The sequence below is a fragment of the Micromonospora sp. LH3U1 genome (assembly GCF_028475105.1).
Lineage (GTDB): Bacteria > Actinomycetota > Actinomycetes > Mycobacteriales > Micromonosporaceae > Micromonospora.
Window position 1 is genome coordinate 6,670,606 of sequence record NZ_CP116936.1, and the last position, 56,533, is coordinate 6,727,138.

55 protein-coding genes (1 of these 55 cut by a window edge) are annotated in these 56,533 nt (G+C 71.4%); 18 read left to right on the top strand and 37 right to left on the bottom strand.

The window, feature by feature from the left end; genetic code table 11:
• Window positions 1–114 precede the first annotated feature (114 nt).
• The gene (locus PCA76_RS30615; RefSeq protein ID WP_272613914.1) at window positions 115–714 is read left to right on the top strand and encodes an endonuclease domain-containing protein; all 600 of its coding nucleotides are present in this window, start codon (window positions 115–117) and stop codon (window positions 712–714) included.
• Window positions 715–1,034: 320 nt separating this feature from the next.
• On the opposite strand, the gene PCA76_RS30620 is transcribed toward PCA76_RS30615, so the two are convergent.
• The 3 genes from PCA76_RS30620 to PCA76_RS30630 form a co-directional block, all read right to left on the bottom strand.
• Window positions 1,035–2,723, bottom strand: coding sequence for a S8 family serine peptidase (locus PCA76_RS30620; RefSeq protein WP_272613915.1), 1,689 nt, complete (start codon window positions 2,721–2,723; stop codon window positions 1,035–1,037).
• A gap of 97 nt (window positions 2,724–2,820) precedes the next feature.
• Window positions 2,821–3,534 (bottom strand): HAD family hydrolase, encoded by a 714-nt coding sequence (locus tag PCA76_RS30625; protein WP_272619743.1) that lies wholly within the window; start codon window positions 3,532–3,534, stop codon window positions 2,821–2,823.
• Between the two features lie 65 nt (window positions 3,535–3,599).
• On the bottom strand, window positions 3,600–4,565 hold the full coding sequence (locus PCA76_RS30630; RefSeq protein WP_272613917.1) for an EamA family transporter: 966 nt from the start codon (window positions 4,563–4,565) through the stop codon (window positions 3,600–3,602).
• Between the two features lie 85 nt (window positions 4,566–4,650).
• Between PCA76_RS30630 and PCA76_RS30635 the strand changes: the two genes are divergently transcribed.
• Entirely contained in the window at window positions 4,651–5,196 is a 546-nt protein-coding gene (locus PCA76_RS30635; RefSeq protein WP_272619745.1) for a CGNR zinc finger domain-containing protein, read from the top strand.
• On the opposite strand, the gene PCA76_RS30640 is transcribed toward PCA76_RS30635, so the two are convergent.
• From PCA76_RS30640 to PCA76_RS30650, 3 genes are all read right to left on the bottom strand, one after another.
• The gene (locus PCA76_RS30640) at window positions 5,163–5,762 is read right to left on the bottom strand and encodes a GNAT family N-acetyltransferase (protein ID WP_272613918.1); all 600 of its coding nucleotides are present in this window, start codon (window positions 5,760–5,762) and stop codon (window positions 5,163–5,165) included. The two genes, PCA76_RS30635 and PCA76_RS30640, sit on opposite strands and share 34 nt — an antisense overlap.
• 76 nt (window positions 5,763–5,838) lie before the next feature.
• Window positions 5,839–6,021: a DUF397 domain-containing protein gene (locus tag PCA76_RS30645; protein WP_272613919.1), complete on the bottom strand. Its 183-nt coding sequence runs from the start codon at window positions 6,019–6,021 to the stop codon at window positions 5,839–5,841.
• Window positions 6,012–6,824, bottom strand: a complete 813-nt coding sequence (locus tag PCA76_RS30650) for a helix-turn-helix domain-containing protein (protein ID WP_272613921.1) — start codon at window positions 6,822–6,824, stop codon at window positions 6,012–6,014. The genes PCA76_RS30645 and PCA76_RS30650 overlap by 10 nt, the downstream gene beginning before the upstream one ends.
• A gap of 270 nt (window positions 6,825–7,094) precedes the next feature.
• Between PCA76_RS30650 and PCA76_RS30655 the strand changes: the two genes are divergently transcribed.
• Window positions 7,095–7,409, top strand: coding sequence for a hypothetical protein (locus tag PCA76_RS30655; protein WP_272613922.1), 315 nt, complete (start codon window positions 7,095–7,097; stop codon window positions 7,407–7,409).
• Here the strand turns inward: PCA76_RS30655 and PCA76_RS30660 are convergent.
• The 5 genes from PCA76_RS30660 to PCA76_RS30680 form a co-directional block, all read right to left on the bottom strand.
• Window positions 7,386–8,795, bottom strand: coding sequence for a class II fumarate hydratase (locus PCA76_RS30660; RefSeq protein WP_272613923.1), 1,410 nt, complete (start codon window positions 8,793–8,795; stop codon window positions 7,386–7,388). The two genes, PCA76_RS30655 and PCA76_RS30660, sit on opposite strands and share 24 nt — an antisense overlap.
• A 35-nt stretch (window positions 8,796–8,830) precedes the next feature.
• Window positions 8,831–11,812: an AfsR/SARP family transcriptional regulator gene (locus PCA76_RS30665; protein ID WP_272613924.1), complete on the bottom strand. Its 2,982-nt coding sequence runs from the start codon at window positions 11,810–11,812 to the stop codon at window positions 8,831–8,833.
• 260 nt (window positions 11,813–12,072) lie between these two features.
• Window positions 12,073–13,740 carry a fumarate hydratase gene (locus PCA76_RS30670; RefSeq protein WP_272613925.1) on the bottom strand — a complete coding sequence of 556 codons (1,668 nt, stop codon included), beginning with the start codon at window positions 13,738–13,740 and terminating at the stop codon, window positions 12,073–12,075.
• A 125-nt stretch (window positions 13,741–13,865) separates the two neighbouring features.
• Window positions 13,866–15,287: an outer membrane protein assembly factor BamB family protein gene (locus tag PCA76_RS30675; protein WP_272619747.1), complete on the bottom strand. Its 1,422-nt coding sequence runs from the start codon at window positions 15,285–15,287 to the stop codon at window positions 13,866–13,868.
• Window positions 15,288–15,393: 106 nt separating this feature from the next.
• Window positions 15,394–15,897: an Lrp/AsnC family transcriptional regulator gene (locus PCA76_RS30680; RefSeq protein ID WP_272613926.1), complete on the bottom strand. Its 504-nt coding sequence runs from the start codon at window positions 15,895–15,897 to the stop codon at window positions 15,394–15,396.
• Window positions 15,898–16,035: 138 nt separating this feature from the next.
• Here PCA76_RS30680 and hppD point away from each other — a divergent pair, with 138 nt between their 5' ends.
• From hppD to PCA76_RS30710, 6 genes are all read left to right on the top strand, one after another.
• A complete protein-coding gene (gene hppD, locus PCA76_RS30685; protein WP_272613927.1) occupies window positions 16,036–17,241 on the top strand; it encodes a 4-hydroxyphenylpyruvate dioxygenase in 1,206 nt (401 codons plus the stop codon).
• Window positions 17,242–17,252: 11 nt separating this feature from the next.
• Window positions 17,253–17,960 (top strand): RDD family protein, encoded by a 708-nt coding sequence (locus tag PCA76_RS30690; RefSeq protein ID WP_272613928.1) that lies wholly within the window; start codon window positions 17,253–17,255, stop codon window positions 17,958–17,960.
• Window positions 17,961–18,036: 76 nt separating this feature from the next.
• The gene (locus PCA76_RS30695; protein WP_272613929.1) at window positions 18,037–19,044 is read left to right on the top strand and encodes an RDD family protein; all 1,008 of its coding nucleotides are present in this window, start codon (window positions 18,037–18,039) and stop codon (window positions 19,042–19,044) included.
• A complete protein-coding gene (gene hisC, locus PCA76_RS30700) occupies window positions 19,041–20,144 on the top strand; it encodes a histidinol-phosphate transaminase (RefSeq protein WP_272613930.1) in 1,104 nt (367 codons plus the stop codon). The genes PCA76_RS30695 and hisC overlap by 4 nt, the downstream gene beginning before the upstream one ends.
• Window positions 20,145–20,287: 143 nt before the next feature.
• Window positions 20,288–20,842 (top strand): hypothetical protein, encoded by a 555-nt coding sequence (locus PCA76_RS30705; RefSeq protein WP_272613931.1) that lies wholly within the window; start codon window positions 20,288–20,290, stop codon window positions 20,840–20,842.
• A gap of 127 nt (window positions 20,843–20,969) precedes the next feature.
• Complete coding sequence (locus tag PCA76_RS30710; protein WP_272613933.1) at window positions 20,970–21,893, top strand: hypothetical protein; 924 nt, start codon at window positions 20,970–20,972, stop codon at window positions 21,891–21,893.
• Window positions 21,894–21,942: 49 nt separating this feature from the next.
• Here the strand turns inward: PCA76_RS30710 and PCA76_RS30715 are convergent, their stop codons facing one another.
• The 6 genes from PCA76_RS30715 to PCA76_RS30740 all read right to left on the bottom strand — a co-directional run bounded on the left by PCA76_RS30715 (window position 21,943) and on the right by PCA76_RS30740 (window position 26,807).
• Entirely contained in the window at window positions 21,943–22,287 is a 345-nt protein-coding gene (locus PCA76_RS30715; RefSeq protein ID WP_272613934.1) for an LPXTG cell wall anchor domain-containing protein, read from the bottom strand.
• Between the two features lie 101 nt (window positions 22,288–22,388).
• Window positions 22,389–23,645, bottom strand: a complete 1,257-nt coding sequence (locus tag PCA76_RS30720; RefSeq protein WP_272613935.1) for an outer membrane protein assembly factor BamB family protein — start codon at window positions 23,643–23,645, stop codon at window positions 22,389–22,391.
• A 90-nt stretch (window positions 23,646–23,735) separates the two neighbouring features.
• Window positions 23,736–24,218, bottom strand: coding sequence for an SRPBCC family protein (locus PCA76_RS30725; RefSeq protein ID WP_272613937.1), 483 nt, complete (start codon window positions 24,216–24,218; stop codon window positions 23,736–23,738).
• A gap of 140 nt (window positions 24,219–24,358) precedes the next feature.
• On the bottom strand, window positions 24,359–24,568 hold the full coding sequence (locus PCA76_RS30730) for a DUF397 domain-containing protein (RefSeq protein ID WP_272613939.1): 210 nt from the start codon (window positions 24,566–24,568) through the stop codon (window positions 24,359–24,361).
• Between the two features lie 176 nt (window positions 24,569–24,744).
• Window positions 24,745–25,941 carry a fumarylacetoacetase gene (gene fahA, locus PCA76_RS30735; RefSeq protein WP_272613940.1) on the bottom strand — a complete coding sequence of 399 codons (1,197 nt, stop codon included), beginning with the start codon at window positions 25,939–25,941 and terminating at the stop codon, window positions 24,745–24,747.
• On the bottom strand, window positions 25,938–26,807 hold the full coding sequence (locus PCA76_RS30740) for a hypothetical protein (RefSeq protein WP_272613941.1): 870 nt from the start codon (window positions 26,805–26,807) through the stop codon (window positions 25,938–25,940). The genes fahA and PCA76_RS30740 overlap by 4 nt, the downstream gene beginning before the upstream one ends.
• A gap of 94 nt (window positions 26,808–26,901) precedes the next feature.
• Between PCA76_RS30740 and PCA76_RS30745 the strand changes: the two genes are divergently transcribed.
• Window positions 26,902–28,068, top strand: coding sequence for a homogentisate 1,2-dioxygenase (locus PCA76_RS30745; RefSeq protein ID WP_272613942.1), 1,167 nt, complete (start codon window positions 26,902–26,904; stop codon window positions 28,066–28,068).
• Window positions 28,069–28,179: 111 nt separating this feature from the next.
• Here PCA76_RS30745 and PCA76_RS30750 read toward each other — a convergent pair whose 3' ends face one another.
• Genes PCA76_RS30750 through PCA76_RS30765 form a run of 4 tightly spaced genes read right to left on the bottom strand, consistent with a single transcriptional unit; the run spans window position 28,180 to window position 30,958 of the window.
• Window positions 28,180–29,211 (bottom strand): tetratricopeptide repeat protein, encoded by a 1,032-nt coding sequence (locus PCA76_RS30750; protein ID WP_272613943.1) that lies wholly within the window; start codon window positions 29,209–29,211, stop codon window positions 28,180–28,182.
• A gap of 10 nt (window positions 29,212–29,221) precedes the next feature.
• Entirely contained in the window at window positions 29,222–29,707 is a 486-nt protein-coding gene (gene ispF, locus PCA76_RS30755; RefSeq protein WP_272619749.1) for a 2-C-methyl-D-erythritol 2,4-cyclodiphosphate synthase, read from the bottom strand.
• A gap of 13 nt (window positions 29,708–29,720) precedes the next feature.
• The gene (gene ispD / locus PCA76_RS30760; protein ID WP_272613944.1) at window positions 29,721–30,416 is read right to left on the bottom strand and encodes a 2-C-methyl-D-erythritol 4-phosphate cytidylyltransferase; all 696 of its coding nucleotides are present in this window, start codon (window positions 30,414–30,416) and stop codon (window positions 29,721–29,723) included.
• Window positions 30,417–30,472: 56 nt separating this feature from the next.
• Complete coding sequence (locus PCA76_RS30765) at window positions 30,473–30,958, bottom strand: CarD family transcriptional regulator (protein WP_272613946.1); 486 nt, start codon at window positions 30,956–30,958, stop codon at window positions 30,473–30,475.
• Window positions 30,959–31,286: 328 nt separating this feature from the next.
• Here PCA76_RS30765 and PCA76_RS30770 point away from each other — a divergent pair, with 328 nt between their 5' ends.
• Window positions 31,287–31,979 (top strand): hypothetical protein, encoded by a 693-nt coding sequence (locus PCA76_RS30770; protein ID WP_272613947.1) that lies wholly within the window; start codon window positions 31,287–31,289, stop codon window positions 31,977–31,979.
• A gap of 121 nt (window positions 31,980–32,100) precedes the next feature.
• On the opposite strand, the gene PCA76_RS30775 is transcribed toward PCA76_RS30770, so the two are convergent.
• The 4 genes from PCA76_RS30775 to PCA76_RS30790 all read right to left on the bottom strand — a co-directional run bounded on the left by PCA76_RS30775 (window position 32,101) and on the right by PCA76_RS30790 (window position 35,886).
• The gene (locus PCA76_RS30775) at window positions 32,101–32,727 is read right to left on the bottom strand and encodes a hypothetical protein (protein ID WP_272613948.1); all 627 of its coding nucleotides are present in this window, start codon (window positions 32,725–32,727) and stop codon (window positions 32,101–32,103) included.
• A gap of 32 nt (window positions 32,728–32,759) precedes the next feature.
• The gene (locus PCA76_RS30780) at window positions 32,760–33,809 is read right to left on the bottom strand and encodes a type III polyketide synthase (RefSeq protein WP_272613949.1); all 1,050 of its coding nucleotides are present in this window, start codon (window positions 33,807–33,809) and stop codon (window positions 32,760–32,762) included.
• Between the two features lie 94 nt (window positions 33,810–33,903).
• Window positions 33,904–35,070, bottom strand: a complete 1,167-nt coding sequence (locus tag PCA76_RS30785) for an acyl-CoA dehydrogenase family protein (RefSeq protein ID WP_272613951.1) — start codon at window positions 35,068–35,070, stop codon at window positions 33,904–33,906.
• A gap of 42 nt (window positions 35,071–35,112) precedes the next feature.
• Window positions 35,113–35,886 carry a class I SAM-dependent methyltransferase gene (locus PCA76_RS30790; protein WP_272613953.1) on the bottom strand — a complete coding sequence of 258 codons (774 nt, stop codon included), beginning with the start codon at window positions 35,884–35,886 and terminating at the stop codon, window positions 35,113–35,115.
• Window positions 35,887–35,932: 46 nt separating this feature from the next.
• On the opposite strand from PCA76_RS30790, the gene PCA76_RS30795 reads away from it, so the two are divergent.
• From PCA76_RS30795 to disA, 4 genes are all read left to right on the top strand, one after another.
• On the top strand, window positions 35,933–36,772 hold the full coding sequence (locus PCA76_RS30795) for a UbiA family prenyltransferase (RefSeq protein ID WP_272613954.1): 840 nt from the start codon (window positions 35,933–35,935) through the stop codon (window positions 36,770–36,772).
• A gap of 140 nt (window positions 36,773–36,912) precedes the next feature.
• Window positions 36,913–37,692: a hypothetical protein gene (locus tag PCA76_RS30800; RefSeq protein WP_272613955.1), complete on the top strand. Its 780-nt coding sequence runs from the start codon at window positions 36,913–36,915 to the stop codon at window positions 37,690–37,692.
• 85 nt (window positions 37,693–37,777) lie between these two features.
• Entirely contained in the window at window positions 37,778–39,238 is a 1,461-nt protein-coding gene (gene radA / locus PCA76_RS30805) for a DNA repair protein RadA (protein WP_272613957.1), read from the top strand.
• Window positions 39,239–39,369: 131 nt separating this feature from the next.
• Complete coding sequence (gene disA, locus PCA76_RS30810) at window positions 39,370–40,554, top strand: DNA integrity scanning diadenylate cyclase DisA (protein WP_272613959.1); 1,185 nt, start codon at window positions 39,370–39,372, stop codon at window positions 40,552–40,554.
• Between the two features lie 6 nt (window positions 40,555–40,560).
• On the opposite strand, the gene PCA76_RS30815 is transcribed toward disA, so the two are convergent.
• The 3 genes from PCA76_RS30815 to PCA76_RS30825 form a co-directional block, all read right to left on the bottom strand.
• Window positions 40,561–41,277, bottom strand: coding sequence for a hypothetical protein (locus PCA76_RS30815; protein ID WP_272613961.1), 717 nt, complete (start codon window positions 41,275–41,277; stop codon window positions 40,561–40,563).
• Between the two features lie 118 nt (window positions 41,278–41,395).
• Entirely contained in the window at window positions 41,396–41,980 is a 585-nt protein-coding gene (locus PCA76_RS30820) for a peptide deformylase (protein ID WP_272613962.1), read from the bottom strand.
• On the bottom strand, window positions 41,977–42,489 hold the full coding sequence (locus tag PCA76_RS30825) for a glycine cleavage system protein R (RefSeq protein WP_272613963.1): 513 nt from the start codon (window positions 42,487–42,489) through the stop codon (window positions 41,977–41,979). Before PCA76_RS30825 ends, PCA76_RS30820 begins: the two co-directional genes overlap by 4 nt.
• Window positions 42,490–42,585: 96 nt before the next feature.
• Between PCA76_RS30825 and PCA76_RS30830 the strand changes: the two genes are divergently transcribed.
• Entirely contained in the window at window positions 42,586–43,497 is a 912-nt protein-coding gene (locus PCA76_RS30830) for an A/G-specific adenine glycosylase (RefSeq protein ID WP_272613964.1), read from the top strand.
• Window positions 43,498–43,695: 198 nt separating this feature from the next.
• On the opposite strand, the gene PCA76_RS30835 is transcribed toward PCA76_RS30830, so the two are convergent.
• The 3 genes from PCA76_RS30835 to lysS all read right to left on the bottom strand — a co-directional run bounded on the left by PCA76_RS30835 (window position 43,696) and on the right by lysS (window position 48,716).
• A complete protein-coding gene (locus tag PCA76_RS30835; protein WP_272613965.1) occupies window positions 43,696–46,227 on the bottom strand; it encodes an ATP-dependent Clp protease ATP-binding subunit in 2,532 nt (843 codons plus the stop codon).
• Window positions 46,228–46,750: 523 nt separating this feature from the next.
• The gene (locus tag PCA76_RS30840; protein ID WP_036392792.1) at window positions 46,751–47,095 is read right to left on the bottom strand and encodes a histone-like nucleoid-structuring protein Lsr2; all 345 of its coding nucleotides are present in this window, start codon (window positions 47,093–47,095) and stop codon (window positions 46,751–46,753) included.
• 112 nt (window positions 47,096–47,207) lie between these two features.
• Window positions 47,208–48,716 (bottom strand): lysine--tRNA ligase, encoded by a 1,509-nt coding sequence (gene lysS, locus PCA76_RS30845; RefSeq protein ID WP_272613967.1) that lies wholly within the window; start codon window positions 48,714–48,716, stop codon window positions 47,208–47,210.
• Window positions 48,717–48,806: 90 nt separating this feature from the next.
• Between lysS and PCA76_RS30850 the strand changes: the two genes are divergently transcribed.
• Window positions 48,807–49,547 carry a class I SAM-dependent methyltransferase gene (locus tag PCA76_RS30850; protein WP_272613969.1) on the top strand — a complete coding sequence of 247 codons (741 nt, stop codon included), beginning with the start codon at window positions 48,807–48,809 and terminating at the stop codon, window positions 49,545–49,547.
• Between the two features lie 39 nt (window positions 49,548–49,586).
• Here PCA76_RS30850 and PCA76_RS30855 read toward each other — a convergent pair whose 3' ends face one another.
• Window positions 49,587–50,345: a type III pantothenate kinase gene (locus PCA76_RS30855; protein WP_272613971.1), complete on the bottom strand. Its 759-nt coding sequence runs from the start codon at window positions 50,343–50,345 to the stop codon at window positions 49,587–49,589.
• Window positions 50,346–50,463: 118 nt separating this feature from the next.
• Here PCA76_RS30855 and PCA76_RS30860 point away from each other — a divergent pair, with 118 nt between their 5' ends.
• Window positions 50,464–51,555, top strand: a complete 1,092-nt coding sequence (locus tag PCA76_RS30860) for a hypothetical protein (RefSeq protein ID WP_272613972.1) — start codon at window positions 50,464–50,466, stop codon at window positions 51,553–51,555.
• Between the two features lie 18 nt (window positions 51,556–51,573).
• Here PCA76_RS30860 and nadC read toward each other — a convergent pair whose 3' ends face one another.
• From nadC to panC, 5 genes are all read right to left on the bottom strand, one after another.
• Window positions 51,574–52,470, bottom strand: coding sequence for a carboxylating nicotinate-nucleotide diphosphorylase (nadC, locus tag PCA76_RS30865; protein ID WP_272613973.1), 897 nt, complete (start codon window positions 52,468–52,470; stop codon window positions 51,574–51,576).
• Window positions 52,467–54,161, bottom strand: coding sequence for an L-aspartate oxidase (locus tag PCA76_RS30870; protein WP_272613975.1), 1,695 nt, complete (start codon window positions 54,159–54,161; stop codon window positions 52,467–52,469). The genes nadC and PCA76_RS30870 overlap by 4 nt, the downstream gene beginning before the upstream one ends.
• A gap of 99 nt (window positions 54,162–54,260) precedes the next feature.
• Window positions 54,261–55,157: a septum formation family protein gene (locus PCA76_RS30875; RefSeq protein WP_272613976.1), complete on the bottom strand. Its 897-nt coding sequence runs from the start codon at window positions 55,155–55,157 to the stop codon at window positions 54,261–54,263.
• A 96-nt stretch (window positions 55,158–55,253) separates the two neighbouring features.
• Window positions 55,254–55,682, bottom strand: coding sequence for an aspartate 1-decarboxylase (gene panD / locus PCA76_RS30880; protein WP_272613977.1), 429 nt, complete (start codon window positions 55,680–55,682; stop codon window positions 55,254–55,256).
• A gap of 43 nt (window positions 55,683–55,725) precedes the next feature.
• On the bottom strand, window positions 55,726–56,533 hold the 3' portion of the coding sequence (panC, locus tag PCA76_RS30885) for a pantoate--beta-alanine ligase (protein ID WP_272613978.1). 41 nt of this gene lie beyond the right edge of the window; only the last 808 of its 849 coding nucleotides appear in the window; its start codon lies off the right edge, out of view — the gene reads right to left on this strand; it ends in the stop codon at window positions 55,726–55,728.

The window sequence follows — 56,533 nt, forward strand, 5'->3', positions numbered from 1 at the left end:
CCACGTGAAGCAGGGCGCCTACCGGGACCGGGGCGCCCGCCGGCCGTCGGAAAGCCACCAAGCTCGACACGGCAACTTCCCCGGGTGGGCGCGGCGTCGGCCAGAGCCGGCGGCATGGCGGCGGCCAGACCGGGCGACGCGCGGGTGGCGGCCTTCACGCCCGGCCCCATCTGGGACCCGGGCAGTCCGATCCCTCGATCCGACCCTGGGCAGGCCGCCTGGGAAACGGCAGTCTGGCTCGAACCGGTACGCGCAGTCGCCATCGTCGACTCGCTGCTCGGGCAGGGGTTGACCGATCGCGACACACTGGCCGCCATGGCCGCCCGCAATGCCGACCGGCCCGGTGGGCGGCGGGCGCGGTGGCTCTTCGACCTGACCGATGGCGGAGCCCAGTCTCCGCCGGAGTCACACCTCCGCGTACGGCTGGTGCTCGGCGGGTTGCCACGTCCCGTCGTTCAACATCCGGTACGCCTGGCCAACGGCGTTGTCCTGCACCCCGACCTGGCGTGGCCGGAATATCGGGTTGCGGTCGAGTACAACGGGCAGTGGCACTCCGACGCAGAACAACTGCACCGCGATCGCCGCCGGCTGAATCTGCTGGTCGGCGCGGGTTGGCTGGTCCTGCATGTGACCAGTCGACGGCTGCACGCCGACTTCCCGGCGGTGCTCCGCGAGGTGCGCGCAGCGCTGGTCAGCCGGGGATGGCGGCGGTGACCTTCCACCCGACCAGGATCATCTCGCGTTCCTGGAAACCGCGCTTTCCACCGGCCGGTGACACCCCGCCATCAAGGAACCCGAGTCGATCATCGCCGGGGTCCCCGCCGCGCACGACCCGGCGCACGCCAGCAGGGCCAGGGACTCCAGCAGGACCCGGGACACCAGAACAGCCCGGGACGCCAGAACAGCCTGGGACGCCAGAACAGCCTGGGACGCCAGAACAGCCTGGGACGCCAGAACAGCCTGGGACGCCAGAACAGCCTGGGACGCCAGCGGGGCCCGGTCGACGATTGTCGACCGGGCCCCGAGGAGATGCCTTACGGGCGGGCGTTCGGCTTGAGCGGGGTCTTCACCGCCGAGTAGGCGTCGACGATCCCGTAGCCGTAGAAGCCGTTGAAGTTGACCCCACCGGCGCAGTAGGCGTCGTAGGTCTCGTCCCGGCCCTCATTGCGGTACTGCTGCAGCCGCGGCTCCGGGCAGGCGTGCTCGGCCGCCGTCCGGTAGAGGTGCTGCTCGACCAGGTCCGGCGACATCCCGAAGCCACCCCGACGCTCCGGCTTGCCGTACCGGCTGACGATCAGCGCGGCGACGCCAGCGGCGTGCGGGGACGCCATCGAGGTGCCCTGCAGGTAGGTGTAGTAGCCACACTCACCGTTGGCCTTGCACTGCTTGAACACCGATTCCTCGAAGCCGGCGACGATGTTGCCGTCGGCGTCGACCGAGCCCTCCTCCTGAAGCACATGCTTCGGGTACGAGGAGAGGATCATGTTGGCGTCGGTCCGGAACGTGTCGGTGCCGAAGCCGTCCCGGAACCAACCGCCCGGGGCTGCGACCGAGATCTGCTCGGTGCCGTAGTTGGAGAAGTCCGACTTCTTGCCGGACGGACCGACCGACGACACACCGATCACGTGCGGGCCCTCGGTGGGCAGGTCCCAGCAGCTCTCGTTGTCGATCGGCCGGGGGTACGGGTCGGCGCCGTAGTCCGGGCTCGACACGTCGGTCCGGGGTGCACCCAGGTCCTCGTTGCCGTTGCCGAGCGCACCGACCAGGGTGACGCCCTTGTTGTGGGCGAAGACCAGCGCCCGCTTCATCGCCTTGATGATGGCCCGCTGCTCGGCCTGGTCCTCAGGCGCGTCAGCGGGGTTGGCGGTGCAGTTGTAGAGCCACGGGTCGACGTAGAACGACATGTTGACCACGTCGATCCCGGTTCGGCCGGCGTAGACCAGGGCGTTGACCACCGGGTCGAGGAAGAAGTAGCCGGAGTCCTGGCCACCCTTGAGCTCGACCAGCGAGACGTTCGGGGCAACACCGGAGAGGCCGAAGCCGTTGGCCGCGGCGCCGATGGTGCCGGCCACGTGGGTGCCGTGCCCGCCGTCGTCGGTGCCGACCGGGTCGAGGCAGCTCGGCACCTCGCAGGGGCCGTCCACGTCGGTCAGGTCCGGCGCGAAGTTGCGCGACAGCGCCCAGTTGAAGTTCGGCGCGATGTCCGGGTTGCTGGCGTCGACGCCGGTGTCCAGTACGCCGACGGTCACGCGACGGTCACCCGGCTCGATCTTGCGGGCCTTGTCGGCCCGGATCATCTCCAGGCCCCAGAGCTTGTCGTCGAGCGGGTCCAGCTTGGCGCCCTTCTTGGCGGCGCCACTAGCAGCAGCACCGGCAGCGGCCATCAGGTGCTCCTGCTCGACCCGGTCCAGCTTCGGCTTGCGGCCGATGGCCTTCTGCTCGGCTGCGCCGATCAAGGTCGGCGCGGCGGTAGCCCTGGCGGCGAAGTCCGCCCGGTCACTGGTGACCTGGAACATGCCGACCTCGTCGGACCGGGACACCACCGTGCCGCCGGCTGCCCGGATCGCGGCGACCGCCGTGTCGGCGGCGACGCCGTCCTCGGCAACGACGGTGAAGGTGCGGGAGGTGCTTGGCGCGGCGCTGGCCGGTATGCCCAGCCCCGAAGCCGTAAGTGCCAGCACTGCCGCGGTCGCGACGGCACGGGCGGTGAAGCGCTTGCTCACCACATCAGATCCTCTCGTTGAGGGACGTGGCAGCCATCACACAACACCATGCGGGTTTACGCCAGATGAACGCCCGTTATGGCGGTGAATCTCTCGTTCATCCACCCAGTTCGACGGGTACAACACCCGCATCGATGCGCAGCTGGGCGAGCGCGGCCGGCAGATCGGCCATGCTGGACACTTCGGCATCGGGTGTGCACCCGACCGGGCGAGGTTGGTCGTGCCGGTTCAACCACACCGATCGCAGCCCGGCCCGTTGGGGTGCCACCACGTCGTGCTCCCACGAGTCACCGACGTACACGATCTGCCTGGCCGGCACCCCGGCCGCCGCGACCACCGCGGCGTAGAACTCCGGGGCCGGTTTCTTGGGCAGGCCGTTCTCGTGCGCGTACACCTCGAAGGCGAACTCGCCGGCGAGCCCGCACCGTTCGGCCCGGCTGTTGCCGTTGGTGGCGAAGCCCAGGGTGTACCGTTCGCGCAGCGTGGCCAGCGCCGGTGGCACGTCCGGGAACGGTCGGGTGAGGGCGAACCGGCGAGCGAAGAAGAGGGCCGCGACCTCGTCCAGGTGGTCGTCCAGCCCGGCGCGGGCCAGCGACCGGGCCAGCGCGGCGCGGCGGATCTCTGCCACCGGAGCGGCCCTCAGCTCACCGAAGACCGCACCCCAGTCCGATTCCAGCTCGGCAAGCGTCACCCGGGCCGCCGCCGGGGTGCGCCGCCGCATCTCGTCGAGGACCGCCACCAGTCCGCCGGTGACCGCCGGACGCAGATCCAGCAGGGTCTCGTCCGCGTCGAACACCACGGTGGTCAGCACGGTGCCCACTGTCTCATCTACCGTCGAGCACCAGCACGACCGTCGACCGTCGAGCACCAGCACGCTCATCTACCGTCGAGCACCAGCGCGGGCTCGGGTGAGACCGGCGCGGACCCCGACGGCGACCCGCGCAGCTCGTCGAGGCGCACCAGCGCGACCCCAGCGATGATCAACGTGCCGCCGAACAGCTGCCAGCCGGTGGGCAACTCGTCCAGGATCAGCCAGGCGATCAGCACCGCGAAGAGCACCTCGGTCAGCCCGACGAACGACGACAGCCGGGGGCCGAGGATCCGGGTGCCGGCGATACCGGCCAGGTACGCGATGACGGCGGCCACCAGCGAGAGCCCGGCGATGGGCAACAGCCAACTGGTGCGCTGCCCGGCGAAGGTGACCTCGCCGAAGGTGGCGTGCAGCGGCAACAGACCGGTCAGCCCGACGAGAAGCAGCAGGGCGGCACCGACGGCCATTCCGCCGCTGGCCATGGCGACCGAGGGAAGCCGAGGATCGACCCGCCCAGCGAGCACGAAGTAGCCGGCCAGGCCGAATGCCGCGCCGAGACCCCAGAGCACGCCCACCGGGTGGAAGTCGGCGGTGCCGGCGAGGTCGAGCACGAACGCCAACCCGGCCAGGGCGGCCACCGACCCGGCCACGGTGAGCCGGCGCGGACGCTGCCCGTGCCGCAGCCACATCCAGCCCACGACGAGGATGATGCCCAGGTACTCCAGCAGCAGCGCGACACCGACCGGCAGGTAGCGCACGGCGTTGAAGAAGCAGACCTGGGCCAGCGCCACCCCGAGGAGCCCGAACAACCCGATGGCGGCGGCGTTGCTCCGCAGCACCTGCCACCTGCCCCGCAGCGACAGCAGGGCGGGGATCGCCAGCACCAGGGCGGCCACGCCGACCCGGGCGATAACCGCGGACCCGGCCGACCAGCCGCCCTCGATGAGCGATCGCGCGAAGGTGCCCGAGGTGGCGAAGGTGACTGCGGAGAGCAGCGCCAACGCGGCGCCGGCGGCAGGTCGTGAGTGCATGTCGCGCTCCTCGGGGTGGCACCGTGTCATGAGCAAACTATCCTTGTGCTGATGACGCTAGGCGGCCTCTGTGACAGGAGTCAAGTTGCTATTCGCTCATGACACCGAATGTTCGCTGATCGCCGCCGCCGCGCTGGTCAACACCGCGGGTCGGGACGGCGAGTTGCTGCCCGACATCGCCGCGCTGGACGCGTTCTTCCTCCGGCACGCCTACACCGGTCGGCACGAGCACACCGACGCCGAGTTGCGCGCCGTCCGGGAGTTGCGGCCCCGGCTGCGCCGCATCTGGTACGCGGAGCCGCCCGAGATCGTCGCGGTGGTCAACGGCCTGCTGCTGGAGCACCGGGCGCTGCCCCAGCTCATCGAGCACGACGACGAGCCGTACCACCTGCACGCCGTTCCCCGCGACGCGCCGCTGGCCACCCGGATCGCGGTGGAGGCGGCCATGGCGATGGCCGACCTGGTCCGTGCGGGCGAGCTGACCCGGTTGCGAATCTGCGAATACCCGGACTGCGACAACGTGGTCGTCGATCTTTCCCGCAACCGGTCCCGGCGGTTCTGCGAAGCCGGCTGCGGTAACCGCGCCGCGGTGACCGCCTACCGTGCCCGCCGGGCGGCCGGCCGCTCCTGACCGACGGCTGCCCACTCCTCGGCCCGCAGCTCGTACTCCACCTCGCCGTGCTCGGTGCCGGGGATCGGATCGTCCCACTGCAGGTGGAACGTACGCACGTAGTGCAGCCCGGCCTTCTCCAGCACCCGCCGGGAGCGTTCGTTGACCGTCATCGTCTCGGCCCAGACCCGGCGTACGCCCACGGTGTCGAAGGCGTACCGGACCAGCGCAGTGGACCCCTCGGTCGCCAGGCCGTGCCCCCACGCCGAGCGGCGCAGCCGGTAGCCCAACTCGGCTTCGGTGCCGTCCGCCGACGGGTCGAGCGCGAACCAGCCCACGAATCCACTCGTCTGCGGGTCGACCGCCGCCCAACGACCCAACCCTGGATGCCGGTCGTACTGCGCCAGCAGCCTCGGCAACTGCTCGTCGCGGACCGTGGCCGGCGGGGTGGCGACGCCACCAGTGAGGAACCGCATCACCTCGGGATCGCTGTCCAGCTCGACCAGCGCATCCACGTCGGCCATGGTCAGCCGCCGCAACCGCAACCGCTCAGTCCCCGGAGGCAGCGCCGCGTCATTCCCACCCATGGCCGGATCATCCCGCCGCCCGACGACACCGTCGAGCCGTTTACCCGGGGCCGCCGCCGCCCGCAAGGCGGTCGCGTCAGCGCGGGGGCGCGACCACGAAGAGCCGCCAGGAGTACGCGTCGACGGCGAGCACGGGTCCGTCCGGGTCCTTGCTGTCTCGCACCCCGACCACGTCCCCCAGGTTCGTAGCCACCTCGACGCAATTGGCATCCTGGTTACTGCGGCTGCTCTTGCGCCAGCGAGCGTCGGTCAACTCCACGACTCGGCCACCTCGTTCATCAACTCGATGGAAGCCTGCGGGGGCAGGGCTTCGCCCAAAGTAGCCTCCCAGACCCGCTGCAACCGCGCCAGATCCACGGGCTGGTCCAGCTCCTGGCCCCGAACCTGACTGTCCAGGTAGGCAAGCTCCGTGCCGTCGGGCAGAGCAGCGAGCGCAAATTGCCCACCAAGCCCCGGGTACTCCTCGGCGGATCTCGGCACCACATGCAGTCGGACCCGCGGGTGCCCGGTGGCGATGCTTACTAGGTGCAGCGCCTGTTCGCACATCACCTTCCGCCCACCAACCCGTCGTCGCAGCACCGCCTCGTCCAGCACCGCAACAATGTGCGGGGAACGCTCGCTGTGCAGCACTTCCTGACGGTTCATCCGGTCGGTCACTCGCCGATCGACCTCGTCGGAGTCGAGCAGGCCACCGGCCTCGAAGACCGCACGCGCATAGGCCTCGGTCTGGAAGAGCCCGGGCACGTAGCGGGGCTCGTACCACCGGACCGTTCGGGCCTGCTCAAGGATCGCCTGCCAGCCGCGCAGCCAGGGCTGCGCCCGGTCCAGGCTGACCAGTTCGGTGGACATGCGGCCGAATAGGCCGCCGGTGTCCAGGGCGCGGTCGACGAGTTCCAGGTACTTGCCGGTGGGCGGTTGCTGGCCCAGCTCGACGGCGCTGACCATCGACGCCGAGTAGTTGACCGCCTTGGCCAGCTCGTCCTGACTCCAGCCCCGCCGAACCCGTGCCCTGCGCAGCTCCGCGATCAGGAACGCCGCCGCCGTCATCTGCCCATCGGCCATGCCCTGCCGCCCTCCACCCCACCGACGATCAACTCCAGCCGGCCGCCAGCGGCGTCGCCACCCGAAACAGGGCGGCTACGACGACGCGGCCAAACCCTTCCGACCGTAGTCGTCTGATCACCAGACTGTGAAGTGCGGAACCGCTCCCCGTCCCCCGGGTTTGTCGGCGCCGTACGGGACCGCCCGCTCCCCCGGCCGGGCGGTCCCACCGCCGGGGCGAACGGGGGTGGTGATGCCGCAAACGATTCAGCTCCAAAGGAAGGCCGTCGGATGACCCGGAGCGCCCCGGACGACCGGACCAGGCCGCTACGGCGACCGCACCTGCCACTGCGTCCGCTCTGGCTCTGCCGGGTCTGCGCCGCGCCCTGGCCGTGCCCGGTCGCCCGGCTGACCCTGCACCAGGAGTACGCGCACGACCGGATCGCGTTGAGCATCTACCTGTGCACGGTCCTGCACGACGCGGCCGCCGACCTGTACCGGCTCAACCCGCACGACGGCCCGGACCCCGCCGCGCTCTTCGCTCGCTTCCTCGGCTGGGCGGCACCGCGCGGCGACCCCGCGTCAGGGGTGGGTCATTCGGAGTAGGTCGAGGGTTTCGTCCAGTTGGGTCTCGGTGAGCTTGCCGGAATCGACGTGGCCCCGGGAGATCACCACCTCCCGGATGGAGGTCTGCTTGGCCAGCGCCTCCTTGGCGATCGACGCGGCCTCGTCGTACCCCAGGTAGCGGTTGAGCGGGGTGACGATCGACGGCGAGCCCTCGGCGTACGCCAGGCAGACCTCGGCGTCCGCGACCAGGCCGACCACCAGCCGGTCGGCGAACAGCCGGCTCACCGCGGAGAGCAGCCGGATCGACTCCAACAGGTTGCGACCCATCACGGGGAGCATCACGTTCAGCTCGAAGTCGCCCTGCGAGCCGGCGAAACCGACGGTCGCGTCGTTGCCGATCACCTGGGCGCAGACCTGCCGCATCGCCTCGGCGACCACCGGGTTGACCTTGCCCGGCATGATCGACGAGCCGGGCTGCAGGTCGGGAATGCGCAGCTCGCGTAGCCCGGCACGGGGACCGGAACCCATCCAGCGGATGTCATTCGCGATCTTGTAAAGGCCGACCGCCACGGTACGAAGCTGCCCCGAGGTCTCCACCAGCGCGTCCCGGGCGCCCTGCGCCTCGAAGTGGTTGCGCGCCTCGGACAGCGGCAGCCCGGTCGACTCGCGCAGCTTGCCGATCACGGCGGCGGCGAAGCCGAGCGGGGTGTTGATCCCGGTGCCCACGGCGGTGCCGCCCAGTGGCAGCTCGGCCAGTCGGGGCAGTGCGCCCTCCAACCGGTCCACGCCGTAGCGGACCTGGGCGGCGTACCCACCGAACTCCTGGCCCAGCGTGACCGGGGTGGCGTCCATCAGGTGGGTACGCCCGGCCTTGACCACCGTCTCGAACTCCGCAGCCTTGGCCTCCAGCGCCGCCGCCAGGTGGGCCAGCGACGGCAGCAGGTCCTCGACGATGAACTGGGTGGCGGCCAGGTGGATCGAGGACGGGAAGATGTCGTTGCTGGACTGGGAGGCGTTGACGTGGTCGTTCGGGTGCACGTCCTGGCCCAACTCCCTGGTGGCCAGGGTGGCGATCACCTCGTTGGTGTTCATGTTCGACGAGGTGCCCGAGCCGGTCTGGAACACGTCCACCGGGAACTGGTCGTCGTAGCCGCCGTCGGCCACATGTGCGGCCGCGGCGGCGATGGCGGCGGCCACGTTGGCGTCGATCACGCCCAGCTCGCCGTTGACCTCGGCTGCCGCGCCCTTGATCTGTGCGAGGGCCTTGATCTGGGCGGGCTCGAGGCCCCGGCCGGAAATCGGAAAATTCTGCACCGCACGCTGGGTCTGGGCCCGCCACAGCGCCTCGGCGGGCACCTCCACCTCGCCCATCGAGTCGCGTTCGATGCGGTAACCGGTCGCCTCTGGAGTCGTCACGCGTACCATCCTGCCGCGCCCGTGGCCGACTCGCAGATGATCCGTCAGCCCAACTCGGCGAGCAGGCGTTCCACCTCGTGCTGGTCTGGCGACTCGACCTGCCGGAACAGGAACAGCGCCTGATCCAGGTGTGCGCGGGCCGCCGTCGGATCAGCGGCCCGTACGCAGCGGGCGACGCCCTCCAACGCCCGGGCCTGCTCGTAGCGGGCACCCAGCCGGCTGGCGTCGGCGAGCACCCGGCGGTGCAGGTCGAGAGCGCTCGCGGCATCGCCCTGCTCCAGGATCGCCCTGGCCAACAGGTTGCGGGAGGCGCACTGACCGATCCGGTCGCCCGCATCCACCATCGCCACCAGCGCTTCCCGATGCAGGGCGGCGGCACGTTCCGGCTGTCCGGCGACGCGCTCCATCACGCCGATCTCGTTGAGCACCTCCCCCTCGCCGAATCGATTGCCTCCTCGGCGTTTGAGGTACAGCGCGACCCGCAGCAGACGGCGGGCGGGACCCAGGTCACCCATCCGGTGTCGGACCATGGCGAGGTGCCCTATGGCATTGTTGACCTGCCGGCCGTCCTTCGTCTGCCGGCCCAGCAGGAGGTGCAGTCTGGCCAGGCGCAGCGCCTCGTCGTACCGGCCCCAGCCGATCAACGTGTAGGACAGGTTGTTCAACAGATTGGTCATTGCATCGACGTCGGCCATGCCCCGTACCAGGCCGAGTGCCTCGTCGAACTTCGCCTCACCCTGCCGAAGGTCACCGTTCGCGGCGTACGAGATGCCCAGGTTCCACAGCGTGCTGAGCACATCGCCGCGCAGCCCGAGCCGACGGCGCAACGTGAGCGCCACCTCCATCGCCCTGATCGCCTCCGGGAATCGGGCCAGCCGGAAGTATGCCGACGAGAGGTAGTTCAGCATCGTGGCGATGGCCGCCTCGTCGCCCAGCCGCTCGGCGACTCGAAGCCCGATCGTGTGGGTCTCGACCAGCTCGTCGAGGTGTCCGCCATCGAAGTTGAGCCGCCAGCTGGCCCGAGCCAGCTTCCAGCACTGAACCGGGAAGCCCTCCTCCTCGGCCAGCCGGACCAGGGCGGTGAGCCCGGCGTGGTTCTCCTCGAACCATGCCCGCCCCTCGAACACCGGGGCGGCGATCAGATCGGGGCGGCCGGGCGCGTCCGCGGGAATGTTGCGGCGACTGCCCGCCGCCTCGATCATCCGGGCGATCGCCAACGTGACGGACAGGTGGTGGTCCAGCATCCGCTCCAGGGCGGCACGGCGCTCGGCTTGCCGCTCCGGACCAACGAGCAGCAGCCGGGCGTACTCGCGGAGCAGGTCGTGCAACCGGTACCGGCTCGGCTGCACCTCCTCCACCATGTGCGCGTCGACCAGCTCGTCGAGGAGTTCCTGGGTGTCGGCCAGCGGCAGCCCGGCGAGTGCGGCGGCCACCCGACTGTCCAGACGTCCGCCCGGGTACAGGCCGAGCATCGGAAACAGCCGCTGCGCCGACGGCGAGACCTGCTCGTACGACAGGGCGAACGCCTGCCCCACCGAGCGCTGCCCGGCGGCCAGCTCGGCCAGCGGGCCCGCCCCGGCGACCATGCGCTCGGCGAGGTCGGCGACCCGCCAGCTAGGCCGGTGCGCCAGGCGTGCGCCGGCCAGCCGGATGGCGAGCGGCAGGTGGCCGCAGCGACGCGCCACCTCGGCCGCCGCCTCCGGTTCCGCGACGATCCTCTCCACGCCGGCCACCCGGCCGAGCAGCTCGATCGCCTCGTCGGCGTCGAGCACCGGCAGCGACGACGGCCGGCCCTCGTCGAGCCCGACCAGTCGGCGCCGACTGGTGATCAGGACCAGGCAGTGCGAGCCGTTGGGCAGCAGCGGTCCCACCTGGTCGGCGGTGGCCGCGTTGTCCAGCACCACCAGGGCCCGCAGGCCGGCCAGCTCGATCCGCCAGAGCGCCAGCCGGTCGTCCAGGTTCTCCGGCATCCGCTCCGCCGGCACACCGAGCTGGCGCAGCAGCGCCGCCACGGCCGTGCTCGGCGTCAACGGTCGACGTTCGCTGTGCCCGTGCAGGTCGATGAAGAGCTGGGCGTCGGGATAACGGTCGGCGAGTGCGGTGGCGACGTGCACGGCGAGCGTGGTCTTGCCGCTCCCGGGCATTCCGTCGACCACCTGGATCCGGGTGCCGTCCTCCTCGATTTCCTTGACCAGGCGGGCCACCGTCTCCTGCCGACCGATGAAGTCACCGATCGCCCGGGGCAGCGAACGGACCGGGCCGACGGGTCGGGTCTCCCGACCGACCAGGGCCAGGTCACCGGCGAGCACCCGTTGGTGCAGCCCCTGCAACTCGACGCCCGGTTCGATGCCCAGCTCGTCGGCGTAGATCCGCCGGCCCTCGCGGTAGACCGCGAGCGCGTCGGCCTGCCGACCGACCGAGGTCAGGGCCAGCATCAGCTGGCCGCGCAGACGCTCCCGCAGCGGATGCTGGTCGACACTTTCGACCAGCTCCTCGATCAGCTCAGGGGCCTGACCGAGGCGCAGCTCGACGTCGACGCACTCCTCCAGCGCGGTGAGGCGCTGCTCGTCGAGGGCCTGCGCGCGACGGCGGACGCTGCGGCTCGGGATTCCGCCGAGCGCCGGCCCTCGCCAGAGCGCCAGGGCAGCGCGGAACTCCGTACGCGCCTCGACCAGGCGACCGGCCGCGACGGCGGCACGGGCCGCCTCCACGCCCCGGGCGAAGTCCTCGGCGTCCAGATCGGTCGGCGCGGTGCGGACGCCGTACCCCGCCGGGTCGGTGACGATGATCTCCGGTGCCAGCCCGAGTTCGGCGAGCCGGCGGCGTAACCGCGACACGCAGGTCTGCAACTGTGCCCGGGCGGTGGCCGGGGGACGCTCCTCCCACAGCGCGTCGATCAGCTCGTCGACCGGCACGAGCCGGCCGGCCCGTAACAGCAGCATGGCGAGCACGATCCGGTCGCGTCCTGCCGTGACAGTGGACTCGCCACCGCCGACCCGCAGGGGCCCCAGGATCCCGAACCGCATCTACTCCCCCGCATCAGTGGTGCAACTTCCAGCAGGGTAGTCCGGCGGTCACAGATCGCCGCAGCCAGGCGATAGTGATCTGAGAGCGGATCGACAGCGGTGCACAGCAGACTCGCTCCGGGTTGTCGGTGACGGCATCCGACGGGGGCGGTGCGCCCGTCCCACCCCAGCGGGGCGGGCGCACCGATGTCGGTGGAGCACGGACGACAGAAGGGGCGCCGGGCGAGTTCGCCGGGCGCCCCCTTCGCGTACGTGCTGGGTCAGCGGCGGCCGACGGTGAGCACCGGCTTGGTGACCTCGGCGAAGAAGTCGTTGCCCTTGTCGTCGACAACGATGAAGGCGGGGAAGTCCTCCACCTCGATCTTCCAGACCGCCTCCATGCCCAGCTCCGCGTATTCGAGGACCTCGACGTGCTTGATGCAGTCCTGCGCGAGCCGGGCCGCAGGGCCGCCGATCGAGCCGAGGTAGAAGCCGCCGTGCTGCTGGCAGGAGCGGGTGACCTGACCGGAGCGGTTGCCCTTGGCCAGCATCACCTGTGAGCCTCCGGCAGCCTGGAACTTCTCCACGTAGGCGTCCATCCGACCGGCGGTGGTCGGGCCGAAGGAGCCGGAAGCGTACCCCTCGGGGGTCTTCGCTGGGCCGGCGTAGTAGACCGCGTGGTCACGCAGGTACTGCGGCATCGGCTCACCGGCGTCCAACCGCTCGGCGATCTTGGCGTGCGCGATGTCCCGTGCCACCACCAGCGGGCCGGACAGCGACAGCCGGGTCTTCACCGGGTATTTCGACAGCTCGGCGCGGATCTCGTCCATCGGCCGGTTCAGGTCGACTCGGACGACCAACTCGGCGTCGAGCGCATCGTCGGTGACGTCGGGCAGGAAGCGTGCCGGGTCGGTCTCCAGGCGCTCCAACCACACACCCGACGGGGTGATCTTGGCGACCGCCTGCCGGTCCGCCGAGCAGGAGACGGCGATCGCCACCGGGCAGGACGCGCCGTGCCGCGGCAACCGGACCACCCGAACGTCGTGGCAGAAGTACCGGCCACCGAACTGCGCCCCGATGCCGAAGTTGCGGGTCAGCTCCAGCACCTCCGCCTCCAGCTCCAGGTCACGGAAACCGTGCGCGCTCATCGAGCCCGAGGTCGGCAGCGCGTCAAGATACTTGGCGCTGGCGTACTTCGCGGTCTTCAGGGCGTACTCGCCGGAGGTGCCGCCGATGACGATGGCCAGGTGGTACGGCGGGCAGGCGGCGGTGCCGATGAGCCGCAGCTTCTCCTCCAGGAACTGCATCATCCGCGTCGGGTTGAGCAGCGCCTTGGTCTCCTGATAGAGGTACGACTTGTTGGCCGAGCCGCCACCCTTGGCCATGAACAGGAACTTGTACGCGTCGGGATGTCCGTCCGGGTCCTCGGCGTACAGCTCCACCTGGGCCGGCAGGTTGCTGCCGGTGTTCCGCTCGTCCCACATGGTCAGCGGGGCGAGCTGGGAGTAGCGCAGGTTGAGCTTGGTGTACGCCTGGTAGACACCCCGGGAGATCGCCTCGGCATCGGCGCCGTCGGTCAGCACGTGCCGGCCGCGCTTGCCCATCACGATCGCGGTGCCGGTGTCCTGGCACATCGGCAGCACCCCGCCGGCGGCGATGTTCGCGTTGCGCAGCAGGTCGAGTGCGACGAACCGGTCGTTCGGCGAAGCGGCCGGGTCGTCGATGATCGCCCGGAGCTGGGCCAGGTGCGCCGGGCGCAGGAAGTGCGCGATGTCGTGCATCGCCTCGGCGGTCAGCGCGGTGAGCGCGGCCGGCTCCACGGTGAGGAACCGGCGGCCTCCCGGGCCGTGTACGACGTCGACGCCCTCGTCCGTGACCAGGCGATAGTCCGTCTGGTCGGGGCCGGTCGGCAGCAGGGGGGCGTACGAGAATGCAGCGGCACTGCTCATGAGCGGCAAGCCTAGGGCAGACCGGTCGATCACTCCCACCCGCCGGGCTGGTCCTGGGACGCCGCTCTCATCCGCCGGACCCGCCGCGCTCCGCCGCCCGGTCGATCAGCAGGCGAGCCGGCCGCTCAGCCGTCCTTCCCGCCGTCCGGGTCGGGGCAGAGCTCCCCCTTCGGCCCGCAGTCGCCGTTGTTCTGCCCGCCGGGGTCGGTGCCAGGGTCGGTGCCGCCCGGCCTGGGATTCCCGCCGTCGCCTGGCGTTCGGGCTGGCGAACCCCCGGTTGCACCAAAGCGGACATACCCGATCTCCCGCCCCTCGCCAATGATCATGCCCTGTGACCCGACCGCGAGGGCGTTCGCCGAGGTGCGCAGGACGGCCAACTCCCGGCCGCTGCGCGGGTCCAGCGCGGCCAACCGGGACGGCTTCTCGTCGGCGACCACCGCCGCGTACGGGGTGAGGGCAGCACCGGCCTTACCGCTGGCGGGCCGCGTCCACAGCACCCGGTCGGTGCCCAACTCGCGGGCGATGACCGAGCGCTTGTCGGCAGCCCGGAACACCGCCAGGCGGTCGTCGACCGCGATCAACTTGGTGCCCGATTCGCCGACCCAGAGCAGCCGTCCGTCGTACCCGTCGATGACCGCCTCGCGGCCGTCCGGGCCGACGCCGATCAGCACGTTCCGCGCACCCTGCGGGTCTTCGCGCTGCACACAGCCGGCGTTGTCGGCGGTGCGCAGGTTGATCCCGGCCCGCTGCCAGGCCTCCTGTCCGGTCGCCGGGTCCCGGGCGGAAATGGCGAAGTAACAGGTGCCGTCCTGGGAGCGGGCGGAAATCCGCAGCATCCGGCCGCCCACCACGGAGAGCCGCTCCTCCCGGCCGGGCTCGACGTTCTGCAGGACCCGACCGGTGGCGGTGTCGACCACGTGCACCCGGCCGTCGACCGGGAACCCGAGCAGCGGTGGCGCGGGCTCCGCCCCGGCCACCCCGTCGTCGATCCGGGTGGAGGTGAGCCGGCGGGTGCCGCGCAGGCCCGGGTTGTCGGCGAGCAGGCCGCTGTGCACCCCGGGCAGGAAGGCCGTCCACAGCGGTGCGGTGCCGCGAGGGTCCCAGGCGCTCAGGGTGCAGTCGGTGGCATCTGTGCAGCGGGCGTCGAGGAGCAGGTTGCGGTACGTCCACACGGCCACCGCGTCGTCGTCGCGTCGCCGGGTCGCCCCGGTGACCGGGTCGAGCAGCTCGTACCCCTTGACCAGGAGCTTGCCCACGGCGACGACCGGGTCCCGGTCGCCGCCTGCGACCGCCGACCAGTCCGCCTTGCGCTCCCAGAGCTGGGTGCCGGTGGCCAGGCTGCGGGCCTCGACCCGGGTGCGCTGCTCGACCACGACGGCCTCGCCGGCGATGGTCACGCTCTGCGGGGTGCCGCCGACCCGTTGCTGCCAGACCACATCGGGCTCAGAGATGGGTTCGCTGCGGTCCACCCAGTCCCACAGGCCCGGGAAAGGGTTCCACACGCCGGTCGCGGCGAGCGCGACGACCACGGCGAGGCCGAGCAGCAGCCCGCCGCGCACGCTCCCCTTCGCCACACCGCACACCGTAGCCACGATCACGGATCTTCAGTACGCCCGCGCCGCCGTGTCGCCGCGCTTTCTGCGCCCAGAGGTGTTAGAGCGCCCTTCCCTCGGCCCGTACAGCGCTGCGCACCAACGGAAGCGTGCGGTAGGGGATCTGCTCAGCCAACGCGATGATCGTCGAAGCCCGGGTTATCCCAGCGGACGAGACGATCGAGTCGATGACCCGCTGCAGGTCGGTGTTGGAGCGGGCCACGATCCGGCAGAGCAGGTCGCTGGAGCCGGTGATGGTGTGCGCCTCCAGCACCTCGGGGATCGCGGCGAGGTGGGTGGTGACCGGGTCGTGGCCGTGCCGCTGACTGATTTCCAGGGTGACGAAGCTGGTCACCCCGAACCCGATCGCGGCTGGTGAGATCTCGGGGCCGAAGCCTTCGATGACGCCCCGTTCGACCAGCTTGTCCAGCCGGGCCTGGACGGTGCCCCGAGCCACCCCGAGCCGACGGGAGCACTCCAGCACCCCGATCCGTGGCTCCTCGGTGAGCAGTTCGATCAAGCGCACATCGAGTGTGTCCAACTGTACAGACTGCTCACCATTCATGGGTCATGACCATACCGAATGCGCAACCTGACCAGCATTTCTGGCAACAGTTGCCCACCCGGTGCCGGGGCAGCGATCCTCGCCACAAGAACCGACCACGGCGGCCACAAGGCCGGCCGGTACGCGAGGGAGCCCACCATGACCCAGGCGATCGACCGACCCCAGTCGACCGAGGACATCGACGTCGACCGGCTCGTCGGCGCTGTCGACCACGACATCAGCCGCGACCCGTTCCCGGTCCGGGGCCTCGACCACGTGCACTTCCTGGTCGGCAACGCCAAGCAGGCCGCCCACTACTACTCCACCGCGTTCGGCATGACCTGCGTGGCGTACCGCGGCCCCGAGCAGGGCTACCGCGACCACGCCCAGTACGTGCTGACCAGCGGCTCGGCCCGGTTCGTGCTGACCGGCGCGGTGCGCCCGGACGCCGACGGCGCCGAGCACGTGGCCCGCCACAGCGACGGGATCAGCGACATCGCGCTGGAGGTGCCGGACGTGGACGCCGCGTATGCGCACGCCATCGCGCAGGGCGCCACCAGCGTCGTCGAGCCGCACGAGGTGACCGACGAGCACGGCACGGTTCGGATGGCCGCCATCGCCGCGTACGGCGACACCCGCCACACGCTGGTCGACCGGTCCCGCTACACCGGCCCGTTCCTGCCCGGCTTCGTGGCCCGCGGCCCGATCGTGGACCGGCAGCCGATGATCGCCGCCGGCATCCAGCCGAAGCGTTTCTTCCAGGCCGTCGACCACGTGGTCGGCAACGTGGAGCTGGGCCGGATGGACGAGTGGGTCGAGTTCTACAAGCGGGTCATGGGCTTCTCCAACATGGCGGAGTTCGTCGGCGACGACATCGCCACCGACTACTCGGCGCTGATGAGCAAGGTCGTGGCCAACGGCACCCGCAAGGTGAAGTTCCCGCTCAACGAGCCGGCCATCGCGCGTAAGAAGTCCCAGATCGACGAGTACCTGGAGTTCTACCAGGGCCCGGGCGCCCAGCACATCGCCGTCGCCACCAACGACATCGTGGCCAGCGTCGACGCGATGCGCGCCGCCGGGGTGGAGTTCCTGGACACCCCGGACTCCTACTACGAGGACCCGGAGCTGCGCGCCCGGATCGGCAACGTGCGGGTGCCGATCGAGGAGCTGAAGGCCCGCAAGATCCTGGTCGACCGGGACGAGGACGGCTACCTGCTCCAGATCTTCACCAAGCCGGTGCAGGACCGCCCGACGGTCTTCTTCGAGCTGATCGAGCGGCACGGTTCGCTCGGCTTCGGCAAGGGCAACTTCAAGGCGCTCTTCCAGGCGATCGAGAGGGAGCAGGAAGCCCGCGGCAACCTGTAACACTTGCGAGCGTGACGCAGCCTCCGTCGTACCCGACGCCGCCGGTCGGTGGGCCTCAGCCCGCCGCCGGCGGCTTCGTGCCGCCGCCCGGACCACACCCCCAGGGGTACGCCGCGCCGCCGCAGTACGCCCCACCCGGGTACGCCCCGCCGCAGTGGCACGCCGGACCACCCGGCCCGCTGCCCCCGACGCTGAGCCCGAGCGGACAGCCGCTGGCCAGCTTCAGTGACCGACTGCTGGCCTGGTTGATCGACACGGCGCTGGCCAGTGCCGTCTCACTGGCGCTGGCCATGCCGGTCTTTCTCATCCTCTGGTGGCGGATGTTGACCGAGATCACCCAGACCAACCCGGACGGGACTCTCGTGGAGCCCGACCCGGGCACCTTCTTCGTCGGCTTCTTCCTGCCGATCCTGCTACTCCAGCTCGGGCTCCTCGTCCTGATGCTCGGGCTCTACTGGATCTACCACGTGGAGTACCTGAAGCGCGGCGGTCAGACGCTCGGCAAGAAGGTCATGAAGCTGCGCGTGGTGCCGATCGACCCGACCCGCACGCTGGACCGGCGGATGGCTGGCCGCCGGTGGCTGGTGCAGTACCTGGCCGGCTCGCTGGTCCCCGGGTGCAGCTACCTGGACGGGTTCTGGCAGCTCTGGGACAAGCCGTGGCAGCAGTGCCTCCACGACAAGTTCGCTGAAACGGTCGTCGTTAAGGTTGCGTTGTGAGCGAGCCGAGCAAGCGAACCAGCAGGCTGAGTAGCGTGGCGCCTTGCGCCGTCGCGCAGCGAAGCGGAGCGACGGCGTGAGTGTGCAACCGGGCTGGTACGTCGACCCCGCCGACACTGAGACCCGGCGATACTGGGACGGCGAAGGTTGGCTCGGTGCGCCCATTCCCGTCGACGCCACCCCGCCGGACGGCCCACCGCCGGTCGAGCCGCCGCCCGCGCCGGTCACCCCGGCCGCGCCCGCGGTGTCCGCCACTCCCGACCCGGCGTCCGCCGGCCCCACGACCGCAGCACCCGGCTGGCCGCCACACCAGGGCCCACCACCGGAGTACGGCCCACCACCGGGACACGGCCCGGGCTGGGGACCACAAGCCGGCCCTCCCGGTTGGGGGCCGCAGGGTGGTCCTCCCGGCTGGGCCCCACCGGGTGGACAACCCGGCTGGGCGCCTCCGGCCGGTCACCCCGGCTGGGCCGTGCGACCGCCCGAGCCGCGACCGCATGGCCTCGCACTGGCCGGCTACGGCCGCCGGTTCGTCGCCCGGCTGATCGACTTCGGCCTCATCCTCGCGCTGAACGTGGTGGTCAACGGCTGGTTCGTCTGGCGGTTGATCCAGGAGTGGGCGCCGTACTGGGAGGAGCTCTTCCGGCGTGCGGTGCGGGGCGACAGCTCCACCGAGGGCCTGCCGATGCCCGGCGAGCAGGCTGGGTCTCTCCTGGTGGTGATCCTGCTCATCGCCACCGCGCTCTGGCTGGCGTACGAGGTGCCCGTCATGGCCGCTGGTGGGCAGACCATCGGCAAGCGGTTGATGCGGATCCGGGCGGTCCCGATCGCCGCTGACCAGCCGCTGGGCTTCGGCCGGGCGCTGAGTCGGTGGAGCAGCCTGGGCCTGCCGACTCTGCTCTGGTACTGCGGCGGGATCGGTCTGGTGTGGCAACTGGTCGTCGCGCTCTCCCCCCTGTTCGACCACCCGCTGCGCCGCGGGCTGCACGACAAGCGCGCGCAGACGGTCGTGGTCGAGGTCCCCAACACCACCGACCCCGCCCCCTCGAACGACCGCAACCAGCCCTCGGGAGACACCCCATGACCGACTCCGGACGTCACCAGCCGGCGCTGCGGCTGACCCGCGCCGACCTGGACGCGCTGCCCAACTACGTGCCGGGGCGCAGCCCCGCCGACCTGGCTCGGGAGCTGGGCCTGCCGGAGGCCATCAAGCTGGCCAGCAACGAGGTTCCGTACGGGCCGCTGCCGGGCGTGGTGGAGGCGGTCACCGAGGCGATCATGGCCTCGCACCGCTACCCGGACATGGGCGTTGTCGCGCTGCGCGACGCGCTCGCCGAGCGGTACGGGGTGGACGCCGATCGGATCGCCACCGGCTGCGGGTCGGTGGCGCTCGCCGAGCACCTGGTCCGGGCCACCTGCCTGCCCGGTGACGAGGTGCTCTACTCGTGGCGGTCGTTCGAGGCGTACCCGATCATTGCGGCGACCAGCGGCGCGACGAGCGTGCGGGTCCCCAACGACGCCGGGCACGGGCACGACCTGGCGGCGATGGCCGCCGCCGTGACCGACCGGACCCGGGTGATCCTGGTCTGCAACCCGAACAACCCCACCGGCACGGCGCTGCGCCGGGCCGAGCTGGACCGGTTCCTCGACGCGGTACCGGACGACGTACTGGTGGTGATCGACGAGGCGTACCGGGAGTTCGTCAACGACCCGGAGGTGCCGGACGGGCTCGACTACCTGGACCGGCCCAATGTGGCCGTGCTGCGCACCCTGTCCAAGGCGTGGGGTCTGGCCGGGCTGCGGATCGGCTGGCTGGTTGCCCAGCCGGTGGTGGCTGCCGCCATCCGCAAGGTGGCGACCCCGTTCTCCACCAGCACGGCAGCCCAGGCCGGGGCGCTCGCCGCACTGACCCAGGCGGCCGAGATGGAACGCCGCTGCGCGCTGGTCGTCGCCGAGCGGGACCGGGTCACCGAGGCGCTGCGCAAGTTCGTGCCGGATCTGCCGACCAGCCAGGCCAACTTCGTCTGGCTGCCGCTGGCCGACCGAGCCGTGGCGTTCGGCAAGGCGTGCGAGGCGCGCGGGGTGATCGTGCGGCCGTTCGCCGGGGACGGGGTCCGGGTCACCATCGGCACGTCCGCCGAGAACGATGCCTTCCTGGCAGCAGCGGAGGCGGCGCTGGCCTGACGGACGTAAGCGCCATTTTGTCTGCAATCCGACACCGATGGCCCTTTGTCCGATCCTGCGTACTTTGTGCCCTACTTTCCGAAGTAGCCGGACGTGCCGTGGACGCACGCCGGCTCGCCTTCGAGAAAACGGGGTAACGAACAGTGCGTACTGCCAAGATCTGTCTCGCCGGAGCGGCCGCCGCCGCGATGGTGGGTTTCCTCGCGGCGCCGGCCGCCGCCGACCCCACCGACACCACGGCCACCACCTTCGAGGTGCTCGCCGGCACCCTTGACATCGTCGCGCCAACCAACGCCGACCTGGGCGACGGCGCTCCCGGTGGGACCATCACCGGCCAACTCGGCACGGTGACCGTCACCGACTCCCGGGCGTCCGACAACGCCTCCTGGGCGGCCACGGTGACGGCGACGGTCTTCCAGACCGGCGGTAGCTCACCGCCCGAGACGGTCCTCCCGGAGGAGATCGACTACTGGTCCGGCCCGGCGACGGCGACCACCGGCGACGGCACCTTCACGCCGGGGCAGGTCGCCGCCGGCGACGCGGCGCCGCTGTCCAGCGTCACCCCGCTCACCGCGTTCACCCACAGTGGCGGCACCGGCGGCAACACCGCCGCCTGGAACCCCACCCTGGTGGTCAACGTCCCGCTGGACAGCATCGCGGGCATCTACACCGGCACGGTGACGCATTCGGTGGCGTAGCCCCCGGGGGCGGTCGACCATCGCGGTCGCGCTCGCCCTGTTCTGCCTCGCCGGTCCGGGTCTCTCGACCCGGGCCGGCGCGGTCGAACCGGATGCGGGGTCGGACGAGGGCAGCATCGGGATCCGGTTGCTGGAAGCCCCGACCGACCGCCGCACTGACCCCCGGGCGCTGCGCTACATCGTCGACCACCTACCGCCGGGCACCACCATCAAGCGACAACTGCTGATCGCCAATCGCACCGCCGAGACCCGCCGCATCGACGTGTACCCGGCGGCGGCGACCCTGGACGATTCGGAGTTCCGGTTCGGCGAGGGCCGCGCGGCCAACGAGCTGACGTCCTGGATCACCCTCGACCACACCACTGTGAAGGTGGAGCCGTGGGGCGAGGCCCGGGTCCGAGCGACCATCGCGGTGCCGCCGGCCGCCTCACGCGGCGAGCGGTACGGGGTGCTCTGGGCATCCGCCACCTCGGCGGACCGGGCCGGCGGGCAGGTCACCCAGGTCCACCGGGTCGGAGTCCGGACGTACCTCGACGTCGGGCCCGGCGGCGAACCAGCTTCCGACTTCTCGATCGGTGAGTTACGCCCGGCTCGCAGCCCTGAGGGCGAGCCATCGCTGACCATCCAGGTCAGCAACACCGGGGGCCGTGCCATCGACCTCTCCGGCGCGGTCACCCTCACCGACGGACCGGCCGGCAGCCGAGCCGGCCCGTTCCCGGTCGGGCAGGGCGTCACGCTACCGCCGGGTGACTCCGGGCAGGTCGTCGCCCGGCTCCCCGTCGAGTTGCCGAACGGGCCGTGGAAGGTCGAGGTGAACCTGGAGAGTGGGTTGGTGAAGCGGAGCATCACCGCGCAGATCCAGTTCCCCGACGCGGGTCAGGTCGGAAAGCGGGGCAGCGTCGTCTCCCGGATCACCTCCGGCTGGGTCCTGGGGGCGGTCGTCACGGGCCTGCTGCTGGTCACCGGCCTCGCGGTGCTGGCCCGCCGATCCCGTCAGACCGGTCGGCCTCCCACCGGCAGGCCGCGGGAACGGATCCCGGCCGGACGCTGACGCCCCGCTGGCGGGCGTACGTCGGGGCGGGCGTACGTCGGGGCGTACGTCAGACCGGCCGGCGGCGGCGGGCGGCGAGCCAACCAACGAAGAGCAGGGCCCCGCCCAGCCCGGCGAGCAGCAGCGCCGACCCGCCCGAACCGGTGACCGGCAACTGACCACCGTGGCTGGGCGTGGGCTCGGGTGGTGTCGGCGTGGGTGGCGTCGGTGTGGGCGTCGACGCCGGCACGATCTCGAAGGTGACGCCGTCGTCCGTCGACGGCTCGGCCCAGACGACGCTGAGCCCGCGCGCCGATGCGGAGTCGGCGGTCAGCACCGGCGAGACAAACAGCGCGAGGCTCGCGGTCGCGGCAAGCGCGCCGCCCACGAGGTGGTTGGCTGCTGTCCTACCCATGCGCCGACCCCTTCCACTGGAAACCTGAACCGTGAGAAACATACCCTTTCTGGACAAAGGGTATGGACGGGTCGAGTTACCACGTGCCGAACACGCCACGATCAGGTGGCGGCCAGGATCACCGCCTCGGAGGTCAGGTAGTAGCGCTGGTCGTCCCCGTTCGGGTCGACCGGCTTGCGGAGACGTTCGACCGCGAGGTAGCCGTCCTCAGCTGCCACCGCACCAGGTGCCCAGCCCGTCCCATCCGACCCGACGTTGAGCGAGAAGCGGGACAGCTGCGCCCCGGTCGCCGGGTCCAGCGTCACCAGATCGTTCTCCTCGGTCAGCAGGTGCACCCGGCCAGGCTGTGCGGCCAACACCCGTGCCGCGCCCAGATCCGCGGACCGCCACAGCTCGGTGCCCGTACGCGCCGACCGACCCACCGCCACCCCGTCGAACACGACGACCGCCTGCTCGCCGACCAGCGTGGCGCCGGCCGGATCGAGCGCGGGGGCGGCAACCGGCTCGCCGGCACTCAGCAACCAACCCCGGCCACCCGCGTCGCCCGGACCGGCGGTCCGCAGGGCCAGACAGTCCGACCGGCCGGTACGACAGCCGAGCGGAGTCACCACCAACTCGTCCGGAGCATCCGGCGGTCGCCAGCGCTCGCGCACCGCACCAGTCGCCGCGTCCCGGAACTCGACCGTGGCCGGCGCGGTGCAGGTGTCCAGACCAATCAGCTGCCCGGAGGCGGTGGTACCGACGTCGCTGCGGCAACTGCCGGGCAGGTCGACCCGCCACAGCTCCCGACCGCCACTCAACTCGACCCCACGCGCCTGGGCGTCCCCGGTGACGACCAGCACCGTTCGGCCGTCCGGGAGGTCGGTGAGCTGGAGCCCGCGCGGGTCCCAGACGGTGGTCGCACGGGTACGCCGCTGCACCGCCCCACTCGCGGCGGGTTCCGGGCCGTCGGTTCTCCAGAGCACCCGGCCGGTCGGCGCGGCGAGTGCGACGAGTTGGCCATCGGACCACCGGCTGACCACCGTGCTGCCGCTGGCCACGACCCCGGTCAGTTCCGCAGGCCAGCGCCGGTACGACCAGTACGGGGTGGTCCGGTGCCGCCCGTCGACCGGGCGGTCGGCGTAGACCTGGCGGTGTGCGGCGTACACCCGCAGCCTGGCGTCCGCGATCAGCGGGGCGACCGGCAGCCGACCGACCACTCCGGCAGCCGGTCGGGCCGGGGCCGGGTAGTCGGCCCGCGCCACCGTGCTCACCTCTGCCGGCGCGAGCACCCGGTGGACGATGACCGCGACGGCCGCGATCGCGAGCACTGCCGCGACCGCCATCACGAGCCGTCGCCGGCCCCTCGGGAACCCCATGCCGCACCTCCGCCCGGCACCCTACCCAGCGGAACCGGCCACACCCCGCTCAGGTCGCGCGCCGCGGAGGGCGCAGTGACCGGCAGGGGCTCAGGCGGCTTCGACGGAGCCGATGGCACCGGCGGCGATGGCCAGGTCGGCGAGATCACGCCGGAGCGCCACCTCGACCGCCCGCGCGGCGAGCCCGCCGAGGAGTAGCGCCACCACCCGACCGTACGGGGCGGTCGGCACCGCCTCCTGGGTGACGGTGATCGCCGTGCAACCTCGACGGCGACGCCGGACCGGCCGCAGGCTCCAGGTGATCCGGTAATCCACGCCGGCACCGGAGGAACAGAGCACCAGCCGCTGCGGGGCGAGCGCCTCCACCACCAGGAACTCCTCGGTCAGCGTGCCGCCGCCCGGCTGGGCGCGCTCCTCACGCCAGGCCGTGCCCGGCCCGAACGGACCTGGGGTGAGCACTTCGATCGGGCCGGCTCCGGTCAGCCGGGCCGCGCGGCCGGGCAGGTCGGTCAGCAGACGCCAGACATCGACAGCGTGCGCCTCGATGAACCCGGTAACCGCCACCGTCGACATGACACCCTCCCGTGTGCCCGACGGTACGCGGAGTGAGGGCCGGGCGTGGCCCCCGGGACGGAATTTCCTCCAGCCGAAGGCCACGCTGTCCGATCAGGCGATGGCTCGGCACCGGTCGTCGACCGGTGCCGAGGCACCGGTCAGTGTTCGAAGCGACCGGCCCGAATCGCGCCGATGAACGCTGTCCACCCCGGCGGGCTGACCGCGAGCGTGGGGCCGGCCTGGTCCTTGGAGTCGCGGATCGCGACCAGACCCTGGACATCGACCAGGTTGTCCGCCACTTCCACGCAGAGCCCCTGGTCGTTCGAGCGGCTACTGGTACGCCATACCGCGCCCGTAAGATCGTGCATCGTCGTTACCTCCGTGTGCGATGAGATACCCCACCGCTGGCAGCCGGGCATGGCCCGGTGCCGGATCGCGCGGCGAGGCAACGGAATCCGGACGATCAACGGGTCAACCAGGGCCGGCGATCGCACAGCCGGTGCGATCACGGGTCCCATGGACGAGACGGATGGAACGTGCCCGCTCAGCGGGCCGGGCGAACCGTGCCGGTGACCTCGCCGAGGGCGATGGTGGTGCCGTCCGGGCCAGGAGCGGTGGCGGTGATCGTCACCGTGTCGCCGTCGGCGAGGAAGGTGCGGTTCTCGTCACCCACCTTGACCGGCTCGGCCCCGCCCCAGGTCAGCTCCAGGAACGAGCCGACCTGCGATCGGTCCGGGCCGGAGACGGTGCCGGAGGCGTACAGGTCGCCGGTGCGCAGTGACGCGCCGTTGACGGTGAGGTGCGCCAACTGCTGTGCCGGCGTCCAGTACATGGTGGCGAACGGAGGCTCGCTGACCCGCTCGCCGTTCCACTCGACCGCCAGTCGGAGGTCCAGGCCCAGGTGCGGCACGTCCCGCAGGTAGTCGACCACCGGCGGGTCCTGGTCGGGGGCCGGCACGAAGGCAGCGCCGAGCGCGTCCAGCGGCGTCACCCAGGCCGAAACCGAGGTGGCGAAGGACTTTCCGAGGAACGGGCCGAGTGGTTGGTACTCCCAGGCCTGGATGTCCCGGGCCGACCAGTCGTTGACCAGCACCACGCCGAACACGTGGTCGGCGAAGTCGTCGACGGACACCCGATCGCCCAGTGAACTGGGTACGCCCACCACGAAGCCGACCTCGGCCTCGATGTCGAGGCGTACCGATGGGCCCGTGACCGGGCCCTCGGCGGAGGCACGCTGCCCGGTCGGCCGGATCACCGGCGTGCCGGAGACGACCACCGTGCCGGCCCGCCCGTGGTAGCCGATCGGCAGGTGCTTCCAGTTGGGCAGCAGCGGTGGCTGGCCGGGGCGGAAGATCTGCCCGACGTTCGACGCGTGGTGCTCCGAGGAGTAGAAGTCGACGTAGTCGGCCACCTCGATCGGGAGCAGCAGCTCCACGTCGTCGAGGGGCACCAGCAGCGGCTCCACCGCGGCCCGGTGCGCCGGGTCGGTCAGCAGCTCGGTGATCCGCTGCCGCACCGCCATCCACTGCGGACGACCCAGCGCCATGAAGTCGTTGAGGGTCGGCCGGCACAGCGCACCGGCGGCCAGCACCAGCTCGGCGGCCTCCGCCGCAGCCAGGTCGAACACCCATGACCCGATCCGTACGCCGATCCGCGACGGACCCCCGTCGGACCGGAACACCCCGTACGGCAGGTTCGTCACCCCGTACGGCGAACCGTCAACGCCGGTCACCCAGGTCATGCGTCGTAGCCCCCGTTCACCAGCCCCAGCCGGATCAGATCGGTCAGTGGTTCCAGAATGCTGCACGAGCCGAAGCCGACCCAGAGTGGGCGCGGCGCGTCCCGCCGTCCGTTGGCGCGCTCCAGCAGCGGGCGCGGGTCGAGCACGGTCAGCAGCTCGGCGACCGTGCCGACGCCCTCGCCGGCGGCGGCCGCCAGCGTCGCGGCCAGCACGTTGGCGTAGCCGTGGTGGGTGAACCCGGTCTCCGGGTCCAGGTGCCGGACCGCCTGGTGCAGCCCGGCGGTGAGCTTGAACGGCAGGCCCCGGTCGCGGCACGCGCAGATCACCGCGGCCAGCTCGGCTGGCGTGGGGAAGAGCTCGGCGGCCAGCCCACCGGTGCGGAACTTGGCCGCGATCGGCACACCGTCAGTGCGGGCGGCGGCGAGCGCGTCCAGCGCACCCATCAGCCCGAAGGTCAGCGGCAGCTCGGCGTAGACGGCCTCGACGCCCGGCAGCTCATCGGTCACCCGCAGCAGCTCGGCGATGCCGGGAAGGGGGTCCTCGCCTCGCTTGGCGACCGCCACCTCGACCTGGCGGGCGGTGACGCCGTCCGGTGCCAGGAACGAGAGCGCGAACGGCAGGCTCCCGATCCCGGTGTCACCGATCACGCCGACCACCAGGCCCTCGCCGGGGTCGACGAGACCGCTCAGCTCACCGGCCGCCACGTCCGAGGCGGGGATCAGCAGCGGGCCGACCAGGTCGGCGTACCAGGCGGCGCGGTGCTGACGGTGGGCCGCCAGCGCGTCGGGCAGCGCGGCGCTGCCCGGGGGGAAGACGGCGGCGTCGTCCACCAGGCCGTCGAGGAGTGCTGGCACCTGCGTTGACACGGAACAAGAATGTACGGGACGCTACGAGGAACGGACAACAGCGTCCGATTATCGGACGCCCCTGGCCGGTGGACGGGACATATCGGGAGGCGAGATGCCGTATTACCGCAGCGTCGGCGAGGTGCCGCGCAAGCGCCACACCCAGTTCCGTCAGCCCGACGGCAGCCTCTACGCCGAGGAGCTGATGGGCCAGGAGGGCTTCTCCTCCGACTCGTCGCTGCTCTACCACCGGCACGCGCCCACCGCGATCCTGGCCGCCGACGAGTTCACCCCGCCCGCGTTCACCCGGGCACCGAACCTGCCGCTCAAGCCCCGCCACCTGCGCACCCACAAGCTCGACACCGGCGGCGCCGACCCGATCCTCGGCCGGCAGTACCTGCTCGCCAACGACGACGTACGGATCGGGTACGTGCTCGCCGACCGGCCCTCACCGCTGTTCCGCGACGCCACCGGCGACCACTGCCTCTACGTCGAGTCGGGCACCCTGCGGGTCGAGTCCCCGTTCGGGGTGCTCGACGCGGTCGCCGGCGACTACGTCATCATCCCCACCTCGACCATCCACCGGCTCGTGCCCACCGGTGACCAGCCCGTCCGGCTGCTCACCGTCGAGGCGGCCGGGCACATCGGCCCACCCAGGCGCTACCTGTCCGTACGCGGCCAGTTCCTGGAGCACTCGCCGTACTGCGAGCGCGACGTCCGCGGCCCCGACGCCCCGCTGCTCGTCGACGGCGAGGAGGTCGAGGTGCTGGTGCGCCACCGGCGCGGCTGGACCCGTTACGTCTACGCCAACCACCCGTTCGACGTGGTCGGCTGGGACGGGCACCTCTACCCGTGGGCGTTCTCCATCCACGACTTCGAGCCGATCACCGGCCGCATCCACCAGCCCCCGCCGGTGCACCAGACCTTCCAGGGCCCCAACTTCGTCATCTGCTCGTTCGTGCCCCGCAAGGTCGACTACCACCCGGATGCGATCCCGGTGCCGTACAACCACCACAACGTCGACTCCGACGAGATGCTCTTCTACACCGGGGGCAACTACGAGGCCCGGCGCGGCTCCGGCATCGAGCAGGGCTCGATCTCCCTGCACCCGTCCGGTTTCACCCACGGACCCCAGCCGGGTGCCGCCGAGCGATCCATCGGCGCGGACTACTTCGACGAGTTGGCCGTCATGGTCGACACCTTCCGCCCCCTGGATCTCTGCGACGCCGCCAGCAGTTGCGAAGACGAGGGCTACGCCTGGACCTGGGCACGCCGCGTCTAGGTCCCGCGTCCCCGGTAGGTCCGGCGATCTTGCAGGTTCGGTCGCCGTTTTGCGTGGCATGCCCCTTAGGTCGGGGCAGAAAGTGCAAGATCGCGCAGGCGGGGGCCGCGTTCAGGAGCGGATTGCGGTGCGGGTGAAGACGGCGAACTCGGCGATCGCCGTGACGGCGACGGCCAGCACCAGTGGCCACGGCGAGCCGACCACCGCGTACGCCAGCAGCAGCACCGGCGCGGCGGCCACGGCGTAGATCGCCAGGGCCATCGCCCGGTCCGAGTGCAGCATGGCGGGCAGGACGCTCCGGGTCAGTCCCGGCAGCCGGGCCGCGAGCTGCCAGACGACGATCCCGCCGGTGAGCGCGGCGAGAACCGCCAGGATTCGGGAGAACCCGTCGCTCATCGACGCCGCGAACGCGACCAGCACCGCCGCCAGCAGCGACCAACCCGCGCCGTAGAGCACCAGGCGGTGCAGTCCGTACGCGAGGGTCCGCGGCGAGTCGATTCGGCTCGGGCTGATCGTCACGGCCTCGGCGACGTGTTCCAACGCCTCCGACCAGCGGCGCTGCTCCAGTCGCATGACACCCACGTCGTGGCCGGCCTCGGCGATGCGCGGGTCGAGCCGCAACGCCTCCCGGTAGGCCCTCTCAGCCAGGTCGAACAGGTCCAGCCGGGCGGCGACCAGGCTGAGCACCAAATGCGCCTGCGGCTCCTCCGGGGCCAGTTCGACGCCGCGCCACGCCGCGTTCACTGCGGGCTGGCCGTTGCGGGCCCCGGCCAGGATCGCCGCCGCGCTCCGTTGGGCGTACGCGTCGGCCGGGCCGAGGGCGAGGATCCGGTCGGCGGTGGCGGCCGACTCGGAGTAGCGCTCCAGGTCGGCCAACGCCATGCCCCTGGCGACCAGCGGCGGGAGTGCCTCCGGTGCGGCCGCCACGGCCGTGTCCGCGGCGGTGAGCGCCTCGGCCGGACGGTCGGCGGCCAGGTGCACCCGGGCCAGCATGGTGAGGGCGTCCACGTCATCCGGCTGTAGGGCCAGCCCGTAGGTCAGCTCACCGGCCGCCTCGTCGTGACGGCCGAGTTCGGCGAGAAGTTGGGCCCGCTGGACGTAGCCGTCGGCGGCGGACTGATCGGGGGCGGGGTCGCTGGACATCGCGGCGAGCTTAGGCGGCCGGCGCATCGTACACCAGCGCCACCGCGACGCCGGCCAACCCTTCCTCGCGCCCCGTGAAACCGAGCCCGTCGGTGGTCGCGGCGGAGAGGGTGACCGGGGCGCCGACGGCTGCGGAGAGCACCTCCTGTGCCTCCGCACGGCGCCGGCCGATCTTGGGGCGGTTGCCGACGACCTGCACGGACACGTTGCCGATCTCCAGGCCGGCGGCGCGTACCCGGCGGGCCGTCTCGGTCAGCAGGGCGACCCCGGACGCGCCGGCCCACTCCGGCTCGCCCACCCCGAAGGCGGAGCCGAGATCACCGAGGCCGGCGGCGGAGAGCAGCGCGTTGCAGGCGGCGTGCGCGGCCACATCGGCGTCCGAGTGCCCGGCGAGGCCGTCCTGGTCGGGCCAGAGCAGGCCGGCCACCCAGCAGGGCCGGCCGGGCTCGAACGCGTGCACGTCGGTGCCGATGGCCACCCGGGGAACGATCATGATCAAAGGGTACGCGTCAACCGGCGGCGGCAAGCAGATGCTCCGCCAGAGCCAGGTCGAACGGTCGGGTGATTTTCAGGGCGTACTCGGAGCCCGGCACGCAGCTCACTGTGATGCCCTGCTTCTCGACAAGCCCGGCGTCGTCGGTGAGAGAGTCACCGGCGGCGGCGTGCGCGGCGCTCAGGACGGCCCGGCGGAAACCCTGCGGGGTCTGCACCGCGCGCAGGGCGGAACGGTCGACGGTGCCGAGCACCACCTCGCCGGCACCGACCTCCTTGATCGTGTCGACGACCGGCAGGACCGGGATCACCGCGTCACACCCGTCACGGACCGCCGCCGCGACGGACTCGACCAGCTCAGGCGGGGTGAGCGCGCGGGCGGCGTCATGCACCAGGACGATCGTCGGACCGGCGGGCACCGCAGCCAACGCTGCGGCCACCGACGCCTGCCGTTCCGCACCGCCTGCTACCACGATCACCGGCGCAACCAGGGCCAGCAGCTCGCGGACAGCTTCCACCTCGGCGACCGGCGCGGCCACCACGATCGTGTGCACCGAAGGTGCGGCGGCCAGCCGACGCACGGCGTGCACCAGGAGCGGCTCGCCGGCGAGCAGGCGCAGCGCCTTCGGTCGGCCGGGGCCGAGCCGTACGCCGGCACCCGCCGCAGGCACGAGGACCGCGACGTCACCGCGCGGATTGAGCTGCGCGGTCACGTCGCGGTCCTCGGTGGTTTCTTCGCTACTTAGTGGGTACGACGATGCTGTGCGGACTAGGCCTCGGTGAGGACCTTGTCGAGCAGCATCTCCGCCTCATCCTTGGTGCTCTTCTCCGCCAGCGCGACCTCGCCGACGAGAATGTCGCGGGCCTTGGCCAGCATCCGCTTCTCGCCCGCAGAGAGGCCCCGCTCCCGCTCCCGGCGCCACAGGTCGCGGACGACCTCGGCGACCTTCAGCGGATTGCCGGAAGCCAGCTTTTCCAGGTTGGCCTTGTAACGCCGCGACCAGTTGGTCGGCTCCTCGGTGTGCGGAGCCCGGAGAACGTCGAAGACCAGGCCGAGGCCCTCTTCGCCGACCACCTCGCGCACACCCACGATCTCGGCATTCTCGGCGGGCACCCGGACCGTCAGGTCACCCTGCGCGACCCTCAGGACGAGGTATTTCTTAGGCTCGCCCTTGATGATCCGAGTCTCGATTGCCTCGATGAGTGCGGCCCCGTGGTGGGGGTAAACAACGGTCTCGCCGACACTGAAAACCATAGGTTCGAAACCCCTTTCGCTGTGTCTAGGGTAACACGGTCAGGCACCGATGTCTCTCCGATGTCCTGACCGTTGGCGCAGCTCAGGGGCCCTGTGAGAGGTCTTGCTTCAGCTTGACAGGCGGTCAAACCAATGGTTCGAACACGCTCCGTAACGCACGGATGACTGCCCGGTGCGAGTGAACAGAACGTCGAGATCAAGGGCTATGCGCTCCTCCCATGGTAGCCCGGCCGGCGGGACTACGCCCAGGTCTAGCGGGAGGTGCCCCTGGTGCGCGACCCTGGAGACCGAGCCGCAAGCCGCTCTCGAGACGCTTTCAGGGGGTCCGATGGGCAAGCCGGATGCAGAGGGCCACGGGCCAGCCGACGGCCTGCCCGGCCTGCCGCCCGCGTGGGGCCGCGTGGTTGTCCCCGACGACGCCTCCGCGCTCGCCGCCGAGGCCGCCCAGATCCGCCGCGAGCTGCGCAGGGCCACCGGCCTGCCCGGCACCCACCGGGCTCTGGGCCTGCCCTTGTTGGTTCTGCTGGTGGCGGTCCTCACCACGCTGACCGGTCTGCTCGTGGTCACCTGGCCACGAGCCAGCCGCGGCACCGACCGTCCGACCCCGGCTCCCTACTCGCCACCCGCCACCCTCACCGGGCGGGCGCTGCCCGCACTGGACCTGGTCGACGGGAGCCAGGTGCCGGTGCCACTGCGCGGCCTGCTGCCCGCCATGATCATCCTGCTGGACGGCTGCCCCTGCCCGGATCGCGTCGCCGGCGCCCTGGCGGCTGCGCCAGCCGGTGTCTCCGTGGTCACCGTCACCGGAGGAAGGACGGTCCCCGCCGGGCCGACCAACCAGCGGCAGGCCCGCGCGCTGGCCGACCCCGCCGGTGGGCTGCGCTCGTTCCTGGGCCAACCGGCCCGTCCCGGCACCGCGACCGCCCTGCTGGTCGACCGCGCCGGCACGGTGACCCGGGTGCTGCCCGACCTGGGACCGGTCGAGACGTACCGGGAAGACCTGACCGCCCTAGCCCCCTGACCGCGGCAGGACGTAACCCGCACTACCGCGCCGATCTTGCAGTTCCGGTCGCCGAGATGCGCGGAATGCTCCCTATGTCGAGGCAGCAACTGCATGATCGCGAGGCCGGGCTCGCTGGGGGCTAGCGGGGCAGGGTTACCAATTGCGCCTCGACGTCGATCTCGCGGTCCCCTGCCGGCGACAGCGACACGCGGAACGGCTTGCCGTACGAGAGCACCTCTGCGCTGGCTACCGCGCCATCGCAGTCGATCTCGAACGGCCCGGTGAACCCGGCCCCGGAGATCGTCACCACCATGGTGCCCGGCCTGGTGCACCGATACTGCAGAAGCTGACGGGAGTCGCCACCCGCCGCCTGCCGGACGATGCGCTGCCCCGGGGCGAGTGCCGTCCGCTCCCGCCAGAGCGTCTCGCGGAAGTCGGGCAGATCGCCCTCGAAGAAAAGCGCGGCCGGATCACCCTCGATGTCAGTGATCATGCCCGTGGCCGGGTCGATCTCGGTTCGCACGACCTCGTCCTGCCCGAACAGATAGACCGTCCCCCGCGCATCAGGCGACCCAGCTGCCACCGCGCGGTCCAACGCGGTGCTGACGGTCTGCTCCGCGCTCGGCACCACCGTCGGAGGAGTGGCCGGCCCCGCCGTCGGCGCGGGCGCGGCCGCGTGCCACCACCAGCCACCGACGGCCAGGACTGCCATCGCAGCGCCGAACAGGACCGCCGACCGCAGCCGGTCGTCCGCCGTGGGATCCATGAGGCGAGCGTACCGGCCGCGTCACGAGGCGATCAGTCCTGTCGATCGAGCAGGGCCGCGTAGAGGGTGAGACCGGGGCCGAACGCCAGCATGACGATGCGCCGAGCCGCCGGCGTCGCACGGCCCAGCCGGTCCAGGATCAGCAGCACGGTGGGCGACGAGCAGTTGCCGTGTTCGTCGAGCGTCGCCCGGGACGCCGCCAGCCCCTGCGGGGGCAGCTCCAACTCACGCTCGACCACGTTGAGGATCCTCGGGCCGCCCGGGTGCACCGCCCAACCGTCCACCTCGGAACGTTTGGTGCCGTGCCGGGCCAGGAGGTCGTCGACGAGCCCGCCGACATGCCTCGACAGCACCTGCGGCACCTTCGGTGACAGCCCCATCCGGAAACCGGTGTCGGTGACGTCCCAGGTCATGTGGTCGGCCGTGGAGGTGTCCGTGATCGCGGTGACCTCACGCATCGCGTACCCCGGACCACCCGGCACGACCACGGCGGCGACCGCCGCGTCCGAGAAGAGCGCGTGGGACACGATCTGCTGGGTGTCGACCCTGGCGCTGGACGGTTGGATGTGCAGGCTGGTCAGCTCCGCGCAGAGCAGCAGCGCCGGTCGGCCCCGGGCGGTGACGAAGTCACTCGCCGCGCCGAGCCCTGGCAGCGCCGCGTAACAGCCCATGTGACCGATGAACATCCGCTGGGTGTCCGCCGCCATGCCGAGGTCCCGGGCGAGCAGGATGTCCAGCCCGGGGGTGGCGTACCCGGTGCATGAGCAGACGATGAACAACCCGATGTCGCCGGCGCCCAGCCCGGCGGCAGTCAACGCACGGCCCACCGCCTCCTTGCCCAGGGGCAGGGCCTCCACCTGATAGCGGCGCATCCGGCGCTCGGTCGGCCAGTCCGAGACGTCCTCCAGAAGAGGATTGACCGCAGCCTGCCGTCGGGTCACCCCCGAGTTCGCGAAGATCCGCTGGGCCAACGACCGGGTGGTGCCGGAGAAGTGCCGGGAGAAGAAGCTTTCCCACAACTCGTCCTGCGAAGCGGACGGCGGCTGTGCCACCCCGAGCCCCGCGATCACTGGTACGGACACGATCCCCACCTCTCGTCAGACGCTGTCCTCCCCCTGGCCGTCCCACCAGCCACCCCGGCCGGTCTGTCTCCCGCGCGAGGGCCGCAAGGCCGGCTCACCAACGCGGTGCCGATCCGTCACGATCCGGGTCGCCGCCCAGCGCGGCGATGCCGAGCCAGTCGGCGCAGACGTCCGACGTGGCCGGATGCAGCGAACCGCAGCGGGCATCGCGGTAGAGCCGTTCCAACGGATGACCACGGCGGGTCGCCGAGGTGCCCGCCGCCTCCAGCACCGACGCCGCCACCTCGGCGGCCGTCGTGCCGGCGAGCAGCTTCGCCCGCCACACCCAGCGGTTGGTCTCTTCGTCGCCCGGCGCCTCGTCCACCCGGCGGGCCGCCTCGGTGACCACCAGCTGCGCGGCCGCCGTCGCCGCGTCCGCCCGACCCAGTCGGGCTCGCACCGCGGGCAGGCCAGCCAGGTTGCGGGCGTTGAGATGCTCGGCCGCCGCGTCGATCGCCGCCCGGGCGACCCCCACGTAGACGGCCGCGTAGCTGGCCACCAGCCAGTGCGGCATGAGCTGGGCGACCACCAGCGCCAGCCCCTCCACCCCGCCGAGCAGCCGGTCGGGCGGCACGGTGACGTCCAGGTGCAGGTCGTGTGAGGAGGTGGCGCGCATGCCGAGCGCGTCCCAGGTCGGCTCCACGGTCAGACCATCGCCGGCCGGCACCAGGAACTGCGACACAACCGACTGGTCGGCAGCGCTTCGGGCCGCGACCAGGTAGCCGTCGGCGTGCCCGGCGCCGGAACAGAACGTCTTGCTGCCCTTGAGATGCCAGCCCTCGTCGGTCGCCTCGTAGACCGTGCTCAGCTGCGAAAGCCGGGCACCGGCGCCACGCTCACTCATCGCGACCGCGTACCAGGAGCCCTGCGCCGCTGCGGTGAGCAACCGGTCCCGGGCGGCCAACGCCTCGTCCGGCACGCCCAGCGCCTCGGCCAGTTCCTCGGTGACCGCGCCCAGCGCACCGGTCACCGAGGCGTGCATGTTGAACACCAGGGCTGTCGCTCCGTTGCCCCGGGCAAGCTCAGTGGCCACTGCGGCGTACTCGGCGAAGGTGGCTCCCAGGCCACCCAGCGCCCGCGGCACCATCAGCCCGAACAGGCCGGCCTCCCGCAGGTCCCGGAAGTCGTCCACCGGAAAGGAACCGTCCCGGTCGTGCTCCGCCGCCCGCGCGGCGAACCGCGGCGCCAACCGGCGGGCCGCCTCAAGCGCGTGCACCGTCATATCGCCCCCTTCTCGGCGTCCCTTACCCCCGCCACGACCCGACTATCCGTTTCGGACTCCCAGGCCCTGGTACAAGACTGCAGTGGAACGGGTGGGAACGATGCGCGGCGCGCGGCCGGAGTGCACCGCATTGGAAGTTCGGGTCGCCCGGGCGCGGCGCAGCAGCCAGGCAACCAGGCCGCCGACCTGCGGACGGATGCCCCGCAGCCGCAGATCGACGCCGTGCCGAGCGCATTCGGCAACCAATGCACGGGCGTCCACGAACAACCGCGGATCGTGGATGCCGCGCGGCACCGTCGGCAGCCGCTCGGCGATCCGCACCGCGACGAGCCGGGCCAGCGCCGTGTCGTTCAGGGTGTCCAACACCAGCAGGCCGCCCGGGCGCAGCAGCCGGCACGCCTCGGCCACCACGCGCGGCCAGGCCGGCACATGCTCCAGCAGTTCGCCCGCGGAGACCACGTCGGCGCAACCGCCCGGGAGCGGGACCGCGGTGGCATCGCCCTGGATTACGCGCACCCCGTGCTCGGCTGCCTGGACCAACGCCGAGCGGGTCAGATCGACCCCGACGTGGCGGTAGCCCTTGCCGATCAGGTGCGGCGCGAGCAGACCGGCGCCGCAACCCAGATCGACCAGCAACGCGTCGGGACGGGTGGCCGGTGGCACCAGCGCCGCGCGGGCCTCAGCCAGCCAGTGCAGCATCGCGAACGCGCCATCCGGCCGCCACCACTCACCGGCCAGGTCGTCGTACTGGCGCGGATCGTTACGCGGCAGCACCCTGGGATCGGTGGACGCCGCGGCCGCAGCCACGTCTCGCATGGCACCGAGCGTGGCACGACTGCTCGGTAACGACCAGACTTCCCTTATGTCGTCGAGGGTGTTAGGGCTGGTCAGAGCGAGCCATCCGGAACCGGCCGCAGCGGTCACCACGGTTGCCGGTCTGCTGGCATGGGGGGTGGGCCACCGGCCGACCGGAATCGTCTCGGTGGTGCTCGCCGTGCTGGCCAGCCAGCTCGCCGTCGGCTGGACCAACGACGCACTGGACGCCGAGCGGGACGCCACTGTGGGGCGTACCGACAAGCCGGTCGCCGCTGGCGCGGTCGGCCGGCGCACCACGGCCTGGGCTGCGGCGGCGGCCGCGGTGGCCTGTCCGTTGCTGGCGCTGACCACGAACCCGACGGCGGCGTTCTGGCTGACCGTGGCCCTGGTCTCGGCGCTGCTCTACGACTGGCCGCTCAAGGCCACCGCGTTCTCGGTGCTGCCGTACGCCGTCTCCTTCGGCGCGCTGCCCGCCTTCGTGGTGTTGGCGCTACCCGGTCAGCCAACTCCGCCGGCCTGGCTGTTGGCGGCGGCGGCGTGCCTGGGAGCCGGCGCGCACTTCGCCAACGTGCTGCCCGACCTGGCCGACGACGCTCGGACCGGGGTGCGCGGCCTGCCACACCGCCTGGGCGCCGCCGGCAGCCGGGCGGCGGCGGCCGGTCTGCTCCTCGCGGCGACGGCGACCCTGGTCCTCGGGCCACCCGGGCCGCCGTCGGCGGTCGGGATGGCGGCGGTCGGCACGGCCGCCGTGGTGCCGCCGCTGAGCTGGTACGCCGGACGCTCGGCCGTCCGGGCCGGCCGGCGGCCGGTGTCCGCGTTCCGCGCGGTGATGCTGGTGGCCCTGATCGACGTGGTTCTGCTGGTGGCGAGCGGTCGGGTGGTGTGAACGGCGCCCGAGCAGGTGGCATTGCCGGGTCCGCGTGCGGGCCTCGATCAGTCCCAACTACCCTGGAGCGCGGTCTGCGCGGGTATGGCCACCGTGCCCGGCGTACGACCCGGGTGGGGATTGTGACGAGGAGGACCGACGTGACGCGCTCGATCAGGGGATCCCGGCGGGCGGCCCTGTTGTTGTCCGGGATTGCGGCGGCCAGCCTGCTGGCCTCCGGATGCGGCACCGGTCAGATCGCCGAGACCGCGTTGAAGGAGCCGTCGGTCCAGGGCGTCAGCCTCACGACCAGCAACGGATCCTTCTCCGTGCGTGGCCTGCTGGTGGACTACCCGGGCCTTGAGGGCTACCGGGCCGGCCAGGACGCTCCGCTCAGCGCCGTGATCTACAACGACTCCAAGGAGACGGTCACCGTCACCGTCACCACCGAGAGCGCCCGCGAGGTCGTGATCAGCGGCGGCTCGGCGAGTCCGTCGCCGTCCGCCTCGGAGTCCGCCTCCGCCAGCCCGTCCCCATCCGGCTCGCAGAGCCCGTCGACCTCCACGTCCGGCTCGGCCAGCCCGTCGGCGACCCCGTCCGAGACCGGGTCGTCCTCGGCCACCCCGTCCGCCCCGGAGTCGGCGCGGGCGTCGGGCTCGGCCAGCCCTGCCGCCCCGGGTCAGCCGGCCCGGATCGAGTTGGCTCCGCTGAGCTACATCCAGCTCAACTCCGAGGCCACCACGCAGCTCCGGCTGATCGGCCTGACCGAGGCGCTGCGCTCCGGTCAGAACGTCTTCGTGACCTTCGACTTCGGTAACGGCAACACGGTGACCGGCCAGGCGCCGATCGCGGTGCCGCTCACGCCGGCGGCACCCCCCTCGCCGATCATCGAGCGCGAGGGCGGCTACGAGGGCGACGAGGGCGGCACGACCCACGAGTGACCCGACCTGCACATCGACAAACACCCCGGCGTGGTGACCACCACGCCGGGGTGTTTTCGTCGTACGCGAGGACTAGCGTCCTGATGTGACCACCTCTCGATCGACCCCTCCTCCGCGTGCCGGCACGGCCGGCGCCGCTCGTGGTCGGTCCACCACCCGCGAGCCGCGTCCGGCCTACGAGTGCGACGCCTGCGGGCACCAGCCGCCCAAGTGGGTGGGGCGCTGCCCGGAGTGCGGCGAGTGGGGCGCGGTGGTTGAACGCACGGTCACCGGCCCGACCGTCTCCGGTCGGGTGGTCAGCTCCCGCATGCCGGCCGAGCCGGCCCGGCCGATCGCCACCATCAGCGCCGCTCCGGCCCGCGCCCGTCCCACCGGGGTGAGCGAGCTCGACCGGGTGCTCGGCGGCGGCCTGGTCCCCGGTGCCGTGGTGCTGCTCGCCGGTGAGCCCGGCGTGGGCAAGTCGACCCTGCTGCTGGATGTGGCGCAGCAGTGGGCGGTCGGCGCCGGCAGCCCCTCGCTGGTGGTCAGTGGGGAAGAGTCGGTCAGCCAGGTGCGCCTACGCGCCGAGCGGATGGGCGCCCTGCACGACAAGCTCTACCTTGCGGCGGAGAGCGATCTGGCCTCGGTGCTCGGGCACCTCGACGCGGTCAAACCGGGCCTGCTGGTGCTCGACTCGGTGCAGACCATCTCGACCACCGGCACCGAGGGGGTGCCCGGCGGGGTGACCCAGGTGCGCGCGGTCACCTCCGCGCTGGTCTCGGTCGCGAAGGAGCGGGGCATCGCCACCGTGCTGGTCGGGCACGTCACCAAGGACGGCCAGGTGGCCGGGCCTCGGGTGCTGGAGCACCTGGTCGACGTGGTTTTGTACTTCGAGGGCGACAAGCATTCCTCGCTGCGCCTGGTGCGCGGCGTGAAGAACCGGTTCGGCGCGGCCGACGAGGTCGGCTGCTTCGAGATGCACGAGGGCGGCATCAGCAGCCTGGCCGACCCGTCCGGGCTGTTCCTGACCCGCTACGCGGAGCCGGTTCCGGGCACCTGCGTGACCGTGGCCATGGAGGGGCGGCGGGCCCTGGTCACCGAGGTGCAGGCCCTGATCGGCGCGACGGTGGCCGGCTCTCCCCGACGCACCGTCTCCGGCCTCGACTCGGCACGACTGGCGATGGTGCTCGCGGTGCTGCAACGGCGCACCGAGCGGCTGACCCTGCACGACCGGGAGGTCTTCGCCGCCACGGTGGGCGGCATCCGGGTGGTGGAGCCGGCCGCCGACCTGGCGGTCGCGTTGGCGGTCGCCTCCGGCGGGCTCAACCTGGCCATCGCGCCGCACCTGGTGGCGATCGGTGAGGTGGGTCTGACCGGCGAGGTGCGCCGGGTCGGTGCGGTGCCGCGCCGGCTGGCCGAGGCGGCCCGACTGGGTTTCAAGGTGGCTCTGGTGCCGCCCGGTTGCGGCCCGGCCAGCACCGGCGCCGGTCCCGAGCAGATGCGGGTGACCGAGGTCACGGACGTCCGTTCAGCGCTGCACCATGCGGCTCGCGCGTCCGCCGAGTGACGCACCGTGCCGACGGGGGCGGCGATTCCGGACAGCACGTCGCAAGCGGGAAAAGGTTGGAAGGGCCGCATCGTGACACATCACAGTAACCACGACAGCACCCACCGCACGGCAGTCCGTAGACTGTGCCCGTGCCGATCGACCGCGATACCACCAAGCCAGCCGGCGCGCCGCCCCAGGCCCGCACCGGCGCCGTGGGCTCGCCCGCCCGCCCGATCAGCGTGAGCGTGACTGCGGGAGCCGCCGGGGGGACCGGGGATCCGCTGCGGGCCAACCTTGCCCTGATGGCCCCCGGCACCGCCTTGCGCGACGGTTTGGAGCGCATCCTGCGCGGCCGCACCGGCGCGCTCATCGTGCTCGGCTACGACAAGGTCGTCGAGGGTCTGTGCACCGGCGGCTTCGCGCTGGATGTGGAGTTCTCCGCGACGCGGGTGCGAGAGCTGTGCAAGATGGACGGCGCCGTCGTGCTCTCCAGCGACGGCACCAGGATCGTCCGGGCAGCCGTGCACCTGATGCCCGACCCGTCCATCCCGACGGAAGAGTCCGGCACCCGGCACCGCACCGCCGAGCGGGTGGCCCGGCAGACCGGCTACCCGGTCATCTCGGTCAGCCAGTCCATGCGGATCATCAGCCTCTACGTCAACGGTCAGCGGCACGTCCTCGACGACTCGGCGGCGATCCTCTCCCGGGCCAACCAGGCGCTCGCCACCCTGGAGCGCTACAAGCTCCGGCTGGACGAGGTCTCCGGCACTCTCTCCGCACTGGAGATCGAGGATCTGGTCACTGTGCGGGACGCGGTGGCCGTGGTGCAGCGACTGGAGATGGTTCGCCGGATCGCCGACGAGATCGCCGGATACGTGGTGGAGCTGGGCACCGACGGCCGCCTGCTCGCCCTGCAACTCGACGAGCTGATGGCCGGCGTGGACGCCGACCGGACGCTGGTCATCCGGGACTACCTCCCGGTCGGCCGCAAGTCGCGCACCCTGGACGAGGCACTGGTCGAGCTGGACCTGCTCGGCGCCACCGAGCTGATCGACCTGGTGGCGGTGGCCAAGGCGATCGGCTACCCCGCCGCGTCCGACGCACTGGACGCCGCGGTCAGCCCCCGAGGCTTCCGACTGCTGGCCAAGGTGCCCCGGCTGCCGGTGGCGGTGGTCGACCGCCTGGTCGTGCATTTCGGCAGCCTTCAGCGGCTGCTCGGCGCGACCGTCGAGGATCTGCAGGCCGTCGAAGGGGTCGGTGACGCCCGGGCTCGCGGCGTCCGCGAGGGGCTGTCCCGGCTGGCCGAGGCATCCATCCTGGAGCGGTACGTCTGATCCGGCTCAGCCGGTGACGGTGAGCTTCACGCCCGCGCTGAGCTTCGTGCCAACCCGGGCGAACACCTGGTACGCCCCGAGCGGCGGAAACGGCCCGGCGGCCAGCCCACTGCCGTCGCACCGGCTGGCGTCCCGACCGTTCCACACCACCTGGTAGGAGCGCTCGAAGTTCGGCGTGAAGGACTGCGGGTCCGAACCCTGGACCTTGCCGCAGGTGTCCGACGACCAGATCTTCTCGGCACCGGACTTGATGAAGATCTCCTGCAGGTCGGCGCCGACGTTCCGACTGCACGTCCGGTCCGACGTGTTCTTCACTTTGAGTTGCAGGTCGACCGTCGCCCCGCGCTGGACCGAGGTTGGACTCGCCACCGAGACCACGCTGATCTCCGCGTCGGTGCAGGTGCTGTCGTCCTCCGAACCGGCGGCCGCGCCCAACGGAGGCTCGTTGCTGGTGATCGCGGGGCTCGGGTTCGTCGCACCTGCGTCGGCGGACGTCGCCGGCGCACCGGTCTGTGGTGTCAGCATCGGCCCACTCGGCCCCGGAGACGCGGCGGACGTCGGTGCCGAGGATGGCGGCGCGCCCGCCTTCTTGCCCCCGTCGGAACGACCCGAACCGGTGCAGGAGTAGAGCAGGACAATCAGGAAGAGAAGACCCGCTCCGAGTACGACGGCGCGACGCCGCCAGTACACGGCGGGTGACAGAGGGCCGACCGTCAGACGCATGATGCCCTCCACCGTAGCCGCGCTACGCCCGCCAGTGCGACGCGACGCGCCGGAGCCACGCCGGGGCACACGCGAGACGGTCCATTCAGGACGGACGCGTCGATCGTGGGTTGGCCGCTCAGAGGTAGACCTTGCGCTGATAGACGGCGTGCGCGCCGGCAACCCGGTCCAGAAAGAGCAGCCCCGCGCAGTGGTCGATCTCGTGCTGCAACGCCCGCGCCTCGAAGCCGTCGGTAACCAACCGGACCGGCTCGCCGGTGCCAGGCAGGTCACCCTCCACCACCAACCGACTGGCCCGCTTCACGTCCCCGGTCAGGTCCGGCACCGACATGCACCCCTCCCGGCCCGGTTTCCACCGGGTCGCCTCGACCACCCGGGCATTACAGAGCACGAAGGTGCCATGCACCGTGACCGCCTTCGGATGCCCGGTCACATCGACGGCGAAGACTCGAGCGCCCACCCCGACCTGTGGCGCGGCCAGCCCAACGCAGCCCGGCGAGACTCGCATCGTCGCGACCAGGTCGGCCGCGAGCTGGACCGTCTCCTTCGCCGTCGGATCAACCTCGTCGGCGGCCCGGCTCAGCATCGGATGCGGGGCGGACACCACCGCCCGCACCGCACCCGGCACGACCAGCGACTCCGGCGTCCAATCGCCCAGACCGGCGTACGTGTCGCCGTCCGGCCCGCTCTCCTCGCCGGTCACAACAGATCCGGGTCCGCTGGCCGGAGGGTGACCTCCACGCCCAACTCGGCGGCCGTCCGGTGCAGCCGGTCGATCAGCGTGTCGGCCACGCCGGCCGGCAACTCGACCTCGGCCAACACCACGTAGAGCGAACCGGCCAACCGCGTACTCAGGTCGGTGACATTACCGCCGGCGTCGACCAGCACCCGGGTCATCGCCGCGACAATCCCCATCCGGTCCGAACCGTGCACCGCCATCACGAACGGCTCACCCGCCGCAGGCACCTCGCCGTCGGGGGTGACCGCGCGTACCGTCGCCAGCAGTTGACCCTCGGCGGCCAGCGGCGCAAGCGCGGCCTCGACCTCGGCGGCGGCCGGCCCGGTGCAGATGAGGGTCATCGCGAAATGCCCCCGCAGCCGCGTCATCGTGCTGTCGGTGAGGTTCGCGCCCAGTCGGGCCAGCACCTCGGCGACGTCGGCCACGATGCCCGGCCGGTCCCGACCGATGACGGTGATCGCGAGCTCGTTCATCAGGGCATTCTCCCCGACCCGTCGGGCGCCGCCGTGGCACCCCGCCCGAGCCGCCCACCCAGCGGGATCCCACCGCGTGACATCATCGACGGCGCCATGACTCAACCCGATTTCGCCACCCTGGTCAGCCGATGGTTCCAGCAGCACGCCCGTGACCTGCCGTGGCGTGAGCCCGGGGTCAGCCCGTGGGCCATCCTGGTCAGCGAGGTCATGCTCCAGCAGACGCCCGTGGTCCGGGTGGTGCCGGCCTGGCAGGCATGGTTGGCCCGCTGGCCGGACCCGGAAGCGTTGGCGGCGGACACCCCCGCCGAGGCGATCCGGATGTGGGGACGCCTCGGCTATCCCCGCCGGGCGGTCCGGCTGCGGGAATGCGCGGTCGCGATCGTGGACCGGCACGGCGGCCAGGTGCCGGACCGGCTGGAACAACTGCTGGCACTGCCGGGAGTCGGCACCTACACGGCGCGGGCGGTGGCGGCATTCGCGTACGGGCAGCGGCACCCGGTGGTGGACACCAACGTGCGCCGGGTGGTTTCCCGGGCCGTGGCCGGCGAGCCGGACGCCGGGCCGGTCACCCGGCCAGCCGACCTGGTCGCTACCGAGGAACTACTCCCGGCGGAACCAGCCGCGGCGGCGCTGGCCAGCGCCGCGTTCATGGAGCTGGGCGCGGTGATCTGCACGGCCCGGTCACCGCGGTGTACGGCCTGCCCGGTCGAGTCGGTCTGCGCGTGGCGGGCCTCCGGCCAGGAGGCGCCAGCGGGGCCAACCCGCCGACCCCAGCGGTACGCGGGCACCGACCGGCAGGTACGCGGCCTGCTGCTCGGGGTGCTCCGGGAGACCACCGGGCCGGTCCCGCACCAACGGCTGGACCAGGTCTGGACCGATGACGTGCAGCGCGCCCGAGCCCTGGCCGGCCTGGTGCAGGACGGGCTGGTCGAACCAGCCGGAGCAGACGCCTTCCGTCTCGTCGGCGACGGCCCGTCCCTCCCCACCGCCGACCTGACCACCTGACCGACCGACCCCAAGATCGTGCTCGATCCTGGATGTAGTGGTGATGGGCACGCCGGACGCCACTACATCCCGGTTGTTGCGCGATCTTGCCGGCGAGCGGGTTGCGGCGGGCGTAATCGTGGGCGGTGCGGTGACGACGAGAAGGCGGGGCCCCGATGGCTCACGCCACCGAGGCCCCGCCCCTTGCTGCTGGTCGTGCTACTCGTCGGCACCCGCGGTGGCGGTGTTGCCGAGGTCGGCCGGCACGGCGTCCGGAACTTCGACCGGCTTCTCCGCACCATGGAAGACGAGCTTGGACTTGTCGATGTCGTTCGGGTCGCCCTCGCAGTCGACCACGACGATCTGACCCGGGATCAGCTCGTTGAACAAGATCCGCTCGGAGAGGTTGTCCTCGATGTCGCGCTGGATCGTGCGACGAAGCGGACGGGCACCGAGCACCGGGTCGAAGCCCTTCGCCGCCAGGTATTTCTTGGCGTTGTCGGTCAGCTCCAGACCCATGTCCTTGTTGCGCAGCTGGCCCTCGATCCGCTGGATCATGATGTCCACGATCGAGAGGATCTCGGTCTGACGCAGCTGGTGGAAGACGATGGTGTCGTCGATCCGGTTGAGGAACTCAGGCCGGAAGTGCTGCTTGAGCTCGTCGTTGACCTTCTGCTTCATCCGGTCGTAGTTGGACTCGGAGTCCTCCGACGCCTGGAAGCCCAGCGACACCGCCTTGGCGACGTCGCGGGTGCCCAGGTTGGTGGTCAGGATGATGACCGTGTTCTTGAAGTCCACGATTCGACCCTGACCGTCGGTGAGACGACCGTCTTCGAGGATCTGCAGGAGCGTGTTGAACACGTCCGGGTGGGCCTTCTCGATCTCGTCGAAGAGGACCACCGAGAACGGCCGACGCCGCACCTTCTCGGTCAGCTGCCCGCCCTCGTCGTAACCGACGTAGCCGGGAGGGGCACCAACGAGCCGGGAGACCGTGTAGCGGTCGTGGAACTCGGACATGTCCAGCTGGATGAGGGCATCCTCGCTGCCGAAGAGGAACTCGGCGAGCGCCTTGGACAGCTCGGTCTTACCGACACCGGACGGACCGGCGAAGATGAACGAGCCCGACGGGCGCTTCGGGTCCTTCAGGCCGGCCCGGGTACGCCGGATCGCCTTCGAGACCGCCTTGACCGCGTCCTCCTGGCCGATGACGCGCTTGTGCAGCTCGTCCTCCATGCGCAGCAGGCGCGAGGTCTCCTCCTCGGTCAGCTTGTAGACCGGGATGCCGGTCCAGTTGCCGAGCACCTCGGCGATCTGCTCGTCGTCAACCTCGCTGACGACGTCCAGGTCACCGGCCTTCCACTCCTTCTCCCGCTGAGCCTTCTGGCCGAGGAGCTGCTTCTCCTTGTCGCGCAGCTGGGCGGCGCGCTCGAAGTCCTGCGCGTCGATCGCGGACTCCTTGTCGCGACGCACCTGGGCGATGCGCTCGTCGAAGTCACGCAGGTCTGGCGGCGCGGTCATCCGGCGGATCCGCATCCGGGCACCGGCCTCGTCGATCAGGTCGATCGCCTTGTCCGGCAGGAAGCGGTCGGAGATGTATCGATCGGCCAGAGTCGCGGCAGCCACCAGGGCAGCGTCCGTGATCGAGACCCGGTGGTGCGCCTCGTATCGGTCACGCAGGCCCTTGAGGATCTCGATGGTGTGCGCCAGCGACGGCTCACCCACCTGGATCGGCTGGAACCGGCGCTCGAGAGCGGCGTCCTTTTCCAGGTGCTTGCGGTATTCGTCAAGGGTGGTGGCGCCGATGGTCTGCAGCTCACCACGGGCCAGCATCGGCTTGAGGATGCTCGCGGCGTCGATCGCGCCCTCGGCGGCACCCGCACCCACCAGGGTGTGGATCTCGTCGATGAACAGGATGATGTCGCCGCGGGTGCGGATCTCCTTGAGCACCTTCTTGAGGCGCTCCTCGAAGTCACCGCGGTAGCGGGAACCGGCGACGAGAGCGCCGAGGTCGAGCGTGTAGAGCTGCTTGTCCTTGAGAGTCTCGGGCACCTCGCCCTTGATGATCTTCTGGGAAAGCCCCTCCACCACGGCGGTCTTACCGACGCCGGGCTCACCGATCAGGACCGGGTTGTTCTTGGTACGGCGGGAGAGCACCTGCATGACCCGCTCGATTTCCTTCTCGCGCCCGATGACCGGGTCGAGCTTGCCCTCGCGGGCGGCCTGAGTCAGGTTGCGGCCGAACTGGTCCAGCACCAGGCTGGTCGACGGCGCGGCCTCACCCGGCGCGGCGCCCGCCGCGGCAGGCTCCTTGCCCTGGTAGCCGGAGAGCAGCTGGATCACCTGCTGGCGGACCCGGTTGAGGTCGGCGCCGAGCTTGACCAGCACCTGGGCGGCGACGCCCTCGCCCTCACGGATCAGCCCGAGCAGGATGTGCTCCGTGCCGATGTAGTTGTGGCCGAGCTGCAGCGCCTCGCGCAGCGACAGCTCCAGCACCTTCTTGGCCCGCGGCGTGAACGGGATGTGCCCGCTCGGCGCCTGCTGGCCCTGGCCGATGATCTCCTCGACCTGCTGGCGGACGCCCTCCAGGGAGATGCCGAGGCTCTCCAGGGCCTTTGCCGCGACGCCTTCACCTTCGTGGATCAGGCCCAGCAGGATGTGTTCCGTACCGATGTAGTTGTGGTTGAGCATCCGGGCCTCTTCTTGGGCCAGGACGACAACCCGTCGCGCTCGGTCGGTGAACCGCTCGAACATGCCCTCGTGCTCCTCACGTGCCGTGCGCCTTGATGGTCAAGATCTTGGCGGGGCCGGTGCACGAACGTCCGGGACGGGCGTCCGTGCCTCCTTACTCTATCGTCGCTGACCGACTCAGCTGAGGTCGTGTGTCTCTGGTCTGGGTCGGTTCCACGTCGTTTTGGACAACCGTCCGCGCTCAGGAGGTGTTCCGGTAGCCCTGTCGCTACGCGCAGAGCGAAATCCGACTGGCGCTACCGAAGCTCAATTCCGGCTCCGGAGGCGCTCCGGGCGGCTCCTGGAGGCGTCGGGAGGACGGATCGGCGGTCGCGACGAACGCCGCGACCAACCCTGGGGACGGTTGTCCACAGGCTGTGGATAGCTGTTCCACTGGTTGTGGACAACGCCGGTGAGCGCGGAATGCTTCCCGGGACCTCAGCCCCACCTGGCCGGTCGCGGATGCGGCGACGCCGGCCCGGAGAACTGCTCCGGCCCGGCGTCGGCGTCGCCTGCGGTGGCGGCTGGCCACCAGGTTGCTGACGGATCAGCGCTTTGCGTGGAACTCGTCGACGATCTCCTGCGGGATACGACCCCGGTCCGAGATGTCCTTGCCGGCCTTCTTGGCCCACTCCCGGATCGCCTTGTTCTGTTCCCGATCGGCGGTCGCGCCACCCCGACCGCGGGCAGCCCGCCCACCGATCACCACGCCGCCGCGGCCGACCTTGGTGCCGGCGCCCACGTACGAGGCAAAAGCGTCGCGCAATTTCGCGGCGTTGGCACTCGACAGGTCGATCTCGTACTGAACGCCGTCGAGGGCGAACTTGACGGTCTCGTCAGCGTCCCCGCCGTCCAGGTCATCGACCAGCTTGTGAATGATCTGTTTCGCCACGTCCCACATTCCTTTCGAGCAGGCTGCTCCTGCTAACGAGAGCACAATAACCCGCGCGCTGCTCGCCGCGTCAATAGGAGGCCGTTACGGCTCGGCGTGAGCCGGGCGGCGACTACTCGGGGCGGACCAACGGGAAGAGGATCGTTTCCCGAATTCCGAGCCCGGTCAGGGCCATCAACAGCCGGTCGATTCCCATTCCCATACCGCCGGCCGGAGGCATTCCATACTCCATCGCCCGGAGAAAGTCCTCGTCGAGACGCATCGCCTCGTCGTCACCACGGGCGGCCAGCTGCGCCTGGGCCACCAGCCGCTCCCGCTGCACGACCGGGTCGACCAGCTCGGAGTACGCGGTGCCCAGCTCGAAGCCGAGCACGTAGAGGTCCCACTTCTCGGCCAGTCCCGGCTCGCTGCGGTGCGCCCGGGTGAGCGGGCTGGTCTCCTCCGGGTAGTCCCGCACGAAGGTGGGTGCTTCCAGACCGGGGACGACCAGTTCCTCGAACAGTTCCTCGGCCAGCTTGCCCGGGCCCCACTTCGGGTCCACGGCCAATCCCACCTTGTCCGCGTACTCCACCAGGCGGGAGCGTTCGGTGCGGACCGTGACTTCCTCGCCCAGCGCTTCGGAAAGCACGCCGAACAGCGTCACGGACCGCCACTCACCGCCCAGGTCGAACTCACGCCCGTCGGCGTGGGTCACCACCATCGAGCCGCTGACCGCGATCGCCGCCTGTTGCACGAGATTGCGGGTCAACTCGGCCATCGTGTCGTAGTCGCCGTAGGCCTGGTACGTCTCCAGCATCGCGAACTCCGGCGAGTGCGAAGAGTCGACACCCTCATTACGGAAGTTGCGGTTGATCTCGAAGACGCGATCGACGCCGCCCACCACGGCGCGCTTGAGAAACAGTTCCGGAGCGATTCGCAGATACAGATCGGTGTTCAACGCATTGCTGTGGGTCACGAACGGTCGAGCTGCCGCACCACCATGCAGCAGTTGCAGCATCGGCGTTTCCACCTCGATGAAGCCCTGCCCGTGCAGTGAATCGCGCAGACTGCGTACCGCAGCGGCCCGGGTACGGACCATCTCCCGTGCCTGCGGCCGGACGATCAGGTCGACATAACGCTGCCGGACGCGGGCCTCCTCGGAGAGCGGCTTGTGCGCCACCGGCAACGGTCGCAGCGCCTTGGCGGTCATCTCCCACTGCTGTGCCAGCACCGACAGCTCACCCCGGCGGCTAGTGATCACCTCACCGGTGACGCCGACATGGTCGCCGAGGTCGACCAGGCGCTTCCATGCCTCCAACCGCTCCGGCCCGACCCGGTCCAGGGAGAGCATCGCCTGCAACTCGGTGCCGTCGCCGTCCCGCAGGGTCGCGAAGCAGAGCTTGCCCGTGTTGCGCACGAAGATCACCCTGCCGGTGACCGCTGCCTGGTCACCGGTCGCGGTGTCGGTTGCCAGGTCGGCGTACTTCGCGCGGATCTCGGCGAGCGTGCTGGTCCGGGGGAAGCCGATCGGGTAGGGCTCGACGCCCTCGGCGAGCATCCGGTCCCGCTTCTCCCGGCGGACCTTCATCTGCTCGGGAAGGTCATCGGCGGGGTCTACTGGCACGGCGTTCTGCTCGCTCACGGCACGCTTCCTCAACGAAGGATTGTCGGCGGGGTCAGGCCCGAGAGTACTCAAGCCCTCAGATGGTCGTTACCGGATAACCTGCCCGCCATGGTGGATCACACTCAAGCCCTCTCGTTCGGTGCGGCTGCGGCCAATTACGACCGGTTTCGGCCCCGTTATCCCGCCGACGCCGTCCGGTGGGCGCTGGACGGGCTGGGCGATTCCGCCCGCGTCCTCGACCTGGGCGCGGGCACCGGCATCCTCACCCGTGGGGTGCTCGCCCTGGGCCACGAGGTGACCCCGGTGGAGCCGGACCCCGAGATGCGCGCCCAACTGGCGGCCGCCACCCCGGGGCTCACCGCGCTGGCCGGCGGCGCCGAGTCCGTGCCGCTACCCGACGGGGCTGCGGACGCCGTGGTGGTGGGGCAGGCATACCACTGGTTCGACCGGGAGCTCGCGCACGCCGAAGTCGCCCGGGTGCTGCGGCCGGGCGGGACGTTCGCCCCGATCTGGAACCTCCGGGACGAGCGGGTCGAGTGGGTCGCCGAGCTGGGCCGGATCGCCCACCTGGGGGACAACGCCGGCAACGTGATGGAGAAGTACGCGGACTTCGGCCCCGCGTTCGGGCCGATCGAGCTGGGGAAGTTCACCCACCACACCACGCTCACGCCGGACGAGATCGTCGCGATGCTGCACACCCGCTCGTACTGGCTCACCGCCCCGGCCGAGCGGCGGGCAACGATCGACCAGGAGCTGCGGGAGCTTCTCGCCACCCATCCGGAACTGGCCGGGCGTCCGACCGTCGACCTGCCGTACCGCACGATCGTCCTGCGCTCCCGGCGGCGCTGACACCCCCCGCACGGCGACCGAGCCCGGCGGCGGCCGGGGTCACAGGTTGCGCTCGTACACCATCCGCAGACCGATCAGCGTGATCATCGGCTCGTGGTGGGTGATGCTGCGGCACTCGTTGATCACCAGGGCGGCCAGGCCGCCGGTGGCGATCACCGCCCGCACCTCGCCCAGCTCCTCGGTCATCCGCTCGACGATCCGGTCCACCTGGCCGGCGAAGCCGAAGTACAGGCCGGCCTGGAGGCACTCCACGGTGTTCTTGCCGATCACCGAGCGGGGCTTGGTGGCCTCGACCTTGCGCAGCTGCGCGGCCCGGGCGGCCAGCGCGTCGAAGGAGATCTCGATGCCCGGGGCGAACGCCCCACCGAGGAACTCGCCCCGCCCGCTGATCACGTCGAAGTTGGTGGTGGTGCCGAAGTCCACCACGATCGACGGCCCGCCGTAGAGGGTGAACGCGGCCAGGGTGTTCACCACCCGGTCGGCGCCCACCTCCTTCGGGTTGTCGATCGCCAACTGCACCCCGGTCCGTACCCCGGGCTCGACGATCACGCTCGGCAGGTCGGCGTAGTAACGGCCGAGCATGGTGCGCAGCGACCGCAGTGCGGCCGGCACCGTGGAGCAGGCGGCCACACCGGTGATCTCGACGTTGTCCCCGGCGAGCAGACCCCGGAACATCAGGCCCAACTCGTCCGCCGTCGAGCGGGCGTCGGTCTTGATCCGCCAGGAGTGCACCAGCTTGTCGCCGTCGAAGGTCGCCAGCACGGTGTTGGTGTTTCCGATGTCGATGCAGAGCAGCACGCACGCAGCCTAGACAACGACCGTACGGGCGGGCGCGGACCGGCCGTCGGACCGTATCCTGGTCGTATCGCGACATGAACATAGGTCAATCCACGGCGCGGCCGGACGGGGAGCGGACATGTCGGGGACGTGGTGGGTGCGGGGTCGCAACACCCTGCGCCGGCGTCGACGGCACGTGCTGGTGCTGGTCGCGCTGGCCGGGGGCGCGATCTGGATGGTCGTGCAGGCGTGGCGGGCGTCCCTCCGGGAGAGCGGCAGCTTCGCTGGCGACCTCTACCTCAACATCGGCGCCGCGCTGATCATGACGCTGCTGACCTACGTGGTGCTCAACCCGCTCTTCCGCGAGCTGCAGACGGTCAGCATCATCGAACACCCCCGCCTGGACCGGGACGCCCTGATCGAACGGGTCGCCCAGTCCCGGGAGATCGTGGCCATCCTGGAAACCTGGACCAGCATGCTGGAGGGCCCGTACGCGGCCCGGTTCGTGGCCGCGCTGCGCTCCGCGCTCGCCAATGGCGCCGCCGTCAAGGTGCTGCTGCTCGACCCGGACTCACCGGCGGTCCGGCTGCGCGCCGAGGAGCTGCGCCGGCGGGACGCCTCGGTCGCCATCCTCAACAACCTGTGGCACCTCGCGCGGCTCAGCGAGGAACTGCCCGAGTCGGCCCGCGCCCGACTTCAGGTCCGGGTCTACAGCGCCGCTCCCTCCGTGCAGATGTACCGCTGGGACGGCAAGGCGTTCATCTCGTTCTTCCCGGTGCAGGGCAGCACCTTCGACACCCAGCAGATCGAGGCGTTCGTCTCGACCCCGTTGGGCGAGTTCGTCGACGACCGGTTCGCCGAACTGTGGGACACCGCTCCCCTGGAGGATCTGGCGGCCTGCCTCACGCTGCGGCTCTGCCTGCGCCAAGCCGGTCGCGACCTGGAGACCTGCAACGCGCTCTACGTACGCTCCGACGGCGACTGGTACATCGCCGGCACGGACCTGGTGCGCAACGTGGCCCGGCACGGCCTGGCCGGGCTGACCGTCGTGCTGGACCGGCCAGAGGCGGCCGGCGAGGTCTTCGCCATCGGCGAGGCCGACGAGCTGGCGCCCGAGATCTACAACCGGGTGCTGGAGCTCTTCCGGGCCAAGTACGGCCTGGACGGCCGACAGGACACCGAGAACCGGGTGATCTTCAACCTGGCCACCAACTCGCTGACCACCGTCTGAGACACCGACAGGCGCCCGCTATTCGGTCCGCAGGTCCAGCGCGATGTCCAGGATCGGCGACGAGTGGGTCAACGCACCCACCGAGAGGAAGTCGACGCCGGTGGCCGCGTACCGGCCCGCCATCTCCAGGGTCAGCCCGCCGGTCGCCTCCAGCTCCGCCCGGTCACCCACCGCGGCCACCGCCTCGGCCAACACCTCGGGCGTCATGTTGTCGCAGAGCAGGAAATCCGCCCCCGCCTCCACCGCCTCGACCGCCTCGTCGACCGTGGTCACCTCGACCTGCACCGGCACCTCCGGGAACGCCTCCCGGACCCGCCGGTACGCCGGTGTGATGCCGCCGGCCGCCAGCTTGTGGTTGTCCTTGATCATGGCCACGTCGTAGAGGCCCATCCGCTTGTTGGTGCCCCCACCGGCCCGCACCGCGTACTTCTCCAGCGCTCGCAGGCCCGGCGTCGTCTTGCGGGTGTCCAGCACCATCGCCTTCGTGCCTGCCAACGCGTCCGCCCAGGCGCGGGTGTGGGTGGCCACCCCGGACATCCGGCAGAGCAGGTTGAGCGCCGTGCGCTCGGCCGTCAGCAGCAGCCGGGTCGGGCCGGTCACCGTCGCCAGCACGGCGCCTCGGGCCACCCGCTCGCCGTCGCGGGCCACCACCGACACCTCGACGGTACGACCGAAGCCCGTCACCTCGCCCACCAACTCGAACACGGCGGCGGCCACGGCCATCCCGGCCAACACCCCGTCCGCGCGGGCCACCAGGTCGGCCGTGTCGGTCTGTTCCGCCGGAATGGTGGCCACGCTGGTGACGTCGAGGAAATCCGGGCCCAGATCCTCGACCAGCGCGGTCTCGATCACCCGCCGCACCTGCGCCGGATCCAGTCCGGCCGCCCGCAACGCCTGCCACGTCGACTCGGTCATGACTTCTCCTCCCAAAGCTGGCTCACCCGACCCTGCGCCCCCACCGACCCGACCAGGTGGCCCAGCCACCGCTCGTCGGCCGTCGGGAAGTCCTCCCGCCAGTGGCAACCCCGGGTCTCGCCGCGTGCGTACGCGGCAGCCACCAGCGTCGACGCCACGGTGAGCAGATTTGTCGCCTCCCAGTCGGCGGTCCGCGGCCGGCCCCGGGCGACGCCCAACTCGGTAAGCGTCCCGGCCGTCTGCGCCAGCGTCGCCGCGGATCGGAGCACCCCGGCCCCCCGGGTCATCGCTCGTTGCAGGGTCGGCGTCGCCTCCGCAGGCACCACCCAGCCCGCACCCCCACGCCAGGCGCCGGTGTCGGCCGGCTGAACCTGCTCGGGCAGGCCGGCCGCGATGTCCTCGGCGATCCGCCGGGAGAAGACCAGACCTTCCAGCAGCGAGTTGCTGGCCAGCCGGTTCGCGCCGTGCACACCCGTGCAGGCCACCTCGCCGCAGGCGTACAGGCCGGGGATGGAGGTGCGGCCGCGCAGATCGGTGCGGACGCCGCCGGAGGCGTAGTGGGCGGCCGGCGCGACCGGGATCAGATCGGTCGCCGGGTCCACGCCGATCGCCAGGCAGGACGCCACGATGGTGGGGAAACGCCCGGCCAGGAAGTCCCCGCCCAGGTGCCGCGCGTCGAGGAAGACGTGGTCCGCGCCGGTGGCCAGCAACACCCGGTGGATGCCCTTGGCCACCACGTCCCGGGGCGCCAGCTCGGCCAACTCGTGCTGGCCCACCATGAACCGCTTGCCGTCCCCGTCCACCAGGTACGCGCCCTCGCCGCGCAGCGCCTCGGAGACCAGCGGCTGCTGCGCGTGCCCGGCGCCGGGCACTACCCCGCCGGCCGGGGTGATCAGGGCGGTCGGGTGGAACTGGACGAACTCCACGTCGGTCACCGCCGCGCCGGCCCGCATGGCCAGCGCCACCCCGTCCCCGGTGGACACTGCCGGGTTGGTGGTGGCGGAGAAGACCTGCCCCATCCCGCCGGTGGCCAGCACCACCGCCCGGGCCAGCAACGCGCCGACGCCATCCTCGCTGCCCTCGCCGAGCACGTGCAGGGTGATCCCACAGGCCGGGCCGAGCTCGTCCGGGCCGTCGCCCGGCGCTCGCAGCAGGTCCAGGACCAGGGCGTGCTCGAACAGCCGGATCCACGGGTCGCGCTGCACGGCGGCGTGCAGGGCCCGCTGCACCTCGGCGCCGGTGGCGTCCCCGCCCGCATGCACGATCCGGTCCGCCCGGTGCCCGCCCTCGCGGGTCAGCATCAGGGAGCCGTCGGTGTGGCGATCGAACTCGGCGCCGATCCGGATCAGCTCACGCAGCCGGGTCGGGCCCTCCTCGACCAGCACCCGGACCGCCGCCGGGTCGCAGAGCCCCACCCCGGCGACCTCGGTGTCCCGGGCGTGCGCCGCTGCGGTGTCCGTCGGGTCGAGCACGGCGGCGATGCCGCCCTGCGCCCACCTGGTCGAACCATCGTCGATATTGACCTTGGTGACCACCGTGACGTGCAGACCGGCCTCACGCAGGTGCAACGCGGCGGTCAACCCGGCCACCCCGGAACCCACCACGATCACGTCGGTGGTCTCCACCCAGCCGGGGGCGGGTGCGGCCAGCAACGCGGGCAGGGCCGGCAGGTCGACGGTCGGAAGGTCCATCCCCCCAGTCAACCCGAACCATCCTCGCTCGGGGCGGCGGGGGCGGGACGAGTGTTTTGGGCGACCCCGTCCGGCAGCGGGTCCACCGTCGGGCCGTGGTCACTTCGTCCGGACCGGTAGGCCAACCGGGCCCGCGCCCTTCAGCGATGCGGTCACCGTACGGTCACTGAGCCACAGGTAGCAGCGGACGCCCCGGTCACCGACCTTCCAACGCCCCGCGCCCGGCGGGCGGACCACCACACCGCTGCGGTAGCGCAGCTGGGCGTCGTCCGGCACGCCCGAGTACCGGGCGAGGATGCTGCGACAGCCGGTGTAGAGCGGAGCCCAGTCGGCGTCCCGGGTCGGGTACGCCGTGTCCGGCGCACGCCACACCCCGACGAACTCGGCGTCGTGCTGCTTGCCGCACTCCACCGGGACCAACGTCTGCACACCCCGGCCGCCCCCGCCACGGGTCTGCTGGCAACCCAGCCGCAGCGCCGAGACCCCCTTCAACGCGTCCCGCAGGCTGCCCGACCGGACGACCACCGTGGCCGCCGCCTCGACCGTGGTCAACTCGGTGAGGTCACACCGGAACCACCGGGAACCCGCCGCCCAGCCCGGCCCGGAGGGCAGCGCCACGGACAGCCGTAGCCGGCCGGCCCGCCAGTCGTCGCCCACGTAGCCGGTCGCCCGGGTGTCGCACTCGGCGAACGCCCCCCGCAGCTCCGCCGAGCCACCCGCCGGGGCGCTCGGCCGCTCGACCGGGAACGCCCCCACATGCACGGTCTCCACCCGGTGCGGGCCGGCGCAGTCCACCGGCTCATAGCTGGCCAGAGTGACCACATCGGTGAAGTCGGCGGCCTGACACACGCCGGCGGCCGGGGTGAACGCCGACGGTGGCGGCAGCGCCGCCCAGTCGTCGGTCAGGTCACCGTCCAGTTCACCGGACCCGGCACAGCCCACCAGCAGCACTGCCGTGGCAACAGCGGCGAACAGGGTCGTCATGGCACTGCGCATAGCGGCCTCCCCCAGCCACCGGCCGACTTCCGCCAGCGCGCCAAGGGTAACCGGAAATGACCTTCTGGTGACAGACCGGAATCGCGTCGTGCGGGATCAGACGGCGGACACGGCCAGCGGGCTGGGCACCGGATCACCGGCCGTGCCGGGCGCCACCGCAGCCGGGTCGGCACCCAGCTCGATCACCCGGTTGTCGGCGTCCACGTGCACCACCCGTGGCCGGTACGACCGGGCCTCAGCGTCGTCCATCTGCCCGTACGAGATGAGGATGACCAGGTCACCGGGATGCACCAGGTGAGCGGCGGCACCGTTGATGCCGATCACGCCGCTGCCCCGCTGGCCCGGAATCACGTACGTCTCCAACCGGGCGCCGTTGGTGATGTCCACGATCGCCACCTGCTCGCCGGGGAGCAGGTCGGCGGCGTCGAGCAGGTCCTCGTCCACCGTCACCGAACCGACGTAGTGCAGGTCGGCCTGGGTCACCGTGGCTCGGTGGATCTTCGACTTGAGCATGGTCCGCAGCATCGGGGTGCCCTTTCGCGGGAATGGTGGAGGGGGTGCGGCCAGGTCAGGGGCGGGGAGCGAGATGGACAGCCGCGTTGTCGATCAACCGGGTGGCGCCCACCCACGCGGCGATCACCAGCCGGGCCGGCCCGGACACCGGCCCCGGCTCCAACTCGGGATCGGTGAGCACCAGGTAGTCGAGACGGGCACCGGGCGTACCCGCACCGAACGCGGCGTGCGCGGCGGTCAGCACCGCCCCCGCGTCCAGGCCCTCGTCGGCCGCCCGCGCGCCGGCCCGCAGAGCCGCGGACAGGCTCAGCGCGGCGGCCCGTTCCGGCTCGCTCAGGTAGCGGTTGCGGCTGGAGAGCGCCAGCCCGTCCGGCTCCCGGACGGTCGGCACGCCGACCACCTCGACCGGCACGTCCAGGTCCCGGGCCATCCGCCGGACCAGGGTGAGCTGCTGGTAGTCCTTCTCGCCGAAGAACGCCAGGTCCGGCTGGGTGAGCTGGAGCAACTTCAGCACCACGGTGAGCACACCGTGGAAGAAACCGGGGCGGCTCGCGCCCTCCAACTCCACGCCGAGCGCGCCCGGGTCGAGGCGTACGCGGGGCTGGCCGTCCGGGTACATGTCCGCCACCGACGGGGCAAAGACAAGATCAGCGCCCGCCCGCCGACACACCTCAAGGTCCGTGTCGAGGGTGCGCGGGTAGCGGTCGAAGTCCTCGTTCGGCCCGAACTGCAACGGGTTCACGAAGATCGTCACCAGCACGTGGTCGGCCCGCTCCCGGGCCGCGCGCAGCAACGTCTCGTGCCCGGAGTGCAACGCGCCCATGGTCATCACCACGCCGACCGTGCCCTTCAGCACGGCCCGG

Coding starts and splice junctions, on each gene's coding strand:
- PCA76_RS30615 (WP_272613914.1), top strand. CDS start 115: ATGGCGGCGGCCAGACCGGGCGACGCGCGGGTGGCGGCCTTCACGCCC.
- PCA76_RS30630 (WP_272613917.1), bottom strand. CDS start 4,565: ATGCACTCACGACCTGCCGCCGGCGCCGCGTTGGCGCTGCTCTCCGCA.
- PCA76_RS30640 (WP_272613918.1), bottom strand. CDS start 5,762: ATGGGTGGGAATGACGCGGCGCTGCCTCCGGGGACTGAGCGGTTGCGG.
- PCA76_RS30650 (WP_272613921.1), bottom strand. CDS start 6,824: ATGGCCGATGGGCAGATGACGGCGGCGGCGTTCCTGATCGCGGAGCTG.
- PCA76_RS30655 (WP_272613922.1), top strand. CDS start 7,095: ATGACCCGGAGCGCCCCGGACGACCGGACCAGGCCGCTACGGCGACCG.
- PCA76_RS30660 (WP_272613923.1), bottom strand. CDS start 8,795: ATGGTACGCGTGACGACTCCAGAGGCGACCGGTTACCGCATCGAACGC.
- PCA76_RS30665 (WP_272613924.1), bottom strand. CDS start 11,812: ATGCGGTTCGGGATCCTGGGGCCCCTGCGGGTCGGCGGTGGCGAGTCC.
- PCA76_RS30670 (WP_272613925.1), bottom strand. CDS start 13,740: ATGAGCAGTGCCGCTGCATTCTCGTACGCCCCCCTGCTGCCGACCGGC.
- PCA76_RS30680 (WP_272613926.1), bottom strand. CDS start 15,897: ATGAATGGTGAGCAGTCTGTACAGTTGGACACACTCGATGTGCGCTTG.
- hppD (WP_272613927.1), top strand. CDS start 16,036: ATGACCCAGGCGATCGACCGACCCCAGTCGACCGAGGACATCGACGTC.
- hisC (WP_272613930.1), top strand. CDS start 19,041: ATGACCGACTCCGGACGTCACCAGCCGGCGCTGCGGCTGACCCGCGCC.
- PCA76_RS30715 (WP_272613934.1), bottom strand. CDS start 22,287: ATGGGTAGGACAGCAGCCAACCACCTCGTGGGCGGCGCGCTTGCCGCG.
- PCA76_RS30720 (WP_272613935.1), bottom strand. CDS start 23,645: ATGGGGTTCCCGAGGGGCCGGCGACGGCTCGTGATGGCGGTCGCGGCA.
- PCA76_RS30725 (WP_272613937.1), bottom strand. CDS start 24,218: ATGTCGACGGTGGCGGTTACCGGGTTCATCGAGGCGCACGCTGTCGAT.
- PCA76_RS30730 (WP_272613939.1), bottom strand. CDS start 24,568: ATGCACGATCTTACGGGCGCGGTATGGCGTACCAGTAGCCGCTCGAAC.
- fahA (WP_272613940.1), bottom strand. CDS start 25,941: ATGACCTGGGTGACCGGCGTTGACGGTTCGCCGTACGGGGTGACGAAC.
- PCA76_RS30745 (WP_272613942.1), top strand. CDS start 26,902: ATGCCGTATTACCGCAGCGTCGGCGAGGTGCCGCGCAAGCGCCACACC.
- PCA76_RS30750 (WP_272613943.1), bottom strand. CDS start 29,211: ATGTCCAGCGACCCCGCCCCCGATCAGTCCGCCGCCGACGGCTACGTC.
- PCA76_RS30765 (WP_272613946.1), bottom strand. CDS start 30,958: ATGGTTTTCAGTGTCGGCGAGACCGTTGTTTACCCCCACCACGGGGCC.
- PCA76_RS30770 (WP_272613947.1), top strand. CDS start 31,287: ATGGGCAAGCCGGATGCAGAGGGCCACGGGCCAGCCGACGGCCTGCCC.
- PCA76_RS30775 (WP_272613948.1), bottom strand. CDS start 32,727: ATGGATCCCACGGCGGACGACCGGCTGCGGTCGGCGGTCCTGTTCGGC.
- PCA76_RS30785 (WP_272613951.1), bottom strand. CDS start 35,070: ATGACGGTGCACGCGCTTGAGGCGGCCCGCCGGTTGGCGCCGCGGTTC.
- PCA76_RS30790 (WP_272613953.1), bottom strand. CDS start 35,886: ATGCGAGACGTGGCTGCGGCCGCGGCGTCCACCGATCCCAGGGTGCTG.
- PCA76_RS30795 (WP_272613954.1), top strand. CDS start 35,933: ATGTCGTCGAGGGTGTTAGGGCTGGTCAGAGCGAGCCATCCGGAACCG.
- PCA76_RS30815 (WP_272613961.1), bottom strand. CDS start 41,277: ATGCGTCTGACGGTCGGCCCTCTGTCACCCGCCGTGTACTGGCGGCGT.
- PCA76_RS30825 (WP_272613963.1), bottom strand. CDS start 42,489: ATGAACGAGCTCGCGATCACCGTCATCGGTCGGGACCGGCCGGGCATC.
- PCA76_RS30830 (WP_272613964.1), top strand. CDS start 42,586: ATGACTCAACCCGATTTCGCCACCCTGGTCAGCCGATGGTTCCAGCAG.
- PCA76_RS30835 (WP_272613965.1), bottom strand. CDS start 46,227: ATGTTCGAGCGGTTCACCGACCGAGCGCGACGGGTTGTCGTCCTGGCC.
- PCA76_RS30850 (WP_272613969.1), top strand. CDS start 48,807: ATGGTGGATCACACTCAAGCCCTCTCGTTCGGTGCGGCTGCGGCCAAT.
- PCA76_RS30860 (WP_272613972.1), top strand. CDS start 50,464: ATGTCGGGGACGTGGTGGGTGCGGGGTCGCAACACCCTGCGCCGGCGT.
- nadC (WP_272613973.1), bottom strand. CDS start 52,470: ATGACCGAGTCGACGTGGCAGGCGTTGCGGGCGGCCGGACTGGATCCG.
- PCA76_RS30870 (WP_272613975.1), bottom strand. CDS start 54,161: ATGGACCTTCCGACCGTCGACCTGCCGGCCCTGCCCGCGTTGCTGGCC.
- PCA76_RS30875 (WP_272613976.1), bottom strand. CDS start 55,157: ATGCGCAGTGCCATGACGACCCTGTTCGCCGCTGTTGCCACGGCAGTG.
- panD (WP_272613977.1), bottom strand. CDS start 55,682: ATGCTGCGGACCATGCTCAAGTCGAAGATCCACCGAGCCACGGTGACC.